Annotated in this window: 58 protein-coding genes (2 of these 58 only partly in view); 23 read left to right on the forward strand and 35 right to left on the reverse strand. The window is 62.4% G+C overall.

Annotation, left to right across the window (positions count from 1 at the left end; all coding sequences use genetic code 11):
- A protein-coding gene (locus GR212_RS27390; protein WP_163991471.1) for a prolyl oligopeptidase family serine peptidase crosses the window boundary here: on the forward strand, positions 1 to 1348 show its 3' portion. The gene continues 746 nt to the left of window position 1, outside the view; only the last 1348 of its 2094 coding nucleotides appear in the window; the start codon falls outside the window, past its left edge; it ends in the stop codon at positions 1346 to 1348.
- A gap of 21 nt (positions 1349 to 1369) precedes the next feature.
- Complete coding sequence (locus GR212_RS27395) at positions 1370 to 1891, forward strand: DUF1697 domain-containing protein (protein WP_163991474.1); 522 nt, start codon at positions 1370 to 1372, stop codon at positions 1889 to 1891.
- On the opposite strand, the gene GR212_RS27400 is transcribed toward GR212_RS27395, so the two are convergent.
- Positions 1888 to 2199, reverse strand: coding sequence for a type II toxin-antitoxin system RelE/ParE family toxin (locus GR212_RS27400; RefSeq protein ID WP_163991475.1), 312 nt, complete (start codon positions 2197 to 2199; stop codon positions 1888 to 1890). The two genes, GR212_RS27395 and GR212_RS27400, sit on opposite strands and share 4 nt — an antisense overlap.
- 3 nt (positions 2200 to 2202) lie before the next feature.
- A complete protein-coding gene (locus GR212_RS27405; RefSeq protein WP_163991477.1) occupies positions 2203 to 2463 on the reverse strand; it encodes a ribbon-helix-helix domain-containing protein in 261 nt (86 codons plus the stop codon).
- Positions 2464 to 2558: 95 nt separating this feature from the next.
- Here GR212_RS27405 and GR212_RS27410 point away from each other — a divergent pair, with 95 nt between their 5' ends.
- Together GR212_RS27410 and GR212_RS27415 are read left to right on the forward strand one after the other, a co-directional pair.
- Positions 2559 to 4064 (forward strand): protein adenylyltransferase SelO, encoded by a 1506-nt coding sequence (locus GR212_RS27410; RefSeq protein ID WP_163991479.1) that lies wholly within the window; start codon positions 2559 to 2561, stop codon positions 4062 to 4064.
- 71 nt (positions 4065 to 4135) lie between these two features.
- Positions 4136 to 4675 carry a hypothetical protein gene (locus GR212_RS27415; RefSeq protein ID WP_163991481.1) on the forward strand — a complete coding sequence of 180 codons (540 nt, stop codon included), beginning with the start codon at positions 4136 to 4138 and terminating at the stop codon, positions 4673 to 4675.
- Between the two features lie 84 nt (positions 4676 to 4759).
- On the opposite strand, the gene bla is transcribed toward GR212_RS27415, so the two are convergent.
- The 3 genes from bla to dmeR all read right to left on the reverse strand — a co-directional run bounded on the left by bla (position 4760) and on the right by dmeR (position 7117).
- Positions 4760 to 5761, reverse strand: coding sequence for a class A beta-lactamase (bla, locus tag GR212_RS27420; RefSeq protein ID WP_163991483.1), 1002 nt, complete (start codon positions 5759 to 5761; stop codon positions 4760 to 4762).
- Positions 5762 to 5847: 86 nt separating this feature from the next.
- Positions 5848 to 6810 (reverse strand): CDF family Co(II)/Ni(II) efflux transporter DmeF, encoded by a 963-nt coding sequence (gene dmeF / locus GR212_RS27425; protein WP_163991485.1) that lies wholly within the window; start codon positions 6808 to 6810, stop codon positions 5848 to 5850.
- 34 nt (positions 6811 to 6844) lie between these two features.
- Positions 6845 to 7117: a Ni(II)/Co(II)-sensing transcriptional repressor DmeR gene (gene dmeR / locus GR212_RS27430; RefSeq protein ID WP_163991487.1), complete on the reverse strand. Its 273-nt coding sequence runs from the start codon at positions 7115 to 7117 to the stop codon at positions 6845 to 6847.
- A gap of 197 nt (positions 7118 to 7314) precedes the next feature.
- Here dmeR and GR212_RS27435 point away from each other — a divergent pair, with 197 nt between their 5' ends.
- Both GR212_RS27435 and GR212_RS27440 read left to right on the forward strand, forming a co-directional pair.
- Positions 7315 to 7728, forward strand: coding sequence for a MerR family transcriptional regulator (locus GR212_RS27435; RefSeq protein ID WP_163991489.1), 414 nt, complete (start codon positions 7315 to 7317; stop codon positions 7726 to 7728).
- A 199-nt stretch (positions 7729 to 7927) separates the two neighbouring features.
- Positions 7928 to 8416 (forward strand): GNAT family N-acetyltransferase, encoded by a 489-nt coding sequence (locus GR212_RS27440; RefSeq protein WP_163991491.1) that lies wholly within the window; start codon positions 7928 to 7930, stop codon positions 8414 to 8416.
- A 37-nt stretch (positions 8417 to 8453) separates the two neighbouring features.
- Here the strand turns inward: GR212_RS27440 and GR212_RS27445 are convergent, their stop codons facing one another.
- Positions 8454 to 9080 carry a C39 family peptidase gene (locus GR212_RS27445; protein ID WP_432444412.1) on the reverse strand — a complete coding sequence of 209 codons (627 nt, stop codon included), beginning with the start codon at positions 9078 to 9080 and terminating at the stop codon, positions 8454 to 8456.
- A gap of 107 nt (positions 9081 to 9187) precedes the next feature.
- Between GR212_RS27445 and GR212_RS27450 the strand changes: the two genes are divergently transcribed.
- Entirely contained in the window at positions 9188 to 9967 is a 780-nt protein-coding gene (locus tag GR212_RS27450; protein WP_163991494.1) for a class I SAM-dependent methyltransferase, read from the forward strand.
- A 12-nt stretch (positions 9968 to 9979) separates the two neighbouring features.
- Here GR212_RS27450 and GR212_RS27455 read toward each other — a convergent pair whose 3' ends face one another.
- From GR212_RS27455 to GR212_RS27465, 3 genes are all read right to left on the reverse strand, one after another.
- Positions 9980 to 10894, reverse strand: a complete 915-nt coding sequence (locus GR212_RS27455) for a c-type cytochrome (RefSeq protein ID WP_163991496.1) — start codon at positions 10892 to 10894, stop codon at positions 9980 to 9982.
- 202 nt (positions 10895 to 11096) lie between these two features.
- Complete coding sequence (locus GR212_RS27460) at positions 11097 to 11540, reverse strand: c-type cytochrome (protein WP_163991497.1); 444 nt, start codon at positions 11538 to 11540, stop codon at positions 11097 to 11099.
- A gap of 166 nt (positions 11541 to 11706) precedes the next feature.
- A complete protein-coding gene (locus GR212_RS27465) occupies positions 11707 to 12342 on the reverse strand; it encodes a LysE family translocator (RefSeq protein WP_163991499.1) in 636 nt (211 codons plus the stop codon).
- A gap of 128 nt (positions 12343 to 12470) precedes the next feature.
- Between GR212_RS27465 and GR212_RS27470 the strand changes: the two genes are divergently transcribed.
- The gene (locus tag GR212_RS27470; protein WP_163991501.1) at positions 12471 to 13172 is read left to right on the forward strand and encodes a helix-turn-helix transcriptional regulator; all 702 of its coding nucleotides are present in this window, start codon (positions 12471 to 12473) and stop codon (positions 13170 to 13172) included.
- 32 nt (positions 13173 to 13204) lie between these two features.
- Here the strand turns inward: GR212_RS27470 and GR212_RS27475 are convergent, their stop codons facing one another.
- Entirely contained in the window at positions 13205 to 13987 is a 783-nt protein-coding gene (locus tag GR212_RS27475; protein ID WP_163991503.1) for an SDR family NAD(P)-dependent oxidoreductase, read from the reverse strand.
- Positions 13988 to 14149: 162 nt separating this feature from the next.
- On the opposite strand from GR212_RS27475, the gene GR212_RS27480 reads away from it, so the two are divergent.
- Entirely contained in the window at positions 14150 to 15049 is a 900-nt protein-coding gene (locus GR212_RS27480) for an AraC family transcriptional regulator (protein ID WP_163991505.1), read from the forward strand.
- A 3-nt stretch (positions 15050 to 15052) separates the two neighbouring features.
- Here the strand turns inward: GR212_RS27480 and GR212_RS27485 are convergent, their stop codons facing one another.
- Entirely contained in the window at positions 15053 to 15895 is an 843-nt protein-coding gene (locus tag GR212_RS27485; protein WP_163991507.1) for a metallophosphoesterase, read from the reverse strand.
- Between the two features lie 129 nt (positions 15896 to 16024).
- Positions 16025 to 16627 carry a superoxide dismutase gene (locus GR212_RS27490; RefSeq protein ID WP_112340320.1) on the reverse strand — a complete coding sequence of 201 codons (603 nt, stop codon included), beginning with the start codon at positions 16625 to 16627 and terminating at the stop codon, positions 16025 to 16027.
- Between the two features lie 271 nt (positions 16628 to 16898).
- On the opposite strand from GR212_RS27490, the gene GR212_RS27495 reads away from it, so the two are divergent.
- Complete coding sequence (locus GR212_RS27495; RefSeq protein WP_163991509.1) at positions 16899 to 17546, forward strand: Asp/Glu racemase; 648 nt, start codon at positions 16899 to 16901, stop codon at positions 17544 to 17546.
- Between the two features lie 4 nt (positions 17547 to 17550).
- On the opposite strand, the gene GR212_RS27500 is transcribed toward GR212_RS27495, so the two are convergent.
- The gene (locus GR212_RS27500) at positions 17551 to 17895 is read right to left on the reverse strand and encodes a nuclear transport factor 2 family protein (protein ID WP_163991511.1); all 345 of its coding nucleotides are present in this window, start codon (positions 17893 to 17895) and stop codon (positions 17551 to 17553) included.
- A gap of 181 nt (positions 17896 to 18076) precedes the next feature.
- Between GR212_RS27500 and GR212_RS27505 the strand changes: the two genes are divergently transcribed.
- The 3 genes from GR212_RS27505 (at position 18077) to GR212_RS27515 (ending at position 20916) form a co-directional block, all read left to right on the forward strand.
- Positions 18077 to 18892: a helix-turn-helix domain-containing protein gene (locus tag GR212_RS27505; protein ID WP_163991513.1), complete on the forward strand. Its 816-nt coding sequence runs from the start codon at positions 18077 to 18079 to the stop codon at positions 18890 to 18892.
- Between the two features lie 108 nt (positions 18893 to 19000).
- Complete coding sequence (locus GR212_RS27510) at positions 19001 to 19687, forward strand: YbhB/YbcL family Raf kinase inhibitor-like protein (RefSeq protein ID WP_163991515.1); 687 nt, start codon at positions 19001 to 19003, stop codon at positions 19685 to 19687.
- Positions 19684 to 20916, forward strand: coding sequence for an MFS transporter (locus GR212_RS27515; RefSeq protein WP_163991517.1), 1233 nt, complete (start codon positions 19684 to 19686; stop codon positions 20914 to 20916). Before GR212_RS27510 ends, GR212_RS27515 begins: the two co-directional genes overlap by 4 nt.
- A 26-nt stretch (positions 20917 to 20942) precedes the next feature.
- On the opposite strand, the gene GR212_RS27520 is transcribed toward GR212_RS27515, so the two are convergent.
- Entirely contained in the window at positions 20943 to 21554 is a 612-nt protein-coding gene (locus GR212_RS27520; RefSeq protein ID WP_163991519.1) for a TetR/AcrR family transcriptional regulator, read from the reverse strand.
- A 120-nt stretch (positions 21555 to 21674) separates the two neighbouring features.
- On the opposite strand from GR212_RS27520, the gene GR212_RS27525 reads away from it, so the two are divergent.
- Complete coding sequence (locus GR212_RS27525; RefSeq protein ID WP_163991520.1) at positions 21675 to 22358, forward strand: glutathione S-transferase N-terminal domain-containing protein; 684 nt, start codon at positions 21675 to 21677, stop codon at positions 22356 to 22358.
- A 46-nt stretch (positions 22359 to 22404) separates the two neighbouring features.
- Here the strand turns inward: GR212_RS27525 and GR212_RS27530 are convergent, their stop codons facing one another.
- A complete protein-coding gene (locus GR212_RS27530; RefSeq protein WP_163991522.1) occupies positions 22405 to 23292 on the reverse strand; it encodes a branched-chain amino acid aminotransferase in 888 nt (295 codons plus the stop codon).
- A 209-nt stretch (positions 23293 to 23501) separates the two neighbouring features.
- On the opposite strand from GR212_RS27530, the gene GR212_RS27535 reads away from it, so the two are divergent.
- From GR212_RS27535 to zwf, 3 genes are all read left to right on the forward strand, one after another.
- On the forward strand, positions 23502 to 24542 hold the full coding sequence (locus GR212_RS27535; protein WP_163991524.1) for a zinc-dependent alcohol dehydrogenase family protein: 1041 nt from the start codon (positions 23502 to 23504) through the stop codon (positions 24540 to 24542).
- A 159-nt stretch (positions 24543 to 24701) separates the two neighbouring features.
- A complete protein-coding gene (gene tam, locus GR212_RS27540) occupies positions 24702 to 25472 on the forward strand; it encodes a trans-aconitate 2-methyltransferase (protein WP_163991526.1) in 771 nt (256 codons plus the stop codon).
- A gap of 172 nt (positions 25473 to 25644) precedes the next feature.
- Positions 25645 to 27165, forward strand: a complete 1521-nt coding sequence (zwf, locus tag GR212_RS27545; protein WP_163991528.1) for a glucose-6-phosphate dehydrogenase — start codon at positions 25645 to 25647, stop codon at positions 27163 to 27165.
- A gap of 101 nt (positions 27166 to 27266) precedes the next feature.
- Here the strand turns inward: zwf and GR212_RS27550 are convergent, their stop codons facing one another.
- Entirely contained in the window at positions 27267 to 27662 is a 396-nt protein-coding gene (locus GR212_RS27550; protein ID WP_163991530.1) for a hypothetical protein, read from the reverse strand.
- Between the two features lie 217 nt (positions 27663 to 27879).
- Between GR212_RS27550 and GR212_RS27555 the strand changes: the two genes are divergently transcribed.
- Positions 27880 to 29394 carry a helicase HerA-like C-terminal domain-containing protein gene (locus GR212_RS27555; protein ID WP_163991532.1) on the forward strand — a complete coding sequence of 505 codons (1515 nt, stop codon included), beginning with the start codon at positions 27880 to 27882 and terminating at the stop codon, positions 29392 to 29394.
- Between the two features lie 54 nt (positions 29395 to 29448).
- On the opposite strand, the gene GR212_RS27560 is transcribed toward GR212_RS27555, so the two are convergent.
- Positions 29449 to 30225 carry a VOC family protein gene (locus tag GR212_RS27560; protein ID WP_163991534.1) on the reverse strand — a complete coding sequence of 259 codons (777 nt, stop codon included), beginning with the start codon at positions 30223 to 30225 and terminating at the stop codon, positions 29449 to 29451.
- A gap of 220 nt (positions 30226 to 30445) precedes the next feature.
- Positions 30446 to 31171, reverse strand: coding sequence for a DUF899 domain-containing protein (locus GR212_RS27565; protein ID WP_163991536.1), 726 nt, complete (start codon positions 31169 to 31171; stop codon positions 30446 to 30448).
- Between the two features lie 72 nt (positions 31172 to 31243).
- Between GR212_RS27565 and GR212_RS27570 the strand changes: the two genes are divergently transcribed.
- Positions 31244 to 31690 carry a MarR family winged helix-turn-helix transcriptional regulator gene (locus GR212_RS27570; RefSeq protein ID WP_163991538.1) on the forward strand — a complete coding sequence of 149 codons (447 nt, stop codon included), beginning with the start codon at positions 31244 to 31246 and terminating at the stop codon, positions 31688 to 31690.
- Between the two features lies 1 nt (position 31691).
- Here the strand turns inward: GR212_RS27570 and GR212_RS27575 are convergent, their stop codons facing one another.
- The 3 genes from GR212_RS27575 to GR212_RS27585 all read right to left on the reverse strand — a co-directional run bounded on the left by GR212_RS27575 (position 31692) and on the right by GR212_RS27585 (position 33333).
- Positions 31692 to 32447 (reverse strand): RES family NAD+ phosphorylase, encoded by a 756-nt coding sequence (locus GR212_RS27575; protein WP_163991540.1) that lies wholly within the window; start codon positions 32445 to 32447, stop codon positions 31692 to 31694.
- Positions 32407 to 32790, reverse strand: coding sequence for an MbcA/ParS/Xre antitoxin family protein (locus tag GR212_RS27580; protein WP_163991541.1), 384 nt, complete (start codon positions 32788 to 32790; stop codon positions 32407 to 32409). Before GR212_RS27580 ends, GR212_RS27575 begins: the two co-directional genes overlap by 41 nt.
- Before the next feature lie 120 nt (positions 32791 to 32910).
- Entirely contained in the window at positions 32911 to 33333 is a 423-nt protein-coding gene (locus GR212_RS27585; protein WP_163991543.1) for an organic hydroperoxide resistance protein, read from the reverse strand.
- Between the two features lie 134 nt (positions 33334 to 33467).
- Here GR212_RS27585 and GR212_RS27590 point away from each other — a divergent pair, with 134 nt between their 5' ends.
- Complete coding sequence (locus tag GR212_RS27590; RefSeq protein ID WP_163991545.1) at positions 33468 to 33932, forward strand: MarR family winged helix-turn-helix transcriptional regulator; 465 nt, start codon at positions 33468 to 33470, stop codon at positions 33930 to 33932.
- A gap of 106 nt (positions 33933 to 34038) precedes the next feature.
- Here the strand turns inward: GR212_RS27590 and tnpA are convergent, their stop codons facing one another.
- The 3 genes from tnpA to GR212_RS27605 form a co-directional block, all read right to left on the reverse strand.
- The gene (gene tnpA / locus GR212_RS27595) at positions 34039 to 34473 is read right to left on the reverse strand and encodes an IS200/IS605 family transposase (protein WP_113356627.1); all 435 of its coding nucleotides are present in this window, start codon (positions 34471 to 34473) and stop codon (positions 34039 to 34041) included.
- Between the two features lie 160 nt (positions 34474 to 34633).
- Positions 34634 to 35365 carry a L,D-transpeptidase gene (locus GR212_RS27600; protein WP_163991547.1) on the reverse strand — a complete coding sequence of 244 codons (732 nt, stop codon included), beginning with the start codon at positions 35363 to 35365 and terminating at the stop codon, positions 34634 to 34636.
- A gap of 161 nt (positions 35366 to 35526) precedes the next feature.
- Positions 35527 to 36330 carry a L,D-transpeptidase gene (locus GR212_RS27605; protein WP_432444413.1) on the reverse strand — a complete coding sequence of 268 codons (804 nt, stop codon included), beginning with the start codon at positions 36328 to 36330 and terminating at the stop codon, positions 35527 to 35529.
- Between the two features lie 171 nt (positions 36331 to 36501).
- Between GR212_RS27605 and GR212_RS27610 the strand changes: the two genes are divergently transcribed.
- Both GR212_RS27610 and scpA read left to right on the forward strand, forming a co-directional pair.
- Positions 36502 to 37854: a methylmalonyl-CoA mutase family protein gene (locus tag GR212_RS27610; protein WP_163991548.1), complete on the forward strand. Its 1353-nt coding sequence runs from the start codon at positions 36502 to 36504 to the stop codon at positions 37852 to 37854.
- 34 nt (positions 37855 to 37888) lie between these two features.
- On the forward strand, positions 37889 to 40021 hold the full coding sequence (gene scpA / locus GR212_RS27615) for a methylmalonyl-CoA mutase (RefSeq protein ID WP_163991550.1): 2133 nt from the start codon (positions 37889 to 37891) through the stop codon (positions 40019 to 40021).
- A 29-nt stretch (positions 40022 to 40050) separates the two neighbouring features.
- On the opposite strand, the gene GR212_RS27620 is transcribed toward scpA, so the two are convergent.
- The 4 genes from GR212_RS27620 to GR212_RS27635 all read right to left on the reverse strand — a co-directional run bounded on the left by GR212_RS27620 (position 40051) and on the right by GR212_RS27635 (position 44574).
- Positions 40051 to 41037, reverse strand: a complete 987-nt coding sequence (locus GR212_RS27620; protein ID WP_163991552.1) for an alpha/beta hydrolase family protein — start codon at positions 41035 to 41037, stop codon at positions 40051 to 40053.
- Positions 41038 to 41126: 89 nt separating this feature from the next.
- Complete coding sequence (locus GR212_RS27625) at positions 41127 to 42764, reverse strand: cisplatin damage response ATP-dependent DNA ligase (protein ID WP_163991553.1); 1638 nt, start codon at positions 42762 to 42764, stop codon at positions 41127 to 41129.
- Positions 42764 to 43774, reverse strand: coding sequence for a ligase-associated DNA damage response exonuclease (locus tag GR212_RS27630; RefSeq protein ID WP_163991555.1), 1011 nt, complete (start codon positions 43772 to 43774; stop codon positions 42764 to 42766). Before GR212_RS27630 ends, GR212_RS27625 begins: the two co-directional genes overlap by 1 nt.
- Positions 43775 to 43803: 29 nt before the next feature.
- The gene (locus GR212_RS27635) at positions 43804 to 44574 is read right to left on the reverse strand and encodes a carbon-nitrogen hydrolase family protein (RefSeq protein WP_163991558.1); all 771 of its coding nucleotides are present in this window, start codon (positions 44572 to 44574) and stop codon (positions 43804 to 43806) included.
- 207 nt (positions 44575 to 44781) lie between these two features.
- Between GR212_RS27635 and GR212_RS27640 the strand changes: the two genes are divergently transcribed.
- Positions 44782 to 46152 (forward strand): TIGR03808 family TAT-translocated repetitive protein, encoded by a 1371-nt coding sequence (locus GR212_RS27640; RefSeq protein WP_163991560.1) that lies wholly within the window; start codon positions 44782 to 44784, stop codon positions 46150 to 46152.
- Here GR212_RS27640 and GR212_RS27645 read toward each other — a convergent pair.
- From GR212_RS27645 to GR212_RS27675, 7 genes are all read right to left on the reverse strand, one after another.
- The gene (locus GR212_RS27645) at positions 46149 to 46937 is read right to left on the reverse strand and encodes a crotonase/enoyl-CoA hydratase family protein (protein WP_163991562.1); all 789 of its coding nucleotides are present in this window, start codon (positions 46935 to 46937) and stop codon (positions 46149 to 46151) included. The genes GR212_RS27640 and GR212_RS27645 overlap by 4 nt on opposite strands.
- Complete coding sequence (locus GR212_RS27650; RefSeq protein WP_163991564.1) at positions 46934 to 47803, reverse strand: hydroxymethylglutaryl-CoA lyase; 870 nt, start codon at positions 47801 to 47803, stop codon at positions 46934 to 46936. The genes GR212_RS27645 and GR212_RS27650 overlap by 4 nt, the downstream gene beginning before the upstream one ends.
- Positions 47800 to 49788, reverse strand: coding sequence for an acetyl/propionyl/methylcrotonyl-CoA carboxylase subunit alpha (locus GR212_RS27655; protein ID WP_163991566.1), 1989 nt, complete (start codon positions 49786 to 49788; stop codon positions 47800 to 47802). The genes GR212_RS27650 and GR212_RS27655 overlap by 4 nt, the downstream gene beginning before the upstream one ends.
- 9 nt (positions 49789 to 49797) lie before the next feature.
- Positions 49798 to 50181, reverse strand: a complete 384-nt coding sequence (locus GR212_RS27660; RefSeq protein WP_163991568.1) for a RidA family protein — start codon at positions 50179 to 50181, stop codon at positions 49798 to 49800.
- A gap of 10 nt (positions 50182 to 50191) precedes the next feature.
- Positions 50192 to 51799 (reverse strand): carboxyl transferase domain-containing protein, encoded by a 1608-nt coding sequence (locus tag GR212_RS27665; RefSeq protein WP_163991570.1) that lies wholly within the window; start codon positions 51797 to 51799, stop codon positions 50192 to 50194.
- Between the two features lie 34 nt (positions 51800 to 51833).
- Entirely contained in the window at positions 51834 to 52997 is a 1164-nt protein-coding gene (locus GR212_RS27670) for an isovaleryl-CoA dehydrogenase (RefSeq protein WP_163991572.1), read from the reverse strand.
- 86 nt (positions 52998 to 53083) lie between these two features.
- On the reverse strand, positions 53084 to 55705 hold the 3' portion of the coding sequence (locus GR212_RS27675) for an indolepyruvate ferredoxin oxidoreductase family protein (RefSeq protein WP_348643563.1). It continues 879 nt past the right edge of the window; only the last 2622 of its 3501 coding nucleotides appear in the window; its start codon lies beyond the right edge, outside the window — the gene reads right to left on this strand; the stop codon is at positions 53084 to 53086.

The following is a 55705-nucleotide window of genomic DNA, read 5'->3' on the forward strand; positions in this document are numbered from 1 at the left end:
CATCTTCATCGATATCCACGATCACGAAACCAGCGAATACCGCATCATCCCGACCTCGGACCTGACCGCCGATCCCAAGATCGTCGCCGTGCGCGAAACGGGCATCGAATATGAGATCACGGAGGGCGGCGACGTCTTCTACATTCTCACCAACGACGGCGACGCTAAGGATTTCAAGATCATGGAGACGCCGGCCGAGGCGCCGGGCAAGGAGAACTGGCGCGAGGTCGTGGCGCACAAGCCGGGCACGCTGATCCTCAGCCATCTCGCCTATGCCCGCCATCTGATCTGGCTGGAGCGCAAGGACGGCCTGCCGCGCATCATCATCCGCGACCGCCGCAGCGGCGAGGAACATGCGATCGCCTTCGAAGAGGAAGCCTATTCGCTCGGCCTGCAGGGGGCGGCGGAATACGACACGGATGTCATCCGCTTCTCCTATTCATCGATGACGACGCCGAGCCAGCTCTACGACTACAACATGGAGACGCGCGAGCGCACCCTCTTGAAGACGCAGGAAGTACCTTCGGGACACGACCCGGCCGACTATGTGACGCGCCGCGTCTTCGCGCCGGCCTGGGACGGCGAGCGGGTGCCGGTGACGCTGCTATACCGCAAGGATACGCCCCTGGATGGCTCCGCGCCCTGCCTGCTCTATGGCTACGGCGCCTATGGCGTCACCATTCCCGCCGGCTTCAACACCAATTGCCTGTCGCTCGCAGATCGGGGCTTCATCTATGCCATCGCCCATATCCGCGGCGGCAAGGACAAGGGCTTTGCCTGGTACGAAGACGGCAAGATGGAAAAGAAGACCAATACGTTCAAGGACTTCATCGCCGCAGCCGACTATTTGAATCAGGAGAAGTTCACCTCCTACGCGAAGATCATCGCGGAGGGCGGATCGGCCGGCGGCATGTTGATGGGTGCCGTCGCCAACATGGCGCCGGAGAAATTCGCCGGCATCATCGCCGCCGTGCCCTTCGTCGACGTGCTCAACACCATGCTCGACGACACCTTGCCGCTGACGCCGCCGGAGTGGCCGGAATGGGGCAATCCGATCGAGAGCAAAGAGGAATACGAGCAGATCGCCGCCTATAGCCCCTATGACAATGTCGGCGAGAAGCCCTACCCGCCGATCCTGGCGCTCGGCGGTCTCACCGACCCGCGCGTCACCTATTGGGAGCCGGCGAAGTGGGTCGCCAAGCTGCGCGACAAGACGACGGGCAACGCCCCAATCCTGTTGAAGACGAACATGGATGCCGGCCATGGCGGCGCATCCGGCCGCTTTCAGCGTCTGGAGGAAGTGGCGTTCGAATATGCCTTCGCCGTCAAGGTCGCCGAGAAGATGTGAGCCGAACGGCAGGAGTGAGCCATGACCGTCTTCGTCGCCCTACTGCGTGCCGTCAATGTCGGCGGCACCGGCACATTGTCGATGGCGGACCTGAAGGCGCTCTGCGAAGGGATCGGCTTTACGGATGTGAGCACCTACATCCAGAGCGGCAACGTGCTTTTCCGCGCCGGGGAGGACGAGACAACAGTCCGGACCCGGCTGGAACAGGCGCTGGCGGAGAAAATGGGCAAATCCCCCGGCGTGATCCTGCGTAGCCGCGAGGCACTGGAAAGGGCGGCGGAAAGTTCGCCCTTCCCGCACGCCAAGCCGAACTACCTGCTCGTCACCTTCCTGCCGGATGCGGCGCCGAAGGATGCGCTGGACAAGCTCGTCGCACCCGGCGGCGAAGAAGTACACATCGCCGGCAGGGAGATCTACGTGCACTACCCCGATGGCTCGGGACGCTCCAAATTGAAGCTGCCAGCGTTGAAGGCGGGAACGTCGAGAAACCTCAATACCGTGCGGAAGCTTGCGGAGATGGCGCGGGAACTGGAGGAGAACTAGGCGCGTGTCACGAGCGTTGCGTAGTCTCTGCTGCCGAAGAAGATGTTGGTAATCCAGACGGCATTTTCGACGATAGTATAAAGGATAACGACACTTTTTTCGAAGACCGCCATACGAACGCCTGCACCCAGGTCGTCCCGGGCAACACCTCCGAATGGAGCATCGCCGATCTTTTCACAACGCGCGTAGATACGGCCAATATAAGCCTCCGTCGTTTCGACGTTCTGACTTAGATCGAACACGTAAGCCGCGACCTCAAGCAGATTTTCCATGGCCTCCGGACGATACTCGACCGCATATCGCTCCATGGTCTACCGACGCTTGTCAAAAAAGGCATCAAGGCGCTGCTTTACGTCGTGTCCGCTTAGGTTTGGCCGAGAGTCATCCAAGGATGCGGCAACTTTTTGCCGGATTGCGGACATGCGCTCTTGATACTCCTCTTCCTCCCGCAGCCAGACCCGGATGGCAGCGCGCAGCACCTCGCTGGTGGAGGCGTAAGCGCCAGCATCGACTCGAGCCTTGATTGCAGCGACCATTTCACTGGGGAGCGAAATACTCAGTTTCTCGTTCATCACAAAATCCTCGTCGGCGGTAGGATAAAGTAGGATATTATCCTACCACGGGCAAGGACCTTGCGCCCCCCCCTCGCCGGCCCTACCTTAAAGCCATGAGCTCACCTCTTCACGATGATAGCGCGCTTCAGGCCCCGCCGGTCGCATTCGACAACAGTTATGCGCGCCTGCCGCCGCAGTTTTTTGCGGATCAGGCGCCGACACCCGTTGCCGCGCCGAGGCTGATTAAATTCAACGAGGCGCTGGCGCGGGAGCTCGGGCTCGACGTGGATGCGCTAAGCCAAAACGCTGCCGCGCTCTTTTCCGGAAACGAGCTGCTGCCCGGATCGCAGCCGATCGCCATGGCCTATGCCGGCCACCAGTTCGGCAATTTCGTACCGCAGCTCGGCGACGGCCGGGCGATCCTTCTCGGCGAAGTGAAGGACCGCAACGGCAGGCGCCGTGACATCCAGCTCAAGGGTTCGGGGCCGACGCCATTTTCCCGCCGTGGTGACGGGCGGGCGGCACTCGGCCCGGTTTTGCGCGAGTATATCGTCAGCGAGGCCATGCACGCTCTCGGCGTCCCGACGACTCGGGCGCTTGCCGCGGTGACCACCGGAGAACCTGTCTATCGTGAGGAAGCCCTGCCCGGCGCGATCTTTACGCGCGTGGCGGCGAGCCATATCCGTGTCGGCACGTTCCAGTTCTTTGCCGCGCGCGGCGATACGGAAAGCGTGAAGACGCTGGCGGATCACGTCATCGCGCGACACTACCCGGACATCAGAGACCGGGCGAACCCCTATCTCGCACTGCTGGAAGCCGTGGCCGAGCGGCAGGCGGCGCTGATTGCGCGCTGGCTGCATATCGGCTTCATCCATGGCGTGATGAACACCGACAACATGACGGTATCGGGCGAGACAATCGATTTCGGTCCCTGCGCCTTCATGGACGCCTATGATCCGGCAACCGTCTTCTCGTCGATCGACCGCAACGGCCGCTATGCCTATGCCAACCAGCCGGCCATCGGCCAATGGAACCTCGCACGCCTCGGCGAGACCCTGATTCCGCTGATCGATCCGTCCGCCGATACAGCGATCGACCTGGCAAACGTTGTCATCAAATCCTATGGCGAGCGCTTTCAGGCCTATTGGCTCTCGGGCATGCGGGCCAAGATCGGCCTTGCGAGCGAGGAGGACGGCGACCTCGAGCTGATTCAGTCGCTATTGGCGACGATGCAGCAGCAGGGTGCGGATTTCACGCTCACCTTCCGCCGCCTTGCCGCTCTCGCCGCGGACGAGGACATTACCGACTTCGCCGCCACCTTTCAGGATCCGCAATCCGTCGCGCCATGGCTTGAATGCTGGCGCGAGCGCCTCGACCGCGATGCCCAAACGCAGGCAACGCGTGCGGCAGCCATGCGCAGGATTAACCCGGCCTTCATTCCCCGCAATCACCGAATAGAGCAGGCCATCGTTGCCGCAGTCGAAGACGATGATTTTTCCCTGTTCGAGGCATTGCTGAAAGTGCTCGCAACACCCTACCAGGATCAGCCTTCCTTCGCGCCCTATGCCGAACCTCCACTGCCGACGGAGCGGGTGCTGCAGACGTTCTGCGGCACCTGAGGGGCCATCGGCATAAGCCCCGGGCAGGCTTGCAGAGTCATCGTCTCCCCAACCCGCAGGGAGATATGACGATGAAAGTGCATCACAGCACCCAGAACTATTTCAGCACGCCGATCCGCAGCCAGCAGAGCAGCGACAGCGATGACAGCACGCCTTTCACGCTGCCCGACGATGGCGGCGATCAGCAGGACGACCAGCCGGGACCTTCCATTGCCTCCAGCGGCGTCTCCTCCTCCATTTCGTCCGCTCTCTGGCTTAGCCAGTTTGGCGACTCCTCCTCCTCGTCTTCGGCAGCGGATTCCACTGACGACCAGTCGGACTCGAGCTCGTCCGGCAGCAGCTCGACGTCGTCGAGCGAGCAGTCCAACCAGGATATCCTCGACGAATTCGCCAAATGGGCGAACATGACGCCGGCCCAGAAAATCCGCGCGCAGTATCTGGAAGCGCACGGCCTGACGGAAGATTCGTTCAAGGCCCTCTCCGCCGACGACCAGAAAGCGATCAACGACCAGATCGCTGATGAGATCAAGCAGAAGCTTGGCGCCGGCAACAGCCAGGGCGACAGCGACAAGGAAACGGACAGCGCAGCCTCGGCGCTGTCTCTCGTCTGAACAAGCTGCCAGATTAGGTGAAGACGATACGATCCTGATTCATATCTTGATCGTATCGTCTTGTTTTTACTCTCGATATTTCAGCTATTGCCCGACCATTCCGGTTACGATCTTGCCGACTTCGGCAAAGACCGCCTCCACGTCTTTCGCAGACGCGGTTGCCTCGGCAACGAAAGTCGTGACCAGGACAGGGCCGCGCTCCGGCGGCCAGATGACGGCAATGTCCGCATAGGAGCCGTTATTGCCTGTACCGGTCTTGTCGCCGACCTTCCACTCCGTCGGCAGGCCCGCGCGCAGGCGGTTGTTGCCCGTCGTATTGCCGACCAGCCAATTGATCAGCTGATCCCTCGATGTTTCCGACAGGGTGTTCCCGAGCGTCAGAAGGCCGATCGTATCCAGCATCGCATCCGGCGTCGTCGTATCGCGCGGGTCGTCCTTGACGGCCTGGTTGACATCGGGCTCATTGCGATCGAGGCGGGTTTCGGTGTCGCCGGTGGTGCGCAGCCACGAGGTCAGCGCGGCAGGGCCGCCAAAGCTTTCGAGCAGCAGATTGCCTGCCGTATTGTCGCTCAGCGTTATGGCTGCGCCGCACAGCTCGGCCACGGTCATGCCATCGGTGTCGGCATGTTTTTCAGTCTCCGGCGAATAGGTGACGACCTTGTCCTTGCCGTAGGTGACGCGACGGTCGAGCTTTTCCGTGCCCTGGTCGACACGCGCCAGCACGAAGCCGACGGCAAGCGCCTTGTAGGTGCTGCACAGGGGAAAGCGCTCTTCTTCGCGGTTGCCGAGGGAGATGTTGGTCTCGGTGTCGAGCACGGAGACGCCGAGCCGGCCGCCGGTCTTCTTTTCCAGGTCCGCAAGCTGCTTGTCGACATCGTCGGACAGCTGCGAATTGTCCGGCGTTCCGCCGCTATCTTCCATTCCCTGGCCGCCGCCGTCAGGCGCTGCCGAATTATCCGTTGCAGGCGGCGTCTGTGGTGACGCGCCGCTATCCTGCGCGAACAACGCTTCGGGGCCGAGTGTCAGGGCGGGAAGGAGCAGCGCCGAGCCTGCCATGAGACGGCGGCGGGTGAGCAATGTGGGCATGCGAAGGGCCTCCAGCGGAATCGGGCAGATTGTGGGCTATGCGAGGAATATGGCAAGCCTCCGACCTTTCCGATTGCTAGCGGATTTTATGCCGCCTTGTCGACGGTAACTTCGACGGTCACATGAGAGAGCTCGTGGATGTCGGCGAGCCGCGCCTTGTAGAAGGAGGGATCGCGCGAAACGGGCGTTGCGACCGCGACGATGGCGGCATGATGCCCAGGGCCTACCTGCCAGACATGAAGATCGGTGATCCGATCCTCATCCGTTTCGATCGCCTCGCGGATCTCTTCCGGCAAATCCTCGCCCTGCGGGATGAAATCGAGGAGAACGGCGCCTGACATACGCAACAGGCTCCATGCCCATTGCAGGATCACCAGCCCACCGACGATGCCCATGACCGGATCGAGAAATGTCCAGCCGAACCGGCTGCCGAGCAGCAGCGCAACGATAGCAAGAACCGAGGTCATCGCGTCGGCGATGACATGGACATAGACGGAACGCAGATTGTTGTCCCTGCCGCCGCTGTGGCCATGATGGTGATCGTCGTCATGCTCGTGACCATGGTCATGGGCGTGACTGTGCCCATGATGATGGCCGTGATCGTCGCGCAGAAGCCACGCGCTGACGAGATTGACGACGAGGCCGACCACTGCGATGGCGATGGCTTCCCGGAAGTTGATCGCCACCGGGTCCAGCAGCCGCAACACGCTCTCCCAGCCCATGATGAGCGCGATCAGCGCCAGCACGATGGCGCTGGCGAAGCCTGCGAGATCGCCGAGCTTGCCGGTGCCGAAGGTGAAGCGCGCATTGTGCGCATGCCGGCGGGCATAGAGATAGGCGAGAGCCGAAATCAGCATGGCGCTGACATGGGTCGACATGTGCCAGCCATCGGCGAGCAGCGCCATCGAACCGTAGATCGTGCCGGCACCGATCTCGACCACCATCATCACGGCGGTCAGCGCGATGACGAGCCGGATGCGGCGCTCGTTGCGCTCGTGATCGGAGCCCAGAAAGACGTGGCTATGGCCCATCTCGGGGGAAATACTCATGACATCGGTCTCCCGTTGAACGCGCCGAAGCTGGTCACCGCAGATAGGTCTTCAGCACGTCGGCTATCTCATCGACCGCCTGCCGGCGGGCCTCTTCGTCTTCGGCATGAAGCACATGCTCATGCAGGTGATCTTCCAGGACCTCCCCGGTCAGCCCGGTGAGGGCGCCCCGAATGGAGGCAAGAAGCTGCAATATCTCCCCACACGGGCGTTCGGCCTCAAGTGCCCGTTCCACCGCCTCCATCTGCCCCTTGAGACGGCGGATGCGGGAAAGAAGCTTGGCTTGCTGACGAATGGTATGGGACATTGCGGCCTCGAATTATAATATAGGGGGGTATACTATTCTTAGCAGCGAAATGGAAGTGCGCCCTGGACGCAATGATATGCGGGATCATGGACCGCCCAGGTAGCCCGCGCCGGCTAGCTGACTCCGCCTGCTCTTGCAAATCCTGCGAGAGACCGCATATATTGCTCTAGAGACTAGAGCTATAGAGAGGGTATCCGATGCTGACGATCGGCGATCTGTCCAAACGTACCGGCGTAAAAGTGCCGACGATCCGCTATTACGAGCAGATGGGCCTGATCTCGGAGCCCGAACGCAGCGAAGGCAACCAGCGGCGCTATTTCAAGGGCGACCTGGAGCGGCTCGCCTTCATTCGGCATGGCCGCGATCTCGGCCTGACGATCGATGCCATCAAGGAGCTGATCTCACTCAGCCAACACCCCGACCGTCCCTGCGTGGGTGCAGACCGCATCGCCAAGGAGCATCTGGAGGACGTGCGCATCAAGATCGCCCGACTGAGGAAGCTGGAGCATGAGCTGGAGCGCATCGTCTCGCATTGCGACGGGCACAGCATCGAGGACTGCTATGTGATCCGCGCGCTTTCCGACCACGGGTTATGCGAAGGGGAGCATTGAGCCCCCCATTGACAAACGCGCTGAACGGGATCATTGATGCGCCCATGATCACGCACGCGCTCCACAATTGCTCGTATTTTTGGCTGTACCTGTAACAGGCGGCCAAGACAGATCATATGTCAACAAGCCGCCGTCAGGCGGCTTTGTTGTATCGGCAGCGTCCTGACGGCTCATTTGAAAAACAAGGACGCAGAATGCCATGCTAGACGATAGCGAAATTTCACTCCTCCGCCCGCCGGTGTTGACCATCCGCAATGCGCAGCCACGCGACCTGCCGGAGCTGAACGACATGATCCGCCTGCTTGCCGCCCATCATGGCGACCCCTCGGGCACGACGCCCGAGCAGCTGGAGCGCGATCTTTTCGGCCCTGTGCCCTGGATCACGGCGCTGGTTGCCGACGGCGAGCATGGCCTGCTCGGCTACGCCATCCTCGTGCCGCTCTACAAGGCGCAGGAAGGGCAGCGGGGCATGGACCTGCATCATCTCTTCGTGCGTGACGGCCATCGCGGCCATGGTGTGGGACAGCATCTCGTCGACCGCGCCCGCGATATCGCCCGCAAGGCCGGCTGCAGCTACCTTTCCGTGGGAGCTGCGACAGGCAATTTCCAGGCCCATCGCTTCTACGAAAACATGGACTTCAAGCCGCGTCCGGTCACCGGCATGCGCTACCTTCAGGCATTGGCCTGATGCCGGCCTTTAACAGGATCGCCATCGCATACTGATTTTAGCGATCGATGGCGATCCCGCGGCCTGCAAAGAACCTCTCGAACGTCTGCAACGGCATCTCCGCATTTTCTCGCGTCTCCGCGATGTGACCGGACGGATTGTGGAAGCGGATCCTGTTTCCACTGACGGCCGTTACCAGCACCAGATGTCCGCCCTTGGCCGGCGGCTCGGTCTCCGGCCAGCGAATAGAATGATGGACCGACGCGATGAAGAATTCCGATTGCGTGAGGATATCGGCGATGTCGGCGACAGAAATCCCGGTGACGACCCTGGCATTCAGATCGAAGCGATCCCGGACGAAGGGCACGAACGGCGCATAGATCAGCCCCTTGATCTTGCCATCCGGCTCCTCGACATAGCCGCCGTAATCCCTGCAGCCCATGGCCAGATCCATGATCGGCACCGTTTTGCCGGTGCGGGCAGCAAGAACCATCTTCAGGCAGGCCATGCCGCAAAGATTGGCGGCCCAATGAGCATATTCCTCGACATTGCGAGCCCCGGACGACGCCCAGAGCGGATCTCGGAGCAAAGCAGTCTGCGCGCCTTCGGCCACCACCGCCAACGTCATCTCAGGCGTTTCCCATTGGCTGAAATAAGGAACCCTTTGCGTCACCCCTGCGTCCACGACCACCCTCTTCTGTTTTCGAATCCCGCGCCATTGCCGCTATAGGCTTTATCGGAAATGCGCTAGAAAAAAGGCTGCAGGCTCTGATCTGCGACTGGAGGTGCGCCTTGGAACAGCGGTTTACATTCGATGGCGTCGCCAGCCTTTATAACAATGCCCGCCCCACCTATCCCGATAGGCTCTTCGACGACGTGATCGCCTTCGCCGGTCTCAACGACAGGGATGAGATCCTTGAAATCGGCTGCGGCACGGGACAGGCGACTGAAGGTTTTGCACGGCGGGGTCTTTCCGTTCTCGCGCTCGATCCAGGCAAGGAATTGATCGCGGTCGCGCGGAAAAGTCTGGAGAAGTTTCCAAAGGTCCGCTTTGCGCAGACCACCTTCGAAGCATGGCCGGGGGCAGCGGCGAGCTTCAGGCTGATAGCAGCGGCGCAATCGTTCCATTGGGTTTCACCGGAGCTGCGCTTCGCCAGGACAGCCGCCTTGCTGCAGCCGGAAGGAACGCTCGCCGTCTTCGGCAGTGTGCCGATGCCGCCCGAGCCGCCGCTTGCCGGAAAATTCGCTGAAATCTACGCCCACCATGCGCCGCAGCTTGCGGGCCCGCCGGCAGAGGCATGGTATCTGCCCGACGGTCCGTTCGCCGAGCTGCTAAGGCAGTCCGACCATTTCGAAGCGTCAGGACAGCACTGCTATCGCTGGAGCCGGGCGCATACCGCGCAAAGCTACACTGATCTGCTGCGCACACTCTCAAGCTATCGGGTTCTGCCTGATGGTCAGAGGGAGACGTTGCTTTCCGCGCTCGCCGGGGCGATCGCGGCTGAAGGCGGCAAATTCGAGCTGCACTACGAAACGCATCTCTATCTCGCCAGGCGCTCGCCCATCAGCTGAGTATCTTCCGGTCTATTTCGCCGGCAATGCCTCCAGATAGGCCGCGATCGCCTCGCGATCAGCACCCGGAAGGTGGGCGATGTTCTGCTGGACTTCGGCCATCGAGCCACCGGCGGAATCATAGTCCGGGGTGAAGCCGGTTTCGAGGTAGTTGGCGATGTCGCCGGCGCTCCAGCTGCCGATCGCCTTGGAGCCGGGCGTGATATCCGGGATCTGGCCCTTGCCTTCCGGATTGGGCGCGCCCGCCAGCCATTGGCCGCTCAGGAAGCCGCCGAGGCTGTCGCGCGGCGTGTGGCATTCGCCGCAATGGCCCGGCCCTTCCACCAGATACTGCCCGCGCTTGATCTTCTCGTCGGCTTTGGCGAGAACGACGCGCGGCTGGTCGTTGAGATAGAGGAACTTCCAGCCGCCAAGCGCCAGCCGGATGTTGAACGGAAAGGGCAGCTCGTGCGGCGGGGCGACATTGTCGCTCTTCGGCAGCGTCTTCAGGAAGCCCCAGAGGTCGTTGATGTCCTTGTCGCTCATGCGGGTATAGGAGCCGTAGGGAAAGGACGGATAGAGATGCTCGCCGTTCTTGCCGACACCGCGCTTCATGGCATTGCCGAAATCGGCAAGGGTCCAGCTGCCGAGCCCGGCTTTCTCGTCCGGCGAAATATTCGGCACATGGAAGGTGCCGAAGGGACTCGTCAGTGCAAGGCCGCCCGAAAGCACGAGCTTGGCATCGCCCTGCGCACCGGACGCCGCGTGACAGCTTGTGCAGCCGCCGGCCCAGAAGACCATCTCGCCATTCTTGAGATCGGGATCGCCGAGATTGGCCCAATGGCTTGCCGGCAAGGGCGATGGCGCGGTGATGACATAAAATGCGCCACAGCCGAGGACGATCACGCCGAACAGACAGAGCAGCCACCGGATAAATCGCGCCATCACACCTACCCCCTTGCCTTGGCTCTAAAGCCATAAGGCTCCGTACCGGCGGCAAGACCGGGGCGGATGCCAAAACGGATTTTCCGAACCTCTTCGCGTTTCTTCGAATCGCGAAGAGGCTCCAGGCTTTTGCTTTTGCGCAATTCCGGGCGGAAAATCGCGACGCGCTTTTCTGGAATTGCTCTGGACGAGGCCGACCTACCGCTTAGTCTTTCTTGATGCGGTAGGCCTGATGACAGGCGCCACAGCTGCCGCCGAGGGTCTTCAACGTCGCACCGACACCGGCATTGTCGGCCGGAAGCTGGGCGAGCGCCGTCTCGGCATCGGTGGAAAGCTTCGCGGCCTTGGCCTTGAAGTCATCGAAATTATCCCAGATCTTCGGATTGACCTCGGCATCGGTCTTGTCGCTCTGCGGATTGAACTGATCCGGGAAAGCCTTGGCGGTCTCGGCAATGGTCGTCAGCGATGCCTTGACGATGTCGGCATCATAGGGCTTGTCGCCCTTTGCAATCGCGCCGAGAGCCCCCGCGGCGCCGCCGATCTTCTTCATCAGCCCGATACGGGAGTCATGCGTGCCATCGGCCGCCACGACAGAACCCAGGGCGATGCTGGCCAGAGCCGTTGCCGCCACAATCGCTTTCCACTTCATTTCGTTCTCCTACCTCTTTCAAGTGATCAAGACCGCATGTGCGGCCGGCGCATGATTACGAGCGACATGTTTGCCGGTTTCCCTTCCGGCAATGAAGTCACAAAGTGGTGAGAACCAAGTGAAATCAGTGTCATGCTGCAGACACACTCATTCGCCGCATCAGCCCTCACGCCATTTTGAGGCCTTCCCACACCGTAAACACCGAAACCGCGATGAGCAGCAGCCCGGCCGCGCGGCCCGCGAAGGCCGTTGCACGCGGATTGGCGACCAGCAGATCGCGGCTACGTCCGGCAGTAATGGCAAGACCTCCGTAGACGGCAAACTGCGTTGCGACGGTCATGGCTCCCATGATGACGGCCTGCATCCAAACCGGGCCGTAGTCCGGCCTCAGGAACTGCGGGTACACGGCAAGGATGAAGAGATAGGCCTTGGGATTGATCAGGCAAGTGACCGCTCCCTGACGAAAGGCCTTCCAGGCGGACCGGCTGCCGGCAGGGCCGTCATGGCCGACGGTGATGGAACTGCGCATCAGCGTGAAGCCGATGAAGGCCATGTAGGCGCCGCCGGCAATCAGCAGCGGATTGAAGAGAATGGGCACGAAATGCATCAGCAGGCCGACGCCGATGGCGCCATTCAAAGAATGGACCACGCCGCCAAGCATGATGCCGCCCGTCGCGGCAAGACCGCGATTGCTGCCGCCGGTCAGGGAATTGGCGAGCACGAACAGCATGTCCATGCCCGGAACGATGATGATCCCTAAGAGAAGGAGAAAGAAAAGCCAGAGATTTTCCGCGTAGCCCATGTCAGTTGCCTATCGTCCTCTCTATTGAAACAGCAGAGGAAATGGTTGATTTTCAAGTCGATAGGCGATCTTATAAATCGAGCCAACTGACGGGGTGTTGTCAGTAGCCTTCGGCATTGGAGCAAGAAATGCGCAAGGCGTCGCGTCTGTTCGAGATCATCCAGATCCTGCGGCTGGCCAAGAGGCCGGTCACGGCGGCCGACATTGCCGGCCAGTTGGAGGTGACGGTACGCTCGGTCTATCGCGATATCGCGGCGCTCCAGGCAATGCGGGTGCCGATCGAGGGCGAGCGCGGCATCGGCTATATCCTGCGGCCCGGCTTCGATCTGCCGCCGCTGATGTTCTCGATCGAGGAAATGGAGGCGATCGTGCTGTCGCTAGCGCTGCTGGAGCGCACCGGCGACGCCGAACTGAAGCAGGCCGCTAAGCGCGTGAGCGCCAAGATCGCCGGCGCCGTGCCGCCGCCGCTGCGCCAGACCCTCGATGCGAATGCGCTGCATGCGTGGGGCTTTGCAGCACCTTCGGCCTCGGCAATCGATCTGGCCCTGGTGCGCCGCGCCATCCGCGACGAGGAAAAGCTCGATCTTGCCTATCGCGACGAATTCGGCCGCGCCACCGACCGCATCATCCGGCCGATCGCGCTGATCTATTACGCGGAGACGGCCAATATCGTCGCCTGGTGCGAGTTGCGCCAGGCGATCCGCAATTTCCGCAGCGACCGGATCGAGGATTGCCAGCCCGCCGGCCTATGGTTCAAGGGCGAAGGCGACGGTCTGCGACAGATCTGGGTGAACGGCTGGCAGACAAACACCCCAGTCGCAGCCAGCTGAGGTGCTGCACGAGGCCGGGATACGGCCGGATTTTAGAGAATCATGCCGCCCGAGACTTCGATGCGCTGGCCGTTGACCCAGCGATTGTCGTTCGACAGTAGCGAGGCGATCATCGGGCCGACATCGTCGGGCAGGCCGGCGCGGCCGAGCGCCGTCATGGACGCGACCATCCTGTTGACCTCTGGATTGTCGCGAACGATGCCGCCGCTGAAATCCGTCTGGATCGCACCCGGAGCCACCGTGTTGACGGTAATGCCGCGAGGACCGAGCTCCTTGGCGAGATAGCGCGTGAGCACTTCGACCGCCCCCTTCATCGCGGCATAGGCCGACGAGCCCGGATTGCTAAAGCGGGCGAGGCCGGAGGAAATGTTGACGATGCGGCCGCCATCATGGATGTGCGGCAGCAGCTTCTGCGTCAGGAAGTACACGCCCTTGAGGTGGATATTATAGAGCGTGTCGAACTCGGCCTCCGTCGTTTCCGCGAAGGACGCATGATAGGACGTACCGGCATTGTTGACGAGGAAATCGAAACGATCGCGGCCCCAACCCTGCTGTAACGCCTTTCCGGCTTCGGAAACGAACGCGTCGAAGGACGCAGTATCGCCGGCATCGAGCCGCAATGCCACGGCCTTCCGACCGAGAGCCTCGATCTCGGCGACAGCGCTGTCGGCTTCTGCCTTATTTGAGTTGTAGGTCAGAATGACGTCGCCTCCACGGCGGGCGAGATGAATGGCCGTGTTGCGGCCGAGACCACGGCTGCCGCCGGTGATGATCGCAATCTTTGCCTTTGATTTATCGGTATTTTCCGTTGTCATTGTCGTTCTCCAAGGGACGCCTGATGACTGAAAATTACGCCTTTGGCACCGTTTCCTTGAATGCCGGAATTCTCGAATTTCTTGCCTATTCCTCCAACCGGCTTGTTCGCGGATGCCTCCCTGCTATGATGATGGAAGAGTACCCTGCCCTGGAGACCGCCAATGTCGTCTGCCCTCAAGGATGCGATTACGCAATTCATCGACGCCGGCGACGGCGGCGACAACGGCCTATTTCCGACCGGCATCGACGGCCTGCACATCATGCGCTCGACGGAATTGAAGATGCCGCATGCAAGGGTCTACCGACCGGCGCTTTGCGTCATCGTCCAGGGTGCGAAGCAGCTGATGCTGAACGAAAAGGTGATCGACTATGCCGAAATGCAGGCCCTGATCATCAGCATCGAGCTACCGGCGTCCGGCCGGGTGATCGAGGCAAGCGAGGAGAAGCCTTACATGGCGATCTCCCTCGAATTCGATGTCGGCATGATGCGCGAAGTGATGGAACAGCTCGATACGCCGCCGAAGCCCACGGGCAGCGCCCGTCTTGGCATCTTTGTCGAGGATCTCAGCCAGCAGCTCGCCGATTGCCTCGTGCGATTGACGCGCCTGCTCGCGACACCGGGCGCCATTCCTGTGCTCTATCCGGCGATCATGCGGGAAATCTGCTTCTGGCTGCTCACCGGCCCGAATGGCGGCGAGGTCTGCAAGCTGGTCTTGCCTGATGGGCAGACCCGCCGCATTGCCGATGCCATCCGCCTGTTGCGGGACAATTTCGCGGAGCCGGTGCGGATCGAGCAGCTGGCCGCCGTAGCGCGCATGAGCCCCTCCTCCTTCCACCAGCATTTTAAGACGCTGACATCGATGACGCCGCTGCAATATCAGAAGCAGATGCGGCTGCTGGAAGCGCGCCGGCTGATGGTTGCAGGCCATGCCAATGTCGAAACCGCCGCCTACCGGGTCGGCTACGAAAGCGCCTCGCAGTTCAGCCGCGAATATGCCCGCATGTTCGGCACGCCGCCGAAAAGGGATGTTACCGAGATGCGGATGATCGCGGCCGAGTGAGGGTCAGCGCAGGGGCAACGTCCGGTCGGTCTCGCGCCCGAAGCCGGTGATCTCGAGCCGATCCGGGTAAACGGAGACGATCGCGTAGGCGGTGCTATCGATCGTATCGACCATACCCATGAAGTTGACGAAATAGGTGCCCCCGGACACCCCGAAATTGCCGGCGTGATTGTGGCCGTTGAGATAAGCGACAACGTGATCATGTTCGGCCAGAAGCGCCAGGATGCGGTCGCTGTCGAGCGCGTTGTGGGCATTGTCCGGGAAGACGGGATAGTGGCTCATGACGATGACTTTCTCGCCGGAGGCCTTCGCTTCCTCGAGCTTGACGGCTAGCCAGTCATATTGCGCGCGGCCCATCGCCGCGTTCCAGCGCTGCCCGTTCGGCGCGCCGGCGTTCTCCAGCGCCTTCATCAGCTCCCTTGCCTCCTGCCGGCGCGGGTCGCCTTCCGGCGGGGCGAAGACGCTGATCTCATTGCCGTCGAGGGCGATGAAACGATAGCCGGAAAGGCCGAAATCGTAGTAGGCCGACAGCATGCCCACACGGGCCGGCACGCTGAGGAGATGCTCAGGCGCCACGACGAAATCGTGGTTGCCGAGCAGGAAATGCTTGCGATGGCGCAGCGTCTCATAGACCGGCAAAATGGCATCGAAGCTCTTCCACTCGCGATCGATGATGTCGCCGAGCGTGACGACGAAGGCGAGGTCGCGCCGGTTGAATTCCTCTATCGCCTCGCGAAGCTTGACGAGGCTGTTCGCGGGATAGCGATTGAGGGTGAGATTAGGCTCGAGATCGGCATATTGCGGATCGGCGATGACGCCGAAGCGGAAGAGCGGTGCGGATGGCATTCAGCCTCCTTGGGCGGCCTCTTTGGGGAGGGTAAGCGGCACACGGACACATCATTGCAGGCTGGCGGATAAGAAAACACCCGACGCCAGAAAGACGCCGGGTGCGAAAGCCAGCCTATGCGGCAAACCTTACTTCGTCGCGGCTTCGTAGCGCTCCAGGACGTAGTCCCAGTTGATCAGGCTGTCGATGAAGGCTTCGAGGTACTTCGGACGCAGGTTGCGGTAGTCGATGTAGTAGGAGTGTTCCCAGACGTCGACGCCGAGGATCGGGTTCGCGCCATGAACGAGCGGGTTTTCGCCGTTCGGGGTCTTGGAGATTTCGAGCTTGCCGTTCTTGACGGAAACCCATGCCCAGCCCGAGCCGAACTGCGTTGCGCCGGCAGCGGCGAAATCGGCCTTGAACTTGTCATAGCCGCCGAGGTCGGAGGCGAAGGCTGCTTCGAGCTTGCCCGGCAGCTTGTTGCCGCCGCCGCCCTTCTTCATCCACTTCCAGAAATGGATGTGATTGTAGTGCTGGGCCGCGTTGTTGAAGAGGCCGGCATTGGTGCCGAAGGACTTCTTTACGATCTCTTCGAGCGAAAGGTCCGCAAGACCTGCTTCGGCGGCGAGCTTGTTGCCGTTGTCGACATAGGCCTTGTGGTGCTTGTCGTGGTGATATTCGAGCGTCTCACGCGACATGAAGGGCGAAAGTGCATCGTAATCATAAGGAAGTTCAGGCAATTCGAAAGCCATGGTCATATCTCCTCTTGGCAAAAAATTGCGTCGGCAGGTGAACCGGAACATAGGAGCGGTCGCCTGGAAGAGCAACCGGCGACATGCCAAAAAAGTTGCACGCGGGAGCAAAAATTGCCCTATTTTTCAATCATGTATAGCATAGACTCAGAAGTTTAGCTTCATGTATATGATGACGTCGGAAGACATGGGGCGGCGCAATGCCGAAACGTCGACAAAGCGGGCCGCCGCGGCTAGGCTCGCGGATCTCCGGCCATTTTGAGGAATGCCTGTGACGATAGCCTGCCTGCATACCGCCGAAAGCAATATCGTCGTCTACGAAGCTGCGGCGAAGGCGCTCGGGCTGCCTGTCGGCGCGCTGCGTCATCATGTCCGCGCCGATCTCCTTCTTGCCGTCGAAAAGGCAGGGCGCTTGACGGAAGAGATCGTAGCGGAAACGGCTGCTCTCCTGTGGCATCTGGCCGAGGATGCCGATGCCGTCGTGCTCAACTGCTCGACACTCGGCCCGGCAGCGGCGCAGGTCGCAGCCGGCGCAGCAGCGCCGATCGTCCGGGCGGATGCCATCCTTGCCGAGGAAGCCGTCAGGGCCGGCGGCAAGGTCATCGTCCTCTGCACGGTCGAGACGACCATCATCCCGACGACAGCGCTCTTCGAAGCTGCCGCGAAAACGACGGGCGCCGAGATCGAGGTGCGGCTGATCCCGGGCACCTGGGCGCACTTTCGGGCCGGCGATCTGCCGGCCTATCTTGCCTCCATCGCCGATGCGGTGAAGGTTGCCCACGGCGAAGGGGCCGTCACGATCGCCTTCGCGCAGGCCTCCATGACCGAGGCCGCACGCCTTCTTCCCGAAGGCGTCCAGCAGCCGCTGAGCGGCCCCGCGACTGCGCTTGCGGCCGCAATGGCGAAAATCACGGGCTGATCCGCTACAGGTTTCGCCCGAAATAGACGTTCACTTCGGCAATACGGTCGCCGGCAAAGCGGATCAACTCGACATTGCGAAAGCTGCCGCCATCCATTTTCTCGGCTCTGTAGCCGACGATCACATCGTCGCCATCGGCCACCAGATGTTCGATATGAATGTCGCGGAAGAGCCTCTCCTTCGGCCAGCAATGCTCGAAATACCGCTTCCGGTCGATATGATCGTCGCGCGGGCTGGAAAAGGTGAAATCCTGCGTCAGCATCGGATCGACGACATCGGGATGCTGGGCGACGTAAGCGGCAAAGAGACGCTTGACCGTGTCACAGCGGGCATTTTCAAGAGAGTTCATGAGGTGTCTCCTCCTTTGCCTCAGGGTGATTTTTCAGCCACCCGACTGCAAACCGATCGCAAGGTGCAATCGGTCGATAATATGCGACGAGGCGAACCTCCAAAGCGCTTTGCTGACTTGGCATCGTCACGCCTATCGTTCAAACTCCAGAATACCCCCATATCAGCAGGAAGCCATCGCAGTGTCCGAGGCGCATCATCACATCCTGGAAAAATTGCGCCGCCTGGCGGCAAAGGACAATCGTCCTACGGCAGCACCGAGCGGCATCGGCAGCTATTCGACGCTTTTCACCTTCGTCACCCGCGAACGCGAGCGCATCGCCGGCTCGGCCTTTTCGCAGGTTTCGATCGTCGCCGTGCTTGAGGGCTCCAAGGAAATCGTCAGTATGGGGCGGCAGCGGCATTTTACGGCCGGCACGGTGATCGTATTGCCGGCAGGCTGGAGCGGCGATGTCGTCAACGATCCAGACCCGCAAACCGGCGTCTACCGGGCGATCTTCATTACTTTCCCCGAGGAATTGACGCGGCGGGCCGCAAAAGCCTTTCCGCCCGCTCACATCGCCGCCCAGGCCGAACTGTCGCTGGATCCGCTGCTGGCCGCTGCGATCGACCATGCGGGCGAAGGCATTGCCGCCGGCAACCTGCCTGTTCCCCTGATCGAGCACAGGCTCCTCGAAATACTCATGATCCTCGGTATGCGCGGCGTCCTTCCCGGCTCGCCGGAAACGACCGCCGAGGCGGTGCGCGCGTTGGTACGCTGGCAGCCGGATCGTCCGTGGACGGCCGATCTCATCGCCGCCGAGCTCGGCACGAGCAACGCGACGCTGCGCCGGCGTCTGTCGCGCGAAGGCTCGTCGCTGCGGGACGTGCTGGCGAGCGAGCGCGTGGCGCTGGCGACGACCCTTCTCGCCGAGGACGGTCTGTCGCTGCGTGAAGCGGCCCTTGCCACCGGCTATCGCTCCCCACGCCGCTTCGCCGATCGACTTCGTAGCGCGTGAGCGTTTTAGGCTGAATTTTGAGCGTTTGCGTACGCCGACGCTCGACATGAATTTGTTAGATCCTGCCCTCGAAGGCTCACAGGAGCCGCAACATGAAAGGGCAACATCATGAAAACCATGCTCAAAGTTCTGAATGCCGCCATCATTGCCGCAGCCGTCGCCACGCCTGCCCTGTCGGCCGATCTCAAGGTGACGTTTGCAAAGAGCAACGGCCGGATGCTGCTGCCCGAAAACGCTTCCTGCATTTCGACGGCAGCGGACAAGTCCGCGCCCGGCCCCAACAAGAGCCTGGCCGTGTCATGGTCGAAGGGACCCAAGGGAACGCGCTCCTATGCGCTTGCAATGGTCGATCCCGACGTTCCCGCGGATTTCTCGCTGTTCAACAAGGCCGACAAGCCGATCCCGAAGAATTTCAAGCGAATGGAATTCGTCCATTGGGTGCTCGCCGACATCCCGGCCTCTCGCACCAGCCTTGCCGAAGGCACGGACGGGAACGGCCCCTCGGCCGGAGGCCTGCCGCTGGAGCGCACCGCCTACGGACGGCGCGGCCAGAATGGCGCCGGCGGCGGCAACTTGAAGGATGGGCCGCATGGCGGTTATATGGGCGCATGCCCGCCCTGGAATGACGAGCGCATCCACAGCTACCACGTCACCGTCTATGCGCTCGACGTCGATCGATTGAGCCTTCCCGACCTGTTCACCCGTGCCGACCTTCTCGCTGCCGCGAAGGGTCACATCCTGGCATCGGGCAGCCGGGAACTGTTTTACACATTGAACGCAAAGGCCGAGAAATGACCGAGACGAGATGGGATGCAGCCGCACCGGCCGAGCCGGAAACCGCCCATTGGATGCGGAACCTGATTATCTGCCTCGTCGGTTCGTTCACGACGATCGTGGCAATGACGCTGCTGCTTCCCTTCCTGCCGCTCTATGTCGAGGAACTCGGCGTCAGCGACAAGGCGGCAATCGTGCAATGGTCCGGGATCGCCTATGGCGCCACCTTCTTTGCGGCCGCCTTCGTCGCGCCGCTCTGGGGCCGGCTTGGCGATATCTACGGCCGCAAGCTGATGCTGGTTCGCGCCAGCCTCGGCATGACGATCGCCATCTCGCTGATGGGCATGGCCGGCAATGTCTGGCAGCTGGTGGGGCTGCGCCTGTTCACCGGCCTTGCCGGCGGCTATGCCTCGGGTTCGATGGTGCTGGTTGCGGCGCAGACGCCGAAGTATCGCTCGGCCTGGGCGCTGGGCACGCTGTCCGCCGGCATCATGGCAGGCAATCTCGTGGGGCCGCTGATCGGCGGCGCGCTGCCGCCGATAATCGGCATCCGCGGCACGTTCCTGCTGGCCGGCGGCGTGATCTTCTTCACCTTCCTGGCGACGACATTCCTCATCAAGGAGGAGAAATCCACGGCGCGCAAGAAGGCCGCCAAGGCAAGCGGCAGCTGGGCCTCCATTCCCGACAAGCGCCCCGTCATCGCCATGCTGTCGCTCGGCCTGTTGCTGATGCTGGCCAATATGTCGATCGAGCCGATCATAACCGTCTATGTGGCGCAGTTCGTCACCGGCGCGCAGGTGACGATGGTCTCCGGCGTCGTCATGGCCGCCGCGGCGCTGGGCAGCATCCTGTCGGCCTCGTGGCTCGGCAAGCTCGCCGACCGCATCGGCCACTGGAGCGTCATCATGGCGGCACTGGCAGCCGCTGCGGTGCTGCTCATCCCGCAGGCTTTCGTGACCTCGGCCTGGCAATTGATCGCGCTACGCTTCCTGATGGGCGTGGCGCTCGGCGGTCTTTTGCCGTGCATCACCGCCGTTATCCGACACAACGTTCCCGATGCGGCGACCGGCAGTATCCTCGGCCTTTCCATCTCGTCGCAATATGTCGGTCAGGTGGTCGGTCCCGTCGTGGGCGGTTTCGTCGGCGGCCATATCGGCATGCGTGCGGTGTTCCTCGGAACCTGCGTGCTGCTGGCGATCGGCGCCGTCTATTGCTGGTGGGTCAGCCCGAAAAAGGAAGCAGCCCTCTAGGGCCGCGACCGTCATCGTGCTCGGCGTTACCGCAGAGGGCAGATGATATCGACACCGGAACGCGCGATCGCTTCCAGCGTTTCGCGCGTATCGCCTGCGCGCGCCCGCACGGCAAGCGAATGCATGACAGCGGAAGCAAGCCTTGCAAGGGTCGCCGGATCGGCATCGGCCGGAAGTTCGCCACGCGCCTTCGCCAGCTCCATGCGCTCGCTGATCGCGCCGTCAAATTCATTCAGGCTGCGGCCGAGCACTTCCCGCACCCGGGCGTGCTGAATGGCCTCTGCCGTCGCGGTGCTGATCAGAAAGCAGCCCCGCGCAGCGGTCGCGCCGTGCAGATATATCTGCAAAGCCCTGTCATAGATGCGTGCCAGGTTTTCGCGTAGAGGCAAAGCGGGATCCAGCGCTTCCGCCAGCACGTCGAGACTCTCCTCGCGATAGCCTTCCAGCGCATCCAGATAGAGTTCTTCCTTGTCGCCGAACGCGCCGTAGAGGCTCGGCCGGTTCAGCTTCGTCGCGGCACTCAGATTATCCAGCGAGGCCGCGGAAAATCCCTTATCCCAAAAAACCTCCCGCGCCTGCCCGATGACAGCCTTGGCATCGAAGGTCCGCGGGCGGCCCTGCTTTTTCTCGCTCTTCATATTTTTGTACCGTTTCGCATTAAAATCTTGACCGAGGAAATTTTATGCGAAATGGTACAAATATTCAACGCGTGATCGCGCGATGTTTCGTATTCGCGCCCATACAAGGAGGAATATCCGATGAAACTCTATATGCACGCCGCCGCATGCTCCCTGTCGCCGCACATCGTCAGTCGGGAACTGGGGCTGGATATCGAGCTGGTCGAGGTCGACCGGAAAACGCATCGGACGAGTTCGGGCGAGGATTATCTTGCCATCAACGGTAATGGCTATGTGCCCGCACTGATGCTGGATGACGGCAAGGTGCTGACCGAAGGCCCTGCCATCGTGCAGTTCCTCGCGGAATGCTCTCCGGAAGGCGCGCGCGTGCTGCCGAAGGCTGGAACCTATGCCCGAAGCCAGGTTCAATCCTATCTGAATTTCATCACCGCCGAACTTCACAAGCCGATGGCGATGTTGTTCAACCCGGCCTATGAAGGCGCCCACGCCAGCCTCTACGAGCTGGTGTCGAAACGGCTGGACTGGCTCAATGGCCAATTTACCGGCCCCTATCTGACCGGCGACGACTTCACCATCGCGGATGCCTATCTTTTCGTCTGCCTGAACTGGTCGCCCTGGATCAAGATCGACCTCACCAGAAGGCCGGCATTGCAGGAGTTCATGGCTCACGTCGGCGCAAGACCAAACGTCCGCCGGGCGCTGCAGGCCGAAGATCTCGAAGCTTTCGAGACCGACGGCATCTTCTTTGCGCCGCGGTCCTATCTCGCATCGGCGGGCCGTTCCGGAACACCCGTGCGGCCGTAAACGGCCGCACTCTCACGGCGCGGCGCCCTCTCTTGCGAGACAGGGCCTATTCTTCGCTGGCGCTGCGCCCGTGGGCCCAATTCATGTAAAGCTCCAGCGCCTTGCGGGCGACCGGCCCTTCCTGGAACTCACGATCGTCGAGGCGGTTGACGCTGACGACCTTGGAGTAGTTGCCGGTCGTGAAGATCTCGTCGGCGGCCATGAACTGCTCGACCGACAGGGTCTCCTCGCGAACGTCGAACCCTTCCTGCCGCAGCAGGCCGATGACGCGGGCGCGCGTGATGCCGGCAAGGAAGGTGCGGTTGGCGATCGGCGTATAAACGATGCCGTCCTTGACCATGAAGACGTTGGAGGATGCCGTCTCCACGACATTGCCGTTCAGGTCGCGCACGAGCGCATTGTTGAAGCCGCGGTTTCTGGCCTCCAGGATCATGCGGCCGCTGTTCGGATAGAGCGAGCCGGCCTTGGCGTCGGTCGTTGCCGTTTCCGGCGACGGGCGGCGGAAGGGCGAGACGGTGAGCGTGACGCCGCCGGTGCCGCCGAGGGGGGCTTCGAACAGGCAAAGCGCAAAGCGCGTCGATTCCGCGTCGACGGCGACGACACTGCCCGGCGAACCATGCTCGCCCCAGTACATCGGCTTGATGTAGATCGGCGTCTTGCCGTCGAACTTCTTGATACCTTCCCAGGCGAGCGCCTCGATCTCCTCCGAGGTCTTGACTGGCTTCAGCCCCATGGCGACGGCCGAGCGATTGATGCGCTGGCAATGCAGATCGAGATCGGGCGCGATGCCATCGAACCAGCGGGCGCCGTCGAACACGGTCGAGCCGAGCCACATGGCGTGCGAGGTCGGCCCGATCAGCGGCGGATTGCCGGAAAGCCATTCTCCTTCGACATAGGTCCAGGTGGTGGTGCGGGGCGACGTATCGACTGCCATGGTAGTTTCCTCTTTATATGTGGCGAAGAGCAAATAACCGCGCAATCCTGGGGTCAAGCAGAAACTGCGCGGCAAAATCCATTTGCAACAAAGCGCCCGATACCGCATTCATAGCGCAATTTTCATGCGCCGAAACAACAGCTTGACGAATAGGTCCATCAGGAAAAATGATGGGCCGGACAGACCGTCAAGAAATAGCGAGAACTCCCATGAAAGCCATGTATTACGAGTCCTTCGAGGCAACGCCCGAGATACGCACCCTGCCCGATCCCACACCGGGCGAGGACGGCGTCGTCATCGCCGTCGGCGCGACCGGGCTTTGCCGCAGCGATTGGCACGGCTGGATGGGGCACGATCCCGATATCCAGCTGCCGCATGTGCCGGGCCATGAGCTTGCCGGCAAGGTCGTCGCGACCGGGCGTGGCGTCGTGCGCTTCAAGGTCGGCGATCGCGTCACCGTTCCCTTCGTGTCCGGCTGCGGCCATTGCGCCGAATGCCATTCCGGCAACCAGCAGGTCTGCCCCAGCCAGTTCCAGCCCGGCTTCACCCATTGGGGCTCCTTTGCCGAGTATGTCGCCATCGACTATGCCGACACGAACCTCGTTCACCTGCCCGAAACGATCGACGATGCGACGGCGGCGAGCCTCGGCTGCCGGTTCGCAACCTCCTTCCGCGCCGTTGCCGACCAGGCGAAGACGCGGCCCGGCGAATGGATCGCGGTGCACGGATGCGGCGGCGTCGGGCTGTCGGCGATCATGATCGCCAGCGCGCTCGGCGCGAACGCCATCGCCATCGACATTTCCGACGAGAAGCTGGCCTTCGCCCGCGAATGCGGCGCGGTGGCGACGATCAATGCGGGCAGCGTTTCCGACGTGGCGGAGGCGGTGCGCGAGATCACCAAGGGCGGTGCCCACGTCTCGATCGATGCGCTCGGTCACCCCGCAACCTGCTTCAACTCCATCAAGAACCTGCGCCGGCGCGGCCGGCATGTGCAGGTCGGCCTCATGCTCGGCGAGTACGCGACACCGCAGATTCCCATGGCGCAGGTCATCGGCCATGAACTGGAAATCTACGGCAGCCACGGCATGCAGGCCTGGCGCTACGATGCCATGCTCGACATGCTGGCCGCCGGCAAGATCGCGCCGCAAAAGCTCATCGGCCGCAAGATAAGCCTGGAAGAAGCCGTCCCGGCGCTTATGTCTCTGGATAAGGCCGAGGGTACGGGAATCAGCGTCATTACACGGTTCTGATATATCCAGGTGCTAGAGCAACTCCAGGAAAAGTGCTTAGCGGCTTTCCGTCCGGAAGTACGTGAAAACAAAAGGATAGAGCGTTTTCGCGATTCGAGGAAAAGCGGAAAGGCCCTATGCGCAGCGAAGACAACGGCAATCTAGGAAGAGGATACGCTCATGGCATGGTCTGCCAGCCAATATGTAAAATTCGAGGATGAACGCACGCGGCCTGCGCGCGACCTGCTGGCGCAGGTGCCGCTGGAGCGCCTCGAGCGCGCGATCGACCTCGGTTGCGGCCCCGGCAATTCGACCGAGCTGATCGTCGAGCGATACGGCGCCGCCAACGTCTCGGGCCTCGACAGCGACGACAACATGCTGGAAGCGGCGCGCAAGCGCATGCCCGGCACCAGTTTCCTCAAGGCCGATCTTGCCACATGGCGACCGGAAGAGCCGGTGGACCTGCTCTTTGCCAACGCCGTGTTTCAGTGGCTGCCGAACCATCTCGATATCCTCGACCATCTGATGGACAGGCTGAAACCCGGCGGCGTGCTCGCCGTGCAGATGCCCGACAATCTGACCGAGCCCAGCCATCTGATGATGGAGGAAACCGGCAAAAGCGGCCCGTGGAGCGATGCCTTTGCGAAAAAGAGCGTGCGACGCAATCCGCTGCCCGCCCCCTCGGTCTATTACAACAGGCTGATCGGCAAATCGGCCCGCGTCGATATCTGGCACACCAACTACAATCATGCGCTGGAGAATGCCGCAGCCATCGTCGAATGGGTGAAGGGCACGGGCCTGCGCCCCTATCTGGACCATGCCGGCGCCGAGCATCGCGATGCTTTCACCGCCGAATATCTGATGCATATCGAGAAAGCCTATCCGCCGCTTGTCGACGGCAAGGTGCTGCTGCGCTTCCCGCGGCTCTTCCTGGTCGCGGTAAAGAAATAGCCCGTTTGCCAATCCCGAAACCTCGGCCGACGGCGGCGCGTCGATCCCATCGACAACCGGCGTCGGCCCGCGCTAGAACACCCTCAGCCAAAGCTGAAACAGCAATAGCTCCGAGGAGATAGTCGATGTCGTCCACAAGCCCCCTTAATGGCCGCCACAAGGAGACGCGTTCATGACCACCCCCGACGTCGCACCGGCCCCGCCGCTGACTTTCGTGATCTTCGGCGCCGCCGGCGATCTCACCCGGCGGCTGCTCGTCCCGACACTCATCAACATGACCCGCAGCGGGCTGGTGGGAAGCGATCTGCATATCCTCGGCGTCGGCATCGAAACTGGCGGCGTCGAGATGCTGCTGGAGCGTCTGGAAGCCTTTCTCAAGACCTCCGGCGACATGGACGATCCGGAACGGCAGGCGGCATGGCAGAGCCTGCGCACGCGCATCAACTATATCTCCGGCGATTTCACCCAGAACGGCGTCTACAAGGAGATTTCGGATTATCTCGGCCATGCGCCGAGTGCCAATGCGGCCTTCTATTTCGCGGTGCCGCCGCAATTCTTTGGCGACATAGCCGAGAAGCTCTCCGAAAACGGCTTGATGAACGAGGCCACCGGCGCCTTCCGCCGCATCGCGATCGAAAAGCCGTTCGGCAATGACCTCGCCTCGGCACAGGCATTGAACGCGCGGCTGCTGAACCACGTATCGGAAAGCCAGATCTATCGCATCGATCATTTCCTCGGCAAGGAAACCGTCCAGAACATCATGACGACGCGCTTCGCCAACATGATGATCGAGGCGCTGTGGAACAACAACTATATCGACCATGTCCAGATCACGGCGGCCGAGCTGGTCGATGTCGGCATGCGCGGCAAGTTCTATGATGCCACCGGCGCCTTGCGCGACATGGTGCCGAACCATCTCTTCCAGCTGCTGGCGATGGTGGCGATGGAGCCGCCGAACAGCTTCGACGCGGAATCGATCCGCAACGAGAAGGGCAAGGTGCTGAAGGCCCTGCGGCTGTATTCGCCCGAGGAAGCGGCCAAGAACGCCGTGCGCGGCGCCTATACCGCCGGCCCGCTCGCCGGCCACGATCTGCCCGCCTATACGCAGACGGCCGATGTCGCGCCCGACAGCAACACCGAAACCTTCGTGGCGCTGAAGCTCTTCGTCGATACCTGGCGCTGGGCGGGCGTGCCCTTCTACCTGCGCACCGGCAAGGCGCTGAAGGCACGCGATACGGAAGTGGTCATCACCTTCCGGCAGGTGCCGTTCGCGCAGTTCCCGCGCCACGGCTCGCGCCCCGAGCTGCCGCCGAACAGGCTCATCATCCAGGTTCAGCCCGACGAAGGCCTGGACATGGAAATCTCTATCAAGTCGCCGGGACTGGTGCTGAAAACCGCGCCAGTTTCGCTCGACTTCCGCTATGCCGACAGGTTCGACATCGGCAGGCAGACCGGTTACGAAAGCCTGTTCTACGAACTCTTCGTCGGCGACCAGACGCTGTTCCAGCGTGCCGACGGTATCGAAGCCGGCTGGGCCGCCGTGCAGCCTTTCCTCGATCTCTGGGCCAAAGGCGGCAAGCCCGATCCCTATGCGCCCGGCAGCACCGGCCCGGCCAGCGCCGACAAACTCATCGAACGCGACGGCCGCAAATGGCACCAGATCAATGGGAAACAGGGCAGCAAAAGAGTTTGAGCAAAAAGAGGCTGGCGATGATTGTCGCCGGCTACCTGTTCATGACAAAAAGCCCCGCGGTATAGCCGCGGGGCTTTTTGGTGTCGGAGAGAAAATGCCGATCAGAGAAACTGGTGCAGGCCCGGGACGGAGTTGACGACCTGGTCTACCACCTCGTCGCCGGCGTGCTGGCGGGCGGTTGAGATCGTTTCCTTGGCGAGCGAGGTGATCTCGCCCATGCTGAGGCCGCTGCTCATCAGCTGCTGGCCGAGCGCCATGAGGCCACCGCCGCCGCCAACGGCACTGAGCAAGCCGCCGAGCAGACCGCCACCGCCGGCGTCCTGGCCGCCATACTGCGCGACGAGATCGGAAGCGCCAGGGATCGATTCGATCATCTTGGTAACAGGGCCATCCGGAGCCTCGCGCTGCAGGAAGGCGAGGATCATGCCGACGGCCTTCTCTGCGAGATCAGGAGCGATGCCGGCTTTGGTTGCGATCTGATCAATAACTTCGTTCACTGTGGCCTCCTGCCTTTACGACGTTAACGTCAACGTAACTGAATGGGGCAACCGACACAAGCCGCGCCGGACCCCATTATACTACCAGAAGCGGAACGGCGATGCGAATGGTTGTCCCTCTTCATGCGAGTTCTTATAACAGTGTCAGGACAAATCGATGAATGGCCCTGGCAGCCCGAAAAGGCTGCTGTGCCGCCGCCCAAAGGGAGACGACACCATGCCGCAGCAGGATGGACAGATTTTCGTCGGCGCCAGCCGCAAGCCGGACGAAAGCATCAACAAGGACGAGTTCCTGACACTGAAATTCGGCAACCGCCACGGCCTTGTGACCGGCGCCACCGGCACCGGCAAGACCGTGACGCTGCAGGTGCTGGCGGAAGGCTTTTCAAAGGCCGGCGTGCCGGTATTCTGCGCCGACATCAAGGGCGATCTCTCCGGCATCGCCGTCAAGGGCGAGGCCAAGGATTTCCTGCTCAAGCGGGCCGAAGAGATTGGCCTGTCGCCCTACGAGTTCGATCAGTTCCCGGTCATCTTCTGGGATCTTTACGGCGAGAAAGGCCATCGCGTCCGCACGACCATCGCCGAAATGGGGCCGCTGCTGCTCGCGCGGCTGATGGATGCCTCCGAAGCACAGGAAGGCGTGCTCAACATCGCCTTCAAGATCGCCGATAAAAACGGCCTAGCGCTGCTCGACCTCAAGGACCTGCAGGCGCTGCTGAACTACATGGGCGACAATGCCAGCGAACTTTCCAGCCGCTTCGGCCTGATCTCGAAATCCTCCGTCGGCTCGATCCAGCGCGCATTGCTCGTTCTGGAGCAGCAGGGTGCGGAGAACTTCTTCGGCGAGCCGGCGCTGAAAATCTCCGACATCATGCGCGTCAGCAATGACGGCTACGGCCAGGTCTCGGTGCTGGCCGCCGACAAGCTGATGATGAACCCGCGCCTCTACGCCACCTTCCTGCTGTGGCTGCTCTCCGAACTGTTCGAGGAGCTGCCCGAAGTCGGCGATCCGGAGAAGCCGAAGCTGGTCTTCTTCTTCGACGAGGCGCACCTGCTCTTCAACGATGCGCCGAAGGTGTTGATCGAGCGTGTCGAGCAGGTGGTGCGCCTCATCCGCTCCAAGGGCATCGGTGTCTATTTCGTCACCCAGAACCCGCTCGACGTGCCGGAAACGGTGCTGGCGCAGCTCGGCAACCGCGTACAGCATGCATTGCGCGCCTATACGCCGCGCGAGCAGAAAGCCGTTCAGACGGCCGCCTCGACCTTCCGGCCCAACCCCGCCTTCGATTGCGCTGAGGTCATTACCACGCTTGGCACGGGCGAGGCGCTGGTGTCGATGCTGGAAGGCAAGGGTGTGCCGTCGGTGGTGGAGCGCACGCTGATCCGCCCGCCATCCGGCCGCATCGGCCCGGTCAGCGATGCCGAGCGCCAGGCCATCATCCATGCAAGCCCGGTCGCCGGCGTCTACGACCAGACGGTCGATCGCGAATCCGCCTATGAAATCCTGACCGAGCGTGCGCGCAAGGCGGCCGCGCCGCAGAATGAGAGCGCAGGCGATGGCTGGACGTTGCCAGGCTTCGGCGGCGACAGCGGCAAGCCGGCAAGCCGCGGCCGTTCCGGCTATCAGCGCGAGACGATCCTGGAAGCAACGATGAAAAGCATGGCGCGCACGGTCGCGACGCAGGTCGGGCGGGCCTTGGTGCGGGGCATTCTCGGCAGCTTGAAGCGGTAGAGCATCATCTCCCCTCGAGGGGAGGTGTTCATTGCCTCAAGGGGAGGATTGGCTTCAGCGCACCGGCGCGACGAGCGAGAAGAACGCTCCTTGCGGATCGGTGGCCTGGACGATCCAGCTGCCGCCGGGAACCTCCATCGGACCGTTGACGATGCTGCCGCCGCCTTCGGTGATGCGGGTGATGGCGGCATCGATCGCCGGAACGTTGATGTAGAAATTCCACGCCGGCACCGGCATTTCCGCCGGCTTGGTCATGATGCCGCCGAAGTCCCGATCGCCGATCTTGAAGATCTTGTACTTGCCCATCGGCCCCATGTCGAAATCGGAGCTCAACTCCCAGCCGAACATCTCGCTGTAGAAATCGAAGGCCCTCGGGCCATCGCCGGCATAGAGCTCATGCCAGCCGAAATAGCCCGGAGTAGCCGGCGCCGCCGGCGCCCAATCCTGGCCCGGTAGCGGCGTGAAGACGCAGAAGGCGGCGCCGTAAGGATCGGAAACGACGGCGAACCTGCCGACACCCGGAATATCCGTCGGCTCACGATAGATCTTGCCGCCCTTGGCCAGGATGGTGTTCGCCGCCTCGTCGACATTGGGAACGCCGATATAGCCGGTCCAGCAGGGCGGCGTGCCCATGGCCTTTGCCTCTTCCGGCAAGATCATCAAGCCGGCGACGGGGCCCGCACCGGCGCTGAAAAGCGTATAGTCCATGCCGACCTCCGGCATGCCGGCATCCGCCGCATCCCAACCGACGACCTTGCTATAGAAAGCTTCGGCCGCTTTCATGTCGGTGGTCATCAGCTCGTACCAGACGAAATATCCCTTCTCAGCCATGACATCTCTCTCCCTATTGTGATTGTTGCAGTCATCCGTCTCGTCCCGAACCCGATGTCGGCGCAGGCGCATCATGCCCGACGACAATGACGGCCGAACGATGGTCGATCGATTGATCCATCCGTTTCCCGGCAAGCAGGCGTCGGGCATTTCCTAGGCACAGAACGCAGCAGCTCGACCGCTGTTCCCCATTGGGTGAATTCAAGGGCCTCATCATGCCTCAATGGCAGCAGGAATGCGCCTTCGCCGCATCCTCATATTCGTCGTGGCGGCGGACAAAATGCATCGTGCCGTTTTCATTCCGTCCCTTCGGGGCACGATCGAGGATCATCAGCGTGCCGATCAATTCCTCGGGGCCGCGGGCATAGCTCGAGTAGGTATGGAAGATATTGCCGGCTTCGTCCTTGTAGAAGGCACTGAGGCCGGGAAGCTCGTCATATCCTTCGGCCGATTCCATCGGCGTGAAATTGTAGAAGACCGTCTCGCCGGCGAGCTGCTCCTTCGAAAAGGAGACGTGATAGTCGAAATTGAAATCGTTGGCGAAGGACGACACCCAGGGGAACCCCCAGCCCATGCGCTTCCTGTACGCCTCCACCTTCTGCAGCGGCGCGCGGGAAACGGCCACGAGCGTCACGTCGTGATGATTGAGATGCGGAAGCGTTCCATCGAGATGGTCGGCGAGGAAGGAGCAGCCGGTGCAGCCGGCATCCCAGTCCGGTCCGAGCATGAAATGGTAGACGATCAGCTGGCTGCGGCCATCGAAGAGATCCGCGAGCGTCTTCCTGCCGGCAGGCGTGTCGAAGACATAGTCTTTTTCGACCTTTACCCAAGGCAGCGCCAAGCGCTCCGCGTTGACGCGATCGCGAAGATGCGTTGCCTCCTTCTCCCTGGCAAGCAGCTGGCGGCGGGCCTCCAGCCATACGTCCCTGGAAACGACCTGGTTCATTGTCAGCGCCCTCCTCCGGCCTACCAACTACCAAAATCTTGACAAATACATTGATATCAATATTAATGAATCATGTCAAACGCAGTCGAAATTCCCTTTGAAACCACGCTGTTAGTGCGCGATACCTGCCTTTGCCTGCATGTGCAGCGGGCCGCCCGCGCGCTTGCCCGCCGCTTTGACGAAGCGTTGCGGCCGTTTGGGCTCACCAATGGTCAATTCTCTCTGATGATGTCCCTGAACAGGCCTGCGCCGGCCTCAATGGGATCGGTTACGGCGCTGCTGGCAATAGACCAGACGACGCTGACGGCGGCCTTAAAACCGCTGGAACGGCGTGGATGGGTCAGCATCGTACCCAATCCCAAGGATCGCCGCGCCCGCCTGCTGAGCCTTACGCCATCAGGAAAGGTAGCGCTCGCCGCCGCCGTTCCGATCTGGAAGGCCACTCACGCGGCGCTGGAAGAACGGCTGCCCGATGGCAATGGCGACCGCTTGCGCGGCGATCTGGCTGCTTTGCTCTGAACTAACGCGTCGATAGCCGGGGATCCGCCTCGAAATCCCGCCGTTCGAAACCGATTCGACGCCGTGGAAATTCGCATAGCGCCTGCACGCCGGCACGCGACAGCCGGATGCGCCAGGTCTGGCGTTCGACCGGCTCCCGCGCCGAAAAGGCCTTTGCCGTGAGCAGCGCGATGTTCCTGCCTCCCTGAGGATCCCGGACGGATCGATAGAGAATGGCCTCGATGCCGCCGCTTCGCGCCGTCTCGGCAAGCGACTGGCAGGGCTCGTAGTTGACCGGATCGGTCCACTGCTGCCGATCGCGATCCAACGGCGGCGCGGTCAGATCGACTGCCGCCTTCGTGGCGATGACCGCGGCAAAGGCGGTATATTCGGCCGCATTGACGGGCAGCGGCGTATCGGGGGAATCGCGGAAGAAGAGCAGCCGGTAGAAGCTCATTTCCGCCAGGGCCGTCTCCACCTGCTCCGAGGCATAGAAAACGCCGAGCGTGCGGCCCGCGCGGCGGAAACGAGACCCGTGGGGATAGATCGCGCCATAGCGAAAGGGCGTCGCCAGCAAATAATCGAGGTCGGCGCATTCCGGCGGCAGCGCCGGCTTGCTTTCCTCCAGGACGCTTTCGAGAAGAGCCTGCTCTTCCAGAGTATCGACCAGCTTCAGCGTCGAAACCTGATGCTGCGATTCCACCAGCCGCCAATAATGGCCGGAGATGGCCCGCGCCTCAGACGAGAGCGCGGCGGGCGTCCAGATAGGCAAGGACATCTGTCAAACCGGAAATGGAAGTGATCTTGTCGATTGGCGCTGCGCCGAAGGCGAGATTGCCGTTGCGCAGCCACTGACGCGAGACGGCTTCGTCACCACCGACGATGGCATCGAGCGAACGGAAGAGGCGAACGAGAAGCACGGCAAGTTCGAACGGCTTGCTATCGCGCTCCAGCAGATGGTCCTGCCGTTTCATGCGCGAGACGGTCGCCTCCGACACGCCGATGATGGCCGCGAGTATGCGGGCATTCAATCCCAGCCGGTCGGCAGCATTGACGACGGCCTTGGTGATGACGAGTCCCTCACCGGGCATTGTCTGGTTTATAAGTTGAGCCTTTGCCATAGCCACATCCTTTCCTAGGAAAAGATATAGCAACTTTCTTGCAAAAGAAAAGGAGCGGTCGGCAAAGCCTCCGCTCCTGATCTCTTTATGTCGCCTTTTCAGGCGGCGCGCAGGGCTGGCTCAGGCAACCGTCACCGGCACTTCGGTCGACGTGCGCAGGGCGTGGCTGTAGGGGCATACGATATGCGCTGCAGCAGCGAGCTTTTCAGCCTCGGCCTTGTCCATGCCGGGGATATGAACGGCCAGGGATACTTCGATGCCGAAGCCGCCGCCATCCGCACGCGGACCGATGCCAACGGTTGCCGTAACCTTTGCATCTTCCGGAATCTTGACCTTCTGCTGGCCCGCGACAAATTTCAGGGCACCCAGGAAGCAGGCGGAATAGCCGGCTGCAAAGAGCTGCTCCGGATTGGTGCCGGTGGCGCCGTCGCCGCCGAGTTCCTTCGGCACGGTCAGCGTGACGTCGAGGACGCCATTTTCGGAAACTGCACGGCCGGCGCGGCCACCGGTGGCGGAAGCTTTGGTGGTGTAGAGAATAGGCATGTCATGTCTCCCTTCGGTTTGGATGATGATTATATACATCACGATTTAATCGTGCGCAATATTTATTTTTTGCAATTTGATTTTGCAAGGTGAATTTGTGACAATGCTCCCAACAAGAAAATGGCGGAGCAGCAATGACGGACAAGGCCGATGGGCAGATCATGATACCCGAAGAGGAAAAGCGGCTGGAAAGTCAGCTTTGCTTTGCGGTTTACAGTGCCGCACATGCCTTCAATCGCGCCTACAAGCCGATTCTCGATCGCGTCGGCCTCACCTATCCGCAATATCTCGTCATGCTCGTCCTGTGGGAAAAGGGCGCCCTCTCGGTCAAGACGATCGGCGAGAAGCTGGATCTCGATTCCGGGACGCTCTCGCCGCTTCTCAAGCGGCTGGAACAGGCCGGCCTGATCAGCCGCGCGCGCGATCCGAAGGACGAGCGGCAGGTAATCATCTCGCTGACGGAAAAAGGAACGGACATGAAATGCCAGGTGGGCATGATCATGGACGCCATCGGCCAGGCGACTGGCTGCGATATGGCCGAAATGGCCAATCTGCGCGATCGGCTGCAGCAGCTTAAGGCAAATTTGGCAGCGGATTGAAGCCTGCGCATCAGCGCCGCCTGCTCTTGAGAAAAGTCATGACCTCCACCAAAGGTGGAGGTTTGAAACGCTGCGCTTGAACCACTAGAAGTGGTTTTGTTAGTGCTTAGTAGCTACGATTAAAGAGGTCGGCAAAGTCGGAAGCTTTGTCGGCCTTTTCTTGGTTCCGGATATATTGTCTGACGACCTGCTCATTATAGCCCGTCGTCGACACGAAATACCCACGTGCCCAAAAGTGATACCCTTTGTAGCGGCGCTTACGCGCGTACTTGTTGGCAATGTAAAGAGCCGTCTTGCCCTTCAAAAATCCAACTATATGCGCGACCGAGTATTTCGGCGGGATCGATATCAACATGTGGACATGATCGGGCATCAAATGACCCTCTTCGATCTGGCAGCCCTTTTGCTGAGCCAGACGACGTAAGAGTTCACCCAACTCTCGACGCACATCCCCGTAGAGTCTTTTCGTTCGGTATTTGCTGCCAAAAACAACGTGATATTTGCAGTCCCACGTCGCATGCGAGAGCGATTGCTCATCCATATAACCTCCTTGTTTGAAGTCTGGGCCACGCCAGCGGTTCAAGCAGGAGGTCTCTCAACTACCGTGTAAAACTCGTCCAGTCCTCCACCGTAGGTGGAGGTTTATTCTTGATATAATCAAAAGGACGCCGAAGACGGCGTCCTTTTGCGAATATGCGATATCAGGCCGTGACGAGGATCGGAGCGCGCTCCGGTACGCGATCATAGAGATCGATGACGTCCTGGTTCAGCAGGCGCACGCAGCCGGAGGAGACGGCCTTGCCGATGGAGCGCCAGTCGGGATTGCCGTGCAGGCGATAAAGCGAATCCTGCTTGTCCTCGAAAATGTAGAGAGCACGGGCGCCGAGCGGGTTCATCAGGCCCGGATCCATGCCACCATTGGAGATGGAGTATTTGGTGAGTTCCGGCTGACGGGCAACCATTTCATCCGGCGGGTTCCAGCGCGGCCACTTCTTGCGCCACTGGATGATGCCGCGGCCCTGCCAGGCGAAGCCTTCACGGCCGACGCCGATGCCGTATCGCATGGCGGTGCCGCCCTGCTCGGTCACGTAGAGCATGCGCTGGGTGGTGTTGACGACCACGGAGCCGGGCGCTTCGCCTGTCGGATCGATGACCCGCTGGCGATAGAAGCGCGGATCGATCTGCTTGTAGGGAACCGCCGGAACATGGAAGCCGCCGTCATCCACGGCCGCGTAGATCACGGCCGGGTCCGGTTGCTCGCCATCATAGCTGGAGAACCAGCTGCGGAACGGCCTGGGTGAACCGGTATATTGCACCGGGCTGACGACGGGGCCGTTGTCGATGGTGGAAGCACAGCCGGCGAGCGTCGAAACGGCGCCAATGCCAGCAAAGGCGAGGAAATTACGTCGGGATAGAGATGAAGGAAGGCTCATGTCGACAGCATAGTTCCTATTGAGGGGGAAGCGAAACCCGCAACATGCGATCTGATTCGGCTCCCCGCGAGGTTTGCAGAGACAAGCGCAAAACTAAAGAGCGCAGCCGTACCCCGCTATCGCACTTATGCAACATCACGAAAATTTGTGGTAAAATACCGCTACAAAACGACGATTTCCGTCTTATCGGGCACTCGGTTGTAGAGATCTATCACGTCCTGGTTGAGCATTCGCACGCAACCCGAAGACGCGGCCTTGCCGATCGACTGCCAATCCGGCGTCCCGTGAACGCGGTAGAGCGTGTCCCGGCCGTTCTGATAGATATAGAGCGCCCGCGCGCCAAGCGGGTTCGTAGGCCCTGGGTTCATGCCGCCGCGCTCGGCCGAAATCGATCGCATCTGCGGTTCGCGCGCGACCATTTCGGAGGGCGGCGTCCAGCGCGGCCATTTCTGCTTCCACTGGATAAGACCCCTTCCATGCCAGGCGTATCCCGCCGCGCCGAGGCCGACACCATAGCGCATGGCCTTGCCGCCCGGCTCGACGAAATAGAGGAAGTGGTCTCGCGTATCGACGACGATGGTGCCGGGGCGCTCGTTGGTCCGATAGTCCACTTCCTGCCGCAGGAAGCGCGGATCGATGCGCGTGTAGGGAATGGCCGGCAGCGTGAAATCGTCTTCGTTCCGCTGGGCATACATCGCCTGATGCACCGGGTTGAACGTCGGCAGGCCATAGGTCTGATGGAATTGGGTGCGGAAGAGATCGCGCGCCTGTGGCACGGGCTGCACCGGCAGGCGCTTCACCTTCTGCGGATCGATGCCTTCCGGACGATAGAAGACCGGCGCCGTTTCCTGGGCGAAGCGATCCGGGTCGGTCGCGCCGGTGTCGGGAATGATGCTGCATGCCGATAGTCCAGCCAGGGCGGCGGCGGCGAGCAGGTGACGGGAGGCAGGCAGCAGATCGGCCATCATCGAAAACCATTGGAACATATCGGATCGGCCGCATAATGACCGTCGCGGCTGGAGCGAAGCTGGCGTCGATGGCGAAGGCGGCAGCCGCGAAGATATTGCGCCGACTGGCCAAACTCCTGTTTTCCCTCGCGGCATCATGGGCTAGACCATTGCGGTACGGAGGATCGCATGAATATCGACAGTCTCGACCCGGGCATCTTCGACCAGACCGATCACAAGGCCTGGCTGAAGCTGGTGGAACGGGCGCTGAAAGGCAAGGATTTCCAGGAAACGCTGGCGTCGCAAACGGATGATGGCATTGCCATCGAGCCGCTTTACGAGCGACGTCGCGATTGCGCCCCGCTTTCGCGCCAACGAGCCGATGAGCCCTGGACGGTGGTTCAGCGCATGGATGATCCGAATAGGGAGCGGGCACTCGCACAGCTCGGCGACGATCTTGCCAATGGCGCAAACGGCACCTGTCTCGTCTCCAAAACCTCCGCTTCCGCGTTCGGCATTGGCTTGGATGCGCAAATCCCGGGCCTTTCCGGCGCGCTTGCAGCTGCCTTGTCGCGCAAGGCCACAACGCTGCGTCTCGATGGCTTCACGCCCAACGTCATCGAAGCCTTGACGACATCGCTCGCGGATGGCGGCGCCCGAACATGGCATCTCGGTCTCGATGCATTTTCGACGGGCGAGGAACAGGCTTCCCTCTCAAATGACTTCAGGCGCTTCGCCAAAGACCGCATCACGGGCACCATCGTCAACGCGGATGGTCGCGCCGTGCACAATGCCGGCGGAACCGAGGCGCAGGAATTGGCGGTGATGGCCGCAAGCCTTGTGGGCCATTTGCGATTGCTTGAAGAGGCCGGCCTTTCGCCGGAAAAAGCGCTCCGGGCGACGAGCCTCTGCATCTCCGCCGATCAGAACCAGTTCATGACGATCGCAAAGATACGCGCGGCGCGGCTGATTTTTGCCAGGATCGCCGAAGCCTGCGGCGTCTCGGATCCGCAGCCGGCGCATCTCTTCGCGGAAACCAGCTATCGCATGCTGACCCGCCTGGACCCAGAGACGAATATTCTGCGCAACGCGATCGCGGTCTTTTCGGCCGGCGTCGGCGGCGCCGACGAGGTCTCCGTTCTGCCGCACAACCTGACGCACGGCATTCCCGACCCGCTGGCGCGGCGTCTGGCGCGCAACACGCAGACGATCCTCATGGCCGAAAGCCACCTCGACCATGTCGTCGATCCCGCTGCCGGGGCCGGCGGCATCGAAACGCTGACCGATGCGCTGGCCGAACGGGCCTGGGAGATTTTCACCGGGATAGAAGGCAAAGGCGGCTTGGCCAAGGCAATCGCCGGCGGCGAACTGGCGGCGATGGTTGCCAAGGCACGGAAGGACCGGAACGCCAAGCCGATCGTGGGAACGACGCTGTTCGCGATGAAGACCGAACGGCCGGTAACCGTCCTGGGGGCTTTGGGTCCGATCACGGGTGGCATGGGATTGATGCCGGTGCGACTGGACGAGGGAGTGGAGGCATGAGAATGAATGTCGCATTCGCGGAGGCATCGGCTCAATGACCCGTATCCCAAACTTCGCCACCATTCCCTGGGCCAGACCGCAAGCAACATCGCCAACGAGCGATGCAGCAGCCTGGGAGACCCCGGAAGGCATCAGCGTCAAGCGCAGCTACGATGAAAGCGACCTCAGCGGCCTGAACTTCCTCGATACCTATCCGGGTGCGGCGCCTTTCCTGCGCGGCCCCTACCCGACCATGTACGTCCAGCAGCCCTGGACCATCCGCCAGTATGCCGGCTTCTCCACGGCCGAGGAGTCCAACGCCTTCTACCGCCGCAATCTTGCGGCCGGGCAGAAGGGCCTTTCCGTTGCCTTCGATCTCGCCACCCACCGCGGCTATGACAGCGATCATCCGCGCGTCGCGGGCGATGTCGGCATGGCGGGGGTGGCGATCGATTCCATTCTCGACATGCGCCAGCTTTTCGATGGCATCCCGCTCGACGAGATGAGCGTGTCGATGACCATGAACGGCGCGGTGCTGCCGATCATGGCGCTCTATATCGTCGCGGCGGAGGAACAGGGCGTCTCCGAGGACAAGCTTTCCGGCACGATCCAGAACGACATTCTCAAGGAGTTCATGGTTCGCAACACCTATATCTATCCGCCGCAGCCCTCGATGCGGATCGTTTCGGACATTTTCAGCTATACCAGCCAGCGGATGCCGAAGTTCAACTCCATCTCGATCTCCGGCTACCACATGCAGGAGGCCGGCGCGACGGCGGACCTGGAGCTGGCCTATACGATCGCCGACGGCATAGAATATGCGCGGGCCGGCGTCGCCGCCGGGCTCGATATCGACAGCTTCGCGCCCCGCCTCTCCTTCTTCTGGGCCGTCGGCATGAACTTCTTCATGGAAGTCGCCAAGATGCGCGCGGGACGGCTGATCTGGGCCGCGCTGATGCAGAAGAACTTCGCGCCGAAGGACCAGAAATCCCTCGCGCTCCGGACGCACAGCCAGACCTCCGGCTGGTCGTTGACGGCGCAGGACCCGATGAACAACATCATCCGCACCATGGTCGAGGCGATGGCGGCGACGCAGGGGCACACCCAGTCGCTCCACACCAACTCCTTCGACGAAGCGCTGGCTCTGCCGACCGATCATTCCGCCCGTATTGCCCGCAACACGCAGATCCTGCTGCAGAAGGAATCGGGCACGACCGGCATCATCGACCCCTGGGGCGGTTCGGCCTATGTCGAGCGGCTGACCCATGATCTCGCAGCCCGCGCCCTTGCCCATATCGAGGAAGTCGAGGCGCTTGGCGGCATGGCGAAGGCGATCGAAAAAGGCATTCCGAAACTTCGGATCGAGGAAGCGGCCGCGCGCACGCAAGCGCGCATCGACAGCGGCCACCAGACCGTCGTCGGCATCAATTTTTCCAAGCCGGAAAAGGATATCGAAGTCGATGTGCTGAAGGTCGATAATTCCGAGGTGCGCGCCCGGCAGCTCTCCAAACTTCAGCAGCTGAAAGGCACGCGCGAGACCGCAGCGGTGGAGAGCGCATTGGATGCGCTGACCGATGCCGCGCGAAACGGCACCGGCAACCTGCTCGATTTTGCGGTCAAGGCGGCGAGAGCCAGAGCCACCGTCGGCGAAATCTCGCTGGCGCTGGAAAAGGCCTATGGCCGTCATGTCGCCGAGATCAGGACCATTTCGGGCGTCTACCGCAAGGAAGTCGGCTCCGAGGATCCGGTCTTCAACGCGGCAGTGGCCAAGGTGGAGGAGTTCCGCAGGGCACGGGGCGAGAAGCCGCGCATCCTCATCGCCAAGATGGGCCAGGACGGGCACGATCGCGGCCAGAAGGTCATCGCCACGGCCTTTGCCGATCTCGGTTTCGATGTCGTGGTCGGCGCCATGTTCCAGACCCCGGAGGAAGTGGCCGATGTCGCCGTGCGCGAGGGCGTGGATATCGTCGGCGCATCGTCGCTTGCCGCTGGCCATCTGACGCTGGTGCCGGAACTGAAGGCTGCGCTCGCGCGCCGCCATGCCGGCAAGGTGCTGATTGCCGTCGGCGGCGTCATTCCGCCCCAGGATTTCGCGGCACTGGAAGCAGCCGGCGCGGACGCGATCTTCCCGCCCGGAACCGTGATCGCGGAAGCGGCAACGGCGCTGATCGACAGGCTCATGGCCTAGAACTGTTTAAAGCGGTTCCCGAAACCGCTTTAAACGGCCACGCTCCTGAAGAACTCGATGCTTTGCTCAATTTCACCCGGCAGAGCCGAATTATGGCTGCCCGGCACCGTCGCCATTTCCATCTTCACGCCGGCGGCTGTCGCCCGTTTCGAGAGAAGCGCCAGGCGCGAATCGAAATGGGCTTCCTCGGTGCCATGAAACAATTTTACCGGGCTTTTGAAGCTGTGCGCGTAGCAGAGCGGCGAGCGCATCTGGAATTCGCGCGGGTTTCTGGTGTTGAAGCGGATATCCTGCGGATAGCGGCCGAAGAAGGCATAGGCATCCGGATTGCCCGATATCGGCACGACCGCGCGGAACCGCTTCGTCGACATGGCGGCCAGCATGGCCAGCGTGCCGCCGATGCTGTGCCCGGCGAGGAACATGCGATGCGGATCGACGCCCGGCAGGTGCCGCAGCCGGTTGGATGCAGCGAGCACATCGGCGACTTCATCGTAAAAGCCGGAGAAATTGCCCTTCTGGCCATTCTCGCCGCGCATGGATGGGATCATGACGACATAGCCCGCATCGATATAGGGCTTCATCAGCTGCCAATGCCCCTGGCCGATGGCGTTGCCGCCATGCAGGAAAAGCACCGCCGGCTTCGGCTTGGCCGAGCGCGTGTACCGGGAAACCCAGGCGACGAGCTCCAGTTCGCCACCGAGGCCGCTGCGATAGAAAAGCTGGTCGGCCGTCGATGGCGTGACCAAGGGTTCGTAGATGTCGGGAGCCGGCCCCTTGCTCAGCAGGTCGGTTCGAAACACATGGCGCTCGTTGGCATAGTCGCCCGCAAGCTGCGGCGGCGCATCCGCAGCCTTTTCATCGCTGCGGGCGATCTCACCCTTGCTCTCGCCGGGTTTGCTCCCGGCCGTGCTGTCATCGGCCGCCCTGACGATGCCGGGCGCAAAAAGCGAGACGGCGAGGCCGGCAAGAACGCCGCGGCGATTGGGACGAAATACGTTGTCGTCAGACATGGTCATGGGCTCTGTCCAAATATCCCGGCGCGGCACAAATCTGCACGGGTCGAAAGGCAAGGCCAACTCACATTGTGGTGAGGAATCGCCTTGTGCTATTCATCGACAGCGGGAGCCTTTGCGTCAATCAGTGCAATCAAACTTTCCAGCCGATTCGCCTCATAAGGCGGCTTATCCAGCCGCAGCCGTGCAATGCGCGGAAAACGCATTGCGACGCCCGATTTGTGGCGCGTGGAACGGTTGATCCCTTCAAAGGCCACTTCAAGCACGAAGCCGAAATCGCGATCGGCGCGTACGGCCCGCACCGGGCCGAAGCGATCGACCGTGTTGTTGCGCACGAACTTGTCGAGCACTTCCAGCTCCGCGTCGGTGAAGCCGAAATAGGCCTTGCCGACAGGCACGAGCTGCTCGCCTTCCGGCGTCGTCGCCCAGACGCCGAAGGTGAAATCGGAATAGTAGCTGGAGCGCTTGCCGTGGCCGCGCTGCGCGTACATCAGCACGGCATCGACATTATACGGATCCCGTTTCCACTTGAACCAAGGACCTTTGGCGCGGCCGGCAAGGTAGGCGCTGTCCCGGCGCTTTATCATCACGCCTTCGATCACCGGATCCGGCGGCGCGGTGCGCAGCCGGTCCAGCTCCTCCCAGGAGGAGAAATCGACGAGCGGCGAGAGATCGAAGCGGTCGTGCGGCGCGGCTTCGACAATCTCCGTCAGCCGTTCGCGCCGATCGAGGAAGCCGCGGGCGCGCACGTCCTCCGCCCCATCGAACAGGAGATCGTAAGCGCGAATGAAAGCCGGAAATTCGTCCAGCATCTTTGAGGTGACGGTCTTGCGGTTGAGACGTTGCTGCAGATCGGAAAAGCTGCGCGTCGGGCTGTTGGAACGCACGGTGCCACCGACCAGCAACTCGCCATCCATGACGCCCTCGAAATTTATCGCATCCACGATATCGGGGAAAGCTCCGGAGATATCGTCGCCGGAGCGCGAATAGAGCTTGCTCGTGTCGCCCGCGCGCGAAAGCTGGACGCGAATGCCATCCCATTTCCACTCGGCGGCGAAATCGCTGGGGTCGAGCCCGTCGAGATCGCCCGGCTCGACCGGATTGGCGAGCATGACGGAATGGAAGATCGCCGGTGTCGCCAGTATCGGCCGCTCGTCCTTGCCCTCAAGCCAGCGAAACAGGCTCTCATAGGGCGGCTGCAACCCATGCCACAGCGTTTCGATTTCGGTCACGTCCTTGCCGCCAAGCTCGGCCAGCGCCTGTTTGGCGAGGCGGGCCGAGACGCCGATGCGCAACGCGCCGGTCGCAAGCTTCAGGAAGGCGAAACGTCCCGACGTATCCAGCCGGTCGAGCAGATCGCGGACGAAGCTGCGCACCTCGGTGCGCCCCAGCGCGTTCATGCGGCGCACGACGTCGCCGAGCTTCGGCTGCTCGCCGACAGGGCGCTCGATATCGCTCTCCTTGTCCCAGACAAGCGAGATCGTCTCCGCGAGGTCGCCGACATAATCGTAGGAATAGCGGAACAGCACCTCGTCCATGCGCTCGAGAACGAGCTCGCGCAGCATGGCGGGCTTGACGTTGCGCACCTCGAGCGTGCCGGCGATGGCGGCCAGGCCATAGCCTCGGTCGGGGTCGGGCGTGTCGCGGAAATAGTCGGTCAGCAGCTTCAGCTTGCCGTTGCGGCTCGGCGTCAGCACCAGGCGGTCGAGAAGGTCGGCAAAGGCTTTCATCAATCGCCCTCGTCTTCGTAGCCGATGAGATGAAGCGGCTTGGCGGCGATGCCCTGCAGCTCGCACCAGCGCACCAGCGCCTCCTCGCGGCCGTGCGTGACCCAGACCTCGCCCGGCTTCAGATCGGAGATCGTCTCGGTCAGCTCCGGCCAGTCGCAATGGTCCGATATGACCAGCGGCAGCTCGACGCCAAGCTGCTTGGCGCGCTGGCGCACCATCATCCAGCCGGAAGCAAAGGCCGGCAGCGGCTCATGAAACCGTCTTGCCCAGCGGTCCTGAAACGCGGAGGGCGGGCCGACGACGACAGCGCCCTGAAAGATGGTTTGATCCTTGCTCTCGATGGTGGCCGGCCGCAGCTCGCCAAGCGCGATGCCTTGACTGACATAGTAGTCGCACAGCGTTTCCAGCGCGCCGTGAATATAGATCGGCCGGTCGTAGCCGGCATCGCGCAGCAGCCGGATGACGCGCTGCGCCTTGCCGAGCGCGTAGGCGCCGATCAGGTGCGTTCGCTCGGGAAACTGGCGAAGCGAGGCCAGGAGCTTGCGCGTCTCGGCCATGGGATCGGGATGATGGAACACCGGCAGGCCGAACGTGGCCTCGGTGATGAAAACATCGCAGGGCACCGGCACATAGGCCGCGCAGGTCGGGTCCGGCCGGCGCTTGTAATCGCCGGAAACGACGATGCGCAGGCCATCCTTCTCCACCGCGATCTGCGCCGAGCCAAGGACATGGCCGGCGGGGTGGAACTGCACCTTGACACCGTTGATCGTCACCGGCTCGCCAAAGGCAACCGCCTGTTCGGAGCCTGCAAAGCCATCGCCATAACGGATACGCATGATGTCGAGCGTCTGGCGCGTGGCGAGCACATGGGCATGGCCGGAGCGGGCGTGGTCTGAATGGCCATGCGTGACCAACGCCCGCTCGACCGGCTGCACGGGGTCGATATAAAAGCCACCGATCGGGCAAAACAGTCCCTCAGGCGCTGGATAAAGCAGTTGGTCCGGTCTCATGACTCATGAGGATAGCGCGATTTGCACGATTAGGTAGCGATGACAGCAGCTTTTTGATCGAATCCGCGCTCGGGCTGCCGATCAGGGAGGTCGAAGACGAGGACATCCTCGCTATGCGGCTTCGCCTTGGCGACGACAACGCCGTTGGGATCGACAATGGCGCTGCTGCCATAGCTGAACCAGCCGTCGTCGTTGCTGCCGACGACATCCGCAGCCATGACCCAGCATCCCGTATGCCCGGCACATATCTGCAGGCCCGATATGCCCGGCCGATGCCACTTTTCCGCCTTGTGGGGCCGGAGCATCAGGTTGATGGGGTTGCAGATGAGGCCGGCTCCCTTGCGAGCCAGGCGACGCGCCGTGTAGGGATATCTGAGATCGCCGCAGATATTGATGCCGAAGCGCCACCGGCCCTCCTCCCAGACGGGAAAATCCTTCCCCGGCGTACAGCCGCTTTCCAGCGGGTGGGCCTTGGCATAGGCCCCGATCACGCGGCCTGCCTTGGCGACGATGGCGCTGTTGTAGAGCGCGGCGCCCCTGCGCTCGAACAGGCCGACGATGACGGTCGTTCTTCCCGCCGCGAAGCGAGCGACAAGGGCATTCAAGCCGGGATCGTCGAGGGAAAGCGCGCGGCGCCTGGCGATGGCCTCGTTATAGCTGTGCCCCTGCAGATAGCATTCCGGAAAAAGGGCAAGATCGATGCCTTGTGCTTCAGCCCAGGCAAGATCGCGCGCCAAAACCTCGGCCGCCTGTTCGGCGGCGTCGAAAAGTGCCAGACGTTGAAAGGCTGCGATCCGCATGTGGCAGCGGTAACACGCGTGGCGAGTCGCCCCTAGAGTGAACCTACAGGGCGGACGACGTCGCATGTGCCGGATTGGTCAATGAAATGCAAAGAGCCTGGTTCTGGTGGCCGGCCGCAGCGGGTAAACGGCAACCTCCTGTACCAAAGCGGGACAGATCGGCGTGGCACGATTTCTGCTTGGCGGGTGATGTTCCAGGAGTTCGCAATGATTCAACGCCGCGCCTTCATCGCTTCCATCGCCGCCTCGGCTGCGGCCGGCCTGCTTGCGCCGCGCGTTTTTGCAGCACCGCTCGCCAAGATGACCGGTGTCGAGCTGCGGGGGCCGATCGACGCCATTGCGCTGAAGACGACGCCGGGCGCGAGCGACTTCAAGAGCGGCAAGCTGCAGGCGATGATCGACAATGCGGCGCGCACCAATATTCCGCTCTTCCTACCGCCCGGCACCTACAACATTTCCAATCTGACGCTGCCCGACAATACGCGCATTACCGGCGTTCCCGGTGCCTCGCGGCTCGTCTACAGCGGTGACGGCCATCTGATGAATGCCGACAAGGCCCGGCGCATCGAGCTTTCCGGCCTCGTGCTCGACGGCGGTAATCGCTGGCTCGCCGACTATGCCGGCGGCCTGCTGCAATTCACCGGCGTCGACGAGGTGCTGATCGACAATTGCGAAATCGCCGGCAGCCGCAAGCATGCGCTGCAGCTTGAGCGCTGCGGCGGCCGGATCGAGCGCAGCCGCATCTCGGGTGCTGCGGAAGCCGGCATCTATTCCGTCCAGTCAACCGGATTGGCGGTGAGCAGCAACCGCGTCGAGGATTGCGGCAATGGCGGCATCCTCATCCACCGCTGGGACAAGGCCGAGGATGGCAGCAGCGTCATCAACAACCGCATTGCCCGCATCGGCGCCAATGACGGCGGCACCGGCCAGAACGGCAACGGCATCAACGTCTTCCGCGCCGATGGCGTCACGGTCTCGGGCAATCATGTTGCCGATTGCGCCTTCACCGCCATCCGCGCCAACTCGGCATCGAACGTGCAGATCTCGAACAATCAATGCCTGCGTTCCGGCGAAACCGCGATCTACTGCGAATTCGAGTTCGTCGGCGCGACGATCAGCAACAATCTGGTCGACGGCGCTGCCAATGGCATCGCCGTCACCAATTTCGACAAGGGCGGAAGGCTCGCCTCGGTGACGGGGAACGTCATCCGCAACCTGTCGCTGACAGCGCCTTATGCGCAGGACGGCGGCTTTGGCATCGGCATCTCGGCGGAAGCCGATACACTGATTGCCGACAATGTCATCGAGAACGCGCCGCTCTGGGGGCTAAGGCTCGGCTGGGGCCAGTATCTCCGCAACGTCGTCGCAACCGGCAATATCGTCAGGCACGCCGGCATCGGCTGCGTCGTTTCGGTGGCGGACGGCGCCGGCTCGGCCGTGATTGCCGGCAACCTCTTTCAGGAGATGGAGCAAGGCGCGATCATGGGCTTTCGCTGGGACAAGCCCGCCTCCGGCGAATTGGTCAAAGGGAACACGCAGTTCCCGCAATTGACCATCGAAAACAACAGGCTCGTTTAGGCCAATCGCCAGTTCGGCTGCCGCTTTTCGAAGAAGGCGGTGACGCCCTCCCTCGCCTCTTCGGTCTCCCACGCATCCGCCAATTGCTCGACGACATGATCTATCATGTCGTCGGTGATCGGCCTGCCGACAGAGCGCGCCAAGGCCTTGGCGCGAGCCGCGGCCTGCGGAGAGGCCGCCATGAAATGGCGAACCTCGGCCTCTACGGCTTCATCCAATGCGTCCTCTGCAACGACCCGCGACAGGAGACCGGCGGCATGCGCCTGCCAGGCATCGATGATCTTGCCGGAGAGAAACAGCGGGCGGGCGTTCGTCTCACCGATGCGGGCGACGACATAGGGGCTGATGGTGGCCGGGATGATGCCGAGACGCACCTCCGTCAGGCCGAAACGGGCCGTCGATGCCGATATCACCATGTCGCAGACGCTGAGGATGCCGATGCCGCCGCCGAAGGCATTGCCATGGACGCGGGCGACCAGCGGCTTCGGCAGCTCGTTCAGCGCCTTGAACAGCATGGCAAGCCGGCGTGCCTCGGCCATGCGTCCGGCACGCGTGGCGTCGAACTGCGCGCGCATCCAGCCGAGATCGCCGCCGGCGCAAAAACTGGGCCCCTCGCCGGTCAGCACGACGACCCGAACCGTCTTGTCATGAGCGAGATCGTGCGTTGCCGCCGTCAAGTCATCGATCATCCCGGCCGACAAAGCATTATGCTTTTCGGAGCGCGCCAGCGTGAGGTGGGCAACACCGCGTTCATCGGTGGCGACACGGATCGTTTGCGATATCATGGGGCACTCCTGAGGCTGCGGGCAAAGGCGGCGGCGCGGGCGAGCTTGTCCTTGTCGAGGCCGGTGTCGTAACCCCTCGCCGACAGATAGTCGTGAACCGAAACGGTGTCGACATTGCCCTTGGCCCCAGGGGCGAAGGGACAACCGCCGAGACCGCCGGCGGCGGCATCGAAGACGCGCAGGCCGCGCTCCAGGGCGACGGCGATATTCTCGAGCGCGCGGCCAGACGTATCGTGAAAATGGCCGGCAAGCACTGTTGCGGGGAGTTCGCCCAGAACTGCGGCGAGCATCCGGTCGACGGCCTCGGGCGAACCTCTGCCGATCGTGTCGCCGAGGCTGATCTCGTAGCAGCCGAGCGCCCGCAATTGCCACGCGACGTTGACGACATTTTGCGGCGGCACCGCGCCTTCATAGGGGCATTCGACGACGCAGCTGACGTAACCGCGCAATGGCAGACCGCGTTCGCGGCTGGCTGCGGCGACCGGCCGGAAGCGCTCGATGCTCTCGGCGATCGAGCAATTGATGTTGCGCATGGAGAAGGTTTCGGACGCCGAAGCGAAGATCGCCACTTCATCGGCCCCGGCCGCAAGCGCGGCCTCGAACCCCTGCATATTCGGCGCCAGCGCCGTGTAACGGACGCCTGAACGCCGCTTTATTCCGGCCATGACCGCGGCCGCATCGGCAAGCTGCGGCACCCATTTCGGACTGACGAAGCTGGTGACCTCGATGCGCTCGAAACCGCAGTCGGACAGCAGGTCCACCAGCTCGATCTTGCGCGCGGTATCGACCGGCTGCTTCTCATTCTGCAGGCCGTCGCGCGGCGCCATCTCGACGATGGTAACGCGGCTGGAAGGCTTGTCGGTCATGCCGCATCCTCCGGCCGAAGCGACAGAAGCACGGCGCTCTCGCTGGTCTGGTCGCCCTCGCCGACATGCAGGCTTTCCACGATGCCGTCGCGAGCCGCCGTCAGCGTCAACTCCATCTTCATGGCCTCCATGACGATCAGCGCCTGACCCTTGGTCACCGTATCCCCCTCATGCACGCGCACGATCTTGACGAGACCCGGCATCGGCGCAATCACGCGGTCGCCGCCGCTGGCTGTTTCCTCGCCGCCGTCGAGCGGATCGAGGCGGTGGAAATGATGCGTCTGCCCGTCGAGAAACAGGGTGACGCCTGACGATGTCTCGAAGATATCGACGCGCGACTGCCTGCCATCGATCTCGACGCGTCGGGAAACGCCCTCACCCGCAAGCAGGCGGACAGGAATGGTGCGATCATCGAAGGCGACGCTGAAAAGCGCCCGATCCCCGGCAGTCACCCGGCAGCTCCTCTGGCCACCGGCAAAATGCAGCGTGACGGGGCGGCTTGCCTCACCCCAAAGCTGCCAGGCGCCGAGCGAGAGCCATGGGTCGTTGCCGGTGTTTCGAACAAACTCGCCCGCCTCGACAAGCGCGGCGATGGCAAGGGCGGCATCGTCGGGCTGTTGCGCTGCGGTCAGCGCCTCCACGTCCCGGTCGATCAGTCCCGTGTCAGGATGGCCGGCCGCGAAATCCGGCTGGCGGCTGAGCCGGATGAGGAAATCGAGATTGGTGGTGGTTCCCGCGACCTGCGTCTGTTCCAGACCGCGCGTGAGGCCGGCAAGGGCAGCCGCGCGATCCGGCGCATGCACGGTCAGCTTGGCGATCAGCGGATCGTAATGCGGGGTGATGGTATCGCCCTCGCGCACGCCGGCATCGATGCGGACATCGCCTTCGGGAAAGCGAAGGTGGGAAAGGGTGCCGGTTGCCGGCAGGAAGCCGCGCGACGGGTCTTCGGCATAGATACGGGCTTCGAAGGCCCAGCCGTTTATGGCAAGCTCGTCCTGCGTCTTAGGCAGCGGCTCGCCACTGGCGACGCGCAATTGCCATTCGACCAGATCGACGCCCGCGATCGCCTCGGTGACGGGATGCTCGACCTGCAGGCGGGTATTCATTTCCATGAAGAAGAAACGATCCGGCGACAGGCCGTCGGAGACATCGGCGATGAACTCGACCGTGCCGGCGCCGCGATAATCGATGGCGCGGGCGGCGCGGACGGCCGCCTCGCCCATGGCGCTACGCATCTCCTCCGTCATGCCGGGCGCCGGCGCCTCCTCGATCACCTTCTGGTGCCGGCGCTGCAGCGAGCAATCGCGCTCGAAGAGATGCACGGCATTGCCTTGGCTGTCGCCGAAGACCTGGATCTCGATGTGGCGCGGCTTGACCAGATATTTCTCGATCAGCACCGCATCGTCGCCAAATGCGGATTTCGCCTCGCGCTTTGCCGCCTCCAGCGAGGCCTCGAAATCCTCCGGCCGATCGACGCGGCGCATGCCCTTGCCGCCGCCGCCGGCGCGCGCCTTGATGAGAACCGGAAAGCCGATGCCGGCTGCCTGCCCGGCAAGAAAGCCCGGCTCCTGCCCGTCGCCGTGATAACCGGGAACGACTGGCACGCCGGCACGCTCCATCAGCGCCTTGGCGGCATCCTTGAGCCCCATGGCGCGGATGGAGGCCGGTGACGGGCCGATGAAAACCAGGCCAGCAGCCTCGACCGCTTCAGCGAAGTGAGCATTTTCCGAAAGAAAGCCGTAGCCGGGATGAATGGCTTCGGCGCCCGTCCGCTCAGCGGCGGCGATGATCTTCTCCTTCGAAAGATAGCTTTCGCTCGCAGCCGCCGGGCCGATGTGGACGGCTTCGTCGGCCAGCGCCACATGCAGGGAATCCCTGTCGGCGTCGGAATAGACGGCGACCGTGCGGATGCCCAGACGCCGTGCCGTCCGGATGACCCGGCAGGCGATTTCCCCGCGATTGGCGATCAGTATCTTCGAAAACATCGGCGGATCCTATTGCGCGGCGATAACCTCGACCTCGAGCAGCCAGGCGGTATCGAAAATGCCCGCGATCACGACAGTCATGGCAGGCGTGAGCGGGCCGAGATACTCGGCGCGGATCTCGCGATTCTCCATCGTGTGGCGGCGGTCGGCGAGAAAGGTGGTGACCTTGACGATATCGTCCTTCGTCATCCCGGCCGCCTTGAGCTGGGCGTCGATGTTGTGCCAGACCTGCCGCGCCTGCGCCTGAAAACCCTCTGGCAAGGCGTCGTCGACATCGGTCGGTATCTGGCCGCTGACGAAGAGCAAGCGCTCGAAACTCTCGAGTTTTACCGCCTGCGCATAGCCGCCGCGGGGTTGCGGCGCATTCTTGGCATTGATGGCATCGCGTTTCATCTCCATCTCCTCACATCCTGAAAAGACCGAAGCGTGTGTCTTCGATCGGCGCGTTGAGTGCTGCTGAAAGCGACAGAGCCAGCACGTCGCGGCTCTTGCGCGGGTCGATGATGCCGTCGTCCCAAAGACGGGCCGAGGCATAGAGCGGGTGGCTCTGGGTTTCGAACATCTTGAGCGTCGGCGCCTTGAAGGCGGCCTCCTCCTCCTTCGTCCAGGGCTTGCCGGCACGCGCCAGCGCTTCGCCCCGCACGGTGGCGAGCACGCCCGCCGCCTGCTCCCCGCCCATGACGGAGATTCGGCTGTTGGGCCATGTCCAGAGGAAGCGCGGCGAATAGGCACGGCCGGCCATGCCGTAGTTGCCGGCGCCGAAGGAGCCGCCGATCAGCATGGTGATCTTCGGGACCTTGGTGGTGGCAACGGCCGTCACCAGCTTGGCGCCGTTCTTGGCGATGCCCTCGGTTTCGTATTTGCGCCCGACCATGAAGCCGGTGATGTTCTGCAGGAAAACGAGCGGGATCTTGCGCTGCGAGCAAAGCTCGACGAAATGCGCGCCCTTCAGCGCCGACTCCGAGAAAAGCACGCCGTTGTTGGCGATGATCCCTACCGGAATGCCATGGATATGGGCAAAGCCGCAGACCAGCGTCGTGCCGTAACGGGCCTTGAATTCGTCGAAGCGCGAGCCATCCACCGTGCGGGCGATGACCTCGCGCACGTCATAGGGCGTGCGCAGATCGGAAGGGACGATGCCGAGGATTTCTTCGGGGTCGTAGAGCGGCGGTTCGGGCGAACGAAGCTCGACGCTTTCGGGCTTGCGGCGGTTGAGGTTGGCGACCGCCTGCCGGGCGAGCGCAAGCGCATGGGCATCGTCGCGCGCCAGATGATCGGCAACGCCGGAAAGCCGCGTATGGACGTCGCCGCCGCCGAGATCCTCGGCCGAGACCACTTCGCCTGTTGCCGCCTTGACCAGCGGCGGTCCGGCAAGAAAGATCGTCCCCTGCTTGTCGACGATGATGGTCTCGTCCGACATGGCCGGCACATAGGCGCCGCCTGCGGTGCAGGAGCCCATGACGACGGCGATCTGCGGGATGCCGGCCGCCGACATATTGGCCTGATTGTAGAAGATGCGGCCGAAATGATCGCGGTCCGGAAAGACCTCGTCCTGGTTCGGCAGGTTGGCGCCGCCGGAATCGACGAGATAGATGCAGGGGAGATTGTTTTCCGCCGCAATCTCCTGCGCCCGCAGATGCTTCTTGACCGTGATCGGATAGTAGGTGCCGCCTTTGACCGTGGCGTCGTTGCAGACGATCATGCAATCGCGGCCGGAGACGCGGCCGATACCGGCGATTAGCCCGGCACCGGGCGCATCGCCGCCATAGAGGCCATGAGCGGCCGTCGTCCCGATCTCGAGAAACGGCGTGGCCGGATCGATCAATCCCGCAACACGATCGCGCGGCAACATCTTGCCTCGGCCGACATGGCGCTCGCGCGCCTGGGCGCCGCCGCCTTCCGCCGCCTGCGCCACCGCCGCCTCGGCCACGCCGATCGCCTCGAGAAGCGCGGCGCGGTTGTCCCGGAAGCGATCCGTATGCGTCGATATCTCTGATTTCAGGACGGTCATGCGCTTCACCGGTTGATGGGAATGGGGTTCGAAATCAGGCCGTCTCGCCGAACAGCTCGCGGCCGATCAGCATACGCCGGATTTCGGACGTGCCGGCACCGATTTCGTAGAGCTTGGCATCGCGCAACAGCCGGCCGGCCGGATAATCGTTGGTATAGCCGTTGCCGCCGAGCGCCTGGATGCATTCCAGCGCCAGCGCCGTCGCCTTCTCGGCGGAATAGAGAATGCAGCCGGCGGCGTCCTTGCGCGTGGTCTCGCCGCGATCGCAGGCGGCTGCGACCGCATAGACATAGGCGCGGGCCGCATTCATGGTGACGTACATATCGGCAAGCTTGCCCTGCATGAGCTGGAACTCGCCGATCGACTGGCCGAACTGCTTGCGCTCATGCATGTAGGGCAGCACCACATCCATGCAGGCGGCCATGATGCCGACGGGACCGCCCGACAGCACGACGCGCTCGTAGTCGAGACCCGACATCAGCACGCGGACGCCGCCATCGACCTGCCCGAGAACATTCTCCTCCGGCACTTCGCAATCGAGAAAGATCAGCTCCGAGGTGTTCGAGCCGCGCATGCCGAGCTTGTCGAGCTTCTGGCCGACGGAGAAGCCGGGGAAGCCTTTTTCGACCAGGAAAGCGGTAATGCCGCGCGGGCCCGCATCGGGCGAAGTCTTGGCGTAGACGACGAGCACATCGGCATCCGGGCCGTTGGTGATCCACATCTTGCTGCCGTTGAGGACATAGTGACGGCCGCGCTTTTCAGCGTGCAGCTTCATGGACACGACATCGGAGCCGGCACCCGGCTCCGACATGGCCAATGCACCGACATGATCGCCCGATATCAGCTTCGGAAGATAGCGCTCCTTTTGCGCCGTCGTGCCGTTGCGGTGGATCTGGTTGACGCAGAGGTTGGAATGGGCGCCGTAACTCAGGCCGACGGAAGCCGACGCGCGGCTGATCTCCTCCATCGCGATCGTATGGGCGAGATAGCCGAGGCCGGCACCGCCATAGGCATCGTCGACGGTGATGCCGAGCAGGCCGAGATCGCCCATCTCCTTCCAGAGATGCATGGGGAAACTGTTGTTGCGATCGATCTCGTCGGCAAACGGTGCGATGCGGCGATCGGCAAAGCGACGCACCTGCTCGCGCAATGCGTCGATGTCCTCGCCCAGCGCGAAGTTCAGTCCCCCTTCAAACATGCGGCTTCTCCTCCCGACCTTTCCGAACGCGCGATCTTCTCGAACGTATGTCTCGTTGTCCCCGCTTCAAGTTCCGGCCGCAGCCGTCATGCTGCATCTGCCGGGACATGCTCTTTCTGCTGCGGCATCTCGTAGATCTTCAGCTTGTCGGCAATCCGGACCATGATCTTCCGGGCAGCTTCCTCCTTGACCGGGCCGAAGCCTCTTATCTCATCGAACAATGAGAGGATGGCAAGAGCTTCCGCCTCATTGTCGTGGCGCAAGCCGGCGAGCACGCGCTCGGCTATCCCTTCATATTCGGCAATCAGGCGACGTTCCAGGCGGCGCTCGGCCATATAGCCGAAGGGATCGAGAGCAGTCCCGCGCAGCCGCTTCATTGGCGCAAGGGCGCGCAGCAACGGCAGGATCCAGGCACCGAATTCACGCTTCTTCGGCCGGCCGTTCGGATCCTTGCCGCCGAGGATCGGCGGGGCAAGATTGAGGGCCAGCTTGAAATCGCCTTCCATCTCCTCGCGCAGATGCGCCTCGAAAGCCGGATCCGTCAAAAGACGGGCGACCTCGTACTCGTCCTTGTAGGCCAGAACCCGCGCATAGGTGACGCCGACGGCGAAGGGGATCTTGTCCGAAAGCCGTTCCCTTGCGGCCAGCGCGTGGGCGTGAGCCACAAAAGCGGCATAGCGCTCGGCAAGCGCCGCATTCTGATAGGCGGTCAGATGCGCCTTGCGATGCTTGACGAGCTCATCGAGGCTCATATCCACCAGAGTCTTGCCGGCATACGGCTCGGCCATCAAGGCATGCACGGCCTGCGGATCATGCGCCAGAAGCCTGCCCCAATGGAAAGCGGACAGGCTCGCCTTGACGGCGACACCGTTGAGCTCGATCGCCTTTTCGATCGCTTCGAGAGAGAGTGGCAGCAGGCCGCGCTGCCAGGCAAAGCCGGTCAGCAGGATGTTGGTCGATATGGCGTCACCGGTCACCTCGGTCGCGACATGGTTGAAATCGAGGAAGACGGACTTGTCGCTCACGGTCTTGGCGATCGTGTGCTGGATCGATCCGGCCTTGAAATCGAAATCGCGGTTGCGGACGAAATCGGCGACCGGCATCAGGCCGGTGTTGACGATGGCCGTGGTCCGCGTCGAGGAGCAGAGCGTGATCGCGTCCTTGGAGGCACCGACCACCTCATCCGCCGCAAACAGCAGATCCGCACCGCCATTGACGATGCGCGACGAGGTGACGTCGGCCTCATTGTGGCCGATGCGCAGATGGCTCATGACCGCTCCCCCCTTCTGGGCGAGGCCGGCCATGTCGAGGATCATCGGCACCTTGCCGTCGAGATGCGCGGCCATGCCGAGGATGGCGCCGACGGTCAGGATGCCGGTGCCGCCGACGCCGGCTATCGCGATATTCCAGGGCCGGTCGCCGATGACGGGGATTTCGGGCATCGGCACTTCAACATCGGCGTGCTCAAGCGCCTTGCGCTTGCGCCGCTTGCCGCCATGAACCGTCACGAAGGACGGGCAGAAGCCTTTGACGCAGGAAAAATCCTTGTTGCAGCTCGACTGGTTGATCTGGCGCTTGCGGCCGAATTCCGTTTCCAGCGGCTCGACCGAGATGCAGTTGGATTGCACCGAGCAATCGCCGCAGCCTTCGCAGACGGCCGGGTTGATGAAGACACGCTTCGCGGGGTCCTCCATCAGGCCGCGGCTCCGGCGGCGGCGCTTCTCGGCGGCACAGGTCTGGACGTAAACGATCGCCGAGCAGCCCTCGGTCTCGCGCAACGTCAGCATCACCTGATCGATATGGTCGCGATGCAGGACCTTGACGCCGGGCGCCAGCTCGGAGGCGCGATAGGCATCCGGATTGTCCGACAGCAGGTAGATCGGCTTGACGCCTTCGTCGTGCAGCTGCTTCGTCACCAGCTGCGGCGTCAGATAGCCGTCGATCTGCTGGCCGCCGGTCATGGCGACGGCATCGTTGTAGAGCAGCTTGTAGGTAACGTTGACCTTGGAGGCGACGGACTGGCGGATGGCGAGAATGCCGGAATGGAAATAGGTGCCGTCACCGAGATTGACGAACATGTGCTTTTCGTCGGTGTAGCGGGCGATCGCCGTCCAGGGCACTCCCTCGCCGCCCATCTGGGTGAAGGTCTCGGTGTTGCGGTCCATCCAGGTGACCATGTAATGGCAGCCGATGCCGGCGATGGCGCGGCTGCCTTCGGGAACGCGGGTGGAGGTGTTGTGCGGACAGCCTGAGCAGAAGAACGGCGTGCGGTTCAGCGGCGCGACATGGCTGCGGCTGATCTGGCCGCGCTCGGCGAGATAGGCGAGCTTGGCGGCGATGCGGTCATGCAGGCCCTGATCCAGATCGAGCTTGACGATGCGTCCGGCGATCGCTCTCGCGACCGCGCCGACGGTCAGCGCCGCCGAGAGGCTGAGATAGGGCTTGTCGTGCTCGTCGAACTTGCCGACGATGCGCGGGCGGACATCGGCCCGCCAGTTGAACAGCTGCTGCTTGATCTGGTTTTCGATGATCTCGCGCCGCTCCTCGACGACAAGAACCTTGTCCAGCCCTTCCGAAAAGTGCCGGACGGCTTCCGGCTCCAGCGGCCAAGGCATACGCACCTTGAGGATACGCATGCCGATGGCGGCCATTTCCCGCGGTCCGATCTCCAGCTCGCGCAGCGCCTGCAGCACATCCTCATAGGCCTT

Source organism: Martinezella lusitana, from assembly GCF_010668395.1.
GTDB lineage: Bacteria > Pseudomonadota > Alphaproteobacteria > Rhizobiales > Rhizobiaceae > Rhizobium > Rhizobium lusitanum_A.

Coding starts and splice junctions, on each gene's coding strand:
- GR212_RS27395 (WP_163991474.1), top strand. CDS start 1,370: ATGACCGTCTTCGTCGCCCTACTGCGTGCCGTCAATGTCGGCGGCACC.
- GR212_RS27400 (WP_163991475.1), bottom strand. CDS start 2,199: ATGGAGCGATATGCGGTCGAGTATCGTCCGGAGGCCATGGAAAATCTG.
- GR212_RS27405 (WP_163991477.1), bottom strand. CDS start 2,463: ATGAACGAGAAACTGAGTATTTCGCTCCCCAGTGAAATGGTCGCTGCA.
- GR212_RS27410 (WP_163991479.1), top strand. CDS start 2,559: ATGAGCTCACCTCTTCACGATGATAGCGCGCTTCAGGCCCCGCCGGTC.
- GR212_RS27415 (WP_163991481.1), top strand. CDS start 4,136: ATGAAAGTGCATCACAGCACCCAGAACTATTTCAGCACGCCGATCCGC.
- bla (WP_163991483.1), bottom strand. CDS start 5,761: ATGCCCACATTGCTCACCCGCCGCCGTCTCATGGCAGGCTCGGCGCTG.
- dmeF (WP_163991485.1), bottom strand. CDS start 6,810: ATGAGTATTTCCCCCGAGATGGGCCATAGCCACGTCTTTCTGGGCTCC.
- dmeR (WP_163991487.1), bottom strand. CDS start 7,117: ATGTCCCATACCATTCGTCAGCAAGCCAAGCTTCTTTCCCGCATCCGC.
- GR212_RS27435 (WP_163991489.1), top strand. CDS start 7,315: ATGCTGACGATCGGCGATCTGTCCAAACGTACCGGCGTAAAAGTGCCG.
- GR212_RS27440 (WP_163991491.1), top strand. CDS start 7,928: ATGCTAGACGATAGCGAAATTTCACTCCTCCGCCCGCCGGTGTTGACC.
- GR212_RS27460 (WP_163991497.1), bottom strand. CDS start 11,540: ATGAAGTGGAAAGCGATTGTGGCGGCAACGGCTCTGGCCAGCATCGCC.
- GR212_RS27465 (WP_163991499.1), bottom strand. CDS start 12,342: ATGGGCTACGCGGAAAATCTCTGGCTTTTCTTTCTCCTTCTCTTAGGG.
- GR212_RS27470 (WP_163991501.1), top strand. CDS start 12,471: ATGCGCAAGGCGTCGCGTCTGTTCGAGATCATCCAGATCCTGCGGCTG.
- GR212_RS27475 (WP_163991503.1), bottom strand. CDS start 13,987: ATGACAACGGAAAATACCGATAAATCAAAGGCAAAGATTGCGATCATC.
- GR212_RS27480 (WP_163991505.1), top strand. CDS start 14,150: ATGTCGTCTGCCCTCAAGGATGCGATTACGCAATTCATCGACGCCGGC.
- GR212_RS27485 (WP_163991507.1), bottom strand. CDS start 15,895: ATGCCATCCGCACCGCTCTTCCGCTTCGGCGTCATCGCCGATCCGCAA.
- GR212_RS27490 (WP_112340320.1), bottom strand. CDS start 16,627: ATGGCTTTCGAATTGCCTGAACTTCCTTATGATTACGATGCACTTTCG.
- GR212_RS27500 (WP_163991511.1), bottom strand. CDS start 17,895: ATGAACTCTCTTGAAAATGCCCGCTGTGACACGGTCAAGCGTCTCTTT.
- GR212_RS27510 (WP_163991515.1), top strand. CDS start 19,001: ATGAAAACCATGCTCAAAGTTCTGAATGCCGCCATCATTGCCGCAGCC.
- GR212_RS27515 (WP_163991517.1), top strand. CDS start 19,684: ATGACCGAGACGAGATGGGATGCAGCCGCACCGGCCGAGCCGGAAACC.
- GR212_RS27520 (WP_163991519.1), bottom strand. CDS start 21,554: ATGAAGAGCGAGAAAAAGCAGGGCCGCCCGCGGACCTTCGATGCCAAG.
- GR212_RS27525 (WP_163991520.1), top strand. CDS start 21,675: ATGAAACTCTATATGCACGCCGCCGCATGCTCCCTGTCGCCGCACATC.
- GR212_RS27530 (WP_163991522.1), bottom strand. CDS start 23,292: ATGGCAGTCGATACGTCGCCCCGCACCACCACCTGGACCTATGTCGAA.
- GR212_RS27535 (WP_163991524.1), top strand. CDS start 23,502: ATGAAAGCCATGTATTACGAGTCCTTCGAGGCAACGCCCGAGATACGC.
- tam (WP_163991526.1), top strand. CDS start 24,702: ATGGCATGGTCTGCCAGCCAATATGTAAAATTCGAGGATGAACGCACG.
- zwf (WP_163991528.1), top strand. CDS start 25,645: ATGACCACCCCCGACGTCGCACCGGCCCCGCCGCTGACTTTCGTGATC.
- GR212_RS27555 (WP_163991532.1), top strand. CDS start 27,880: ATGCCGCAGCAGGATGGACAGATTTTCGTCGGCGCCAGCCGCAAGCCG.
- GR212_RS27560 (WP_163991534.1), bottom strand. CDS start 30,225: ATGGCTGAGAAGGGATATTTCGTCTGGTACGAGCTGATGACCACCGAC.
- GR212_RS27565 (WP_163991536.1), bottom strand. CDS start 31,171: ATGAACCAGGTCGTTTCCAGGGACGTATGGCTGGAGGCCCGCCGCCAG.
- GR212_RS27570 (WP_163991538.1), top strand. CDS start 31,244: ATGTCAAACGCAGTCGAAATTCCCTTTGAAACCACGCTGTTAGTGCGC.
- GR212_RS27575 (WP_163991540.1), bottom strand. CDS start 32,447: ATGTCCTTGCCTATCTGGACGCCCGCCGCGCTCTCGTCTGAGGCGCGG.
- GR212_RS27580 (WP_163991541.1), bottom strand. CDS start 32,790: ATGGCAAAGGCTCAACTTATAAACCAGACAATGCCCGGTGAGGGACTC.
- GR212_RS27585 (WP_163991543.1), bottom strand. CDS start 33,333: ATGCCTATTCTCTACACCACCAAAGCTTCCGCCACCGGTGGCCGCGCC.
- GR212_RS27590 (WP_163991545.1), top strand. CDS start 33,468: ATGACGGACAAGGCCGATGGGCAGATCATGATACCCGAAGAGGAAAAG.
- tnpA (WP_113356627.1), bottom strand. CDS start 34,473: ATGGATGAGCAATCGCTCTCGCATGCGACGTGGGACTGCAAATATCAC.
- GR212_RS27600 (WP_163991547.1), bottom strand. CDS start 35,365: ATGAGCCTTCCTTCATCTCTATCCCGACGTAATTTCCTCGCCTTTGCT.
- GR212_RS27605 (WP_432444413.1), bottom strand. CDS start 36,330: ATGGCCGATCTGCTGCCTGCCTCCCGTCACCTGCTCGCCGCCGCCGCC.
- GR212_RS27610 (WP_163991548.1), top strand. CDS start 36,502: ATGAATATCGACAGTCTCGACCCGGGCATCTTCGACCAGACCGATCAC.
- scpA (WP_163991550.1), top strand. CDS start 37,889: ATGACCCGTATCCCAAACTTCGCCACCATTCCCTGGGCCAGACCGCAA.
- GR212_RS27620 (WP_163991552.1), bottom strand. CDS start 41,037: ATGACCATGTCTGACGACAACGTATTTCGTCCCAATCGCCGCGGCGTT.
- GR212_RS27625 (WP_163991553.1), bottom strand. CDS start 42,764: ATGAAAGCCTTTGCCGACCTTCTCGACCGCCTGGTGCTGACGCCGAGC.
- GR212_RS27630 (WP_163991555.1), bottom strand. CDS start 43,774: ATGAGACCGGACCAACTGCTTTATCCAGCGCCTGAGGGACTGTTTTGC.
- GR212_RS27635 (WP_163991558.1), bottom strand. CDS start 44,574: ATGCGGATCGCAGCCTTTCAACGTCTGGCACTTTTCGACGCCGCCGAA.
- GR212_RS27640 (WP_163991560.1), top strand. CDS start 44,782: ATGATTCAACGCCGCGCCTTCATCGCTTCCATCGCCGCCTCGGCTGCG.
- GR212_RS27645 (WP_163991562.1), bottom strand. CDS start 46,937: ATGATATCGCAAACGATCCGTGTCGCCACCGATGAACGCGGTGTTGCC.
- GR212_RS27650 (WP_163991564.1), bottom strand. CDS start 47,803: ATGACCGACAAGCCTTCCAGCCGCGTTACCATCGTCGAGATGGCGCCG.
- GR212_RS27655 (WP_163991566.1), bottom strand. CDS start 49,788: ATGTTTTCGAAGATACTGATCGCCAATCGCGGGGAAATCGCCTGCCGG.
- GR212_RS27660 (WP_163991568.1), bottom strand. CDS start 50,181: ATGAAACGCGATGCCATCAATGCCAAGAATGCGCCGCAACCCCGCGGC.
- GR212_RS27665 (WP_163991570.1), bottom strand. CDS start 51,799: ATGACCGTCCTGAAATCAGAGATATCGACGCATACGGATCGCTTCCGG.
- GR212_RS27670 (WP_163991572.1), bottom strand. CDS start 52,997: ATGTTTGAAGGGGGACTGAACTTCGCGCTGGGCGAGGACATCGACGCA.